Here is a 52,998-nt window from a genome sequence, read left to right on the forward strand (position 1 = left end):
GCCTGCTCCTTCGCTTCGCGGGCGTCCTTCGATCGCCATGAGTCGAAGTCGAGGACGCGATACCCGGCGCCCTTGCCGAGGATGAGTTCGTGGGCGACGTGCCCGAAGTCGTAGGCGTCCTTGTGTACCGGGTTGTCCTGCTGCCATCGGTAGCGGGCGGGGCAGTCGAGGAGAACCTTGGCGCCGCTGACGGAGAGGCTGCGACGGTCGCCGTGGTAGTCGCTCTCGGGCACATCGTGGATGCCGCTGGTGTGCTGGATCATCAGTCCTCCTTGTTCTCGTCGATGTAGCGGGTGATCATCCAGGCGACGAGTGCGAGCGCGAGGATGAGGAGTGCGGCGAGTTCGGCGACGTTGCTCATGCGGTCACCCCGATGCGCTCGAAGAGGCGTGCGAGGTCGTGGCGGCCGGCGCGCCGTAGGGCACGGCTCATCGCGGCGAGGGTCATGTCGAGGCGTTGGGCGATGCGCCACGGGTGCTCACCGGTGGCGAGCATGAAGGTGACGTCCTCGATGAGGATGTGGGGGCGGCGGGCGCTCATGCGGCGACCTGCTCGAGGTATTTGGCTTTGAGAAGCCCGTCCCACATGTAGAACTGCGGGAATCCGACCATCTCGCGGCGCGCGCTCTTGAGGTGTTCGCTCAGATCGTCGAGAGCTTCGGCGAGCAGGTTTGCTGTCGGCACGTTTGGGTCGACGATGGGCCACGAGCATTGGTTCACATGAGGGCCGCGTGCGATGTCGACGCGTTCACGCATCGCTTCGATGTATGCCCAGTCTGGGTACTTTGCGTGCCCGATGTGCCAGGTGTGGCAGTGCTCGCAGCAGTAGGCGTGCATGTTCGGCTCGTCCGGGTAGATGGTGACGATGGCTGCCCACGCTTCCCCGGCTGAGAGGTACTTGACCTTAGGTCGGCGTGAGTTGCAGTGCCCGTTCCGGTAGATGGAGATCCTGAGTTCCGTGTCCGAGAAGCGGGATGCGTCCTTGGCGAACTGTTTGCGGGTGGCGATTCTGCGCTTGCGCTGCTGTTTGCGGGCTTCGGCGGTGGTCATGTCAGTCGCCTTTCATTCGGCGCGGCTGGTACGCGGATGCTTCGGCGGGGCGCGCGGGTTGGCAGGTGTGGCCGAGCTTCCAGCGCAGCGCGGGCAGGAAGCGGGCGGTGTGCGCGGTGTGGCATGTCGCGCAGGTGACGGTGATCATTCGGTGCCTCCTAGTCGCAGTCGCGGTCGTCGTCGGGGTCTGGGTGGTCGGCGTCAGGGCGCTCGTGGAGCCAGTCGGTGAGGGCGTCGTATTCGGCGGGGTGGTGGTCGGCGGGACCGAACTCGCGGCTCATTCGCGCCACCACCAGTCGCCGAGCGCCTCAAGGCCTGCGAGGGCGCCGAAGATGGGGAAGGGGGAGGCGAGGGCGAGCCAGACGTCGAGGGTCATGACGCGCTCCAACCTGCGGCGTTCGCGGCGTCCTCGTGCACCTGGCAGCGTGGCGCGTCGTACTCGTCGCGGCCGACGGACGGCACGTCCCCACAGCGGCTGCACGGCGACTGCGCGAGGCGCATCATGGCCAGCAGGTCGGGCATGTCACCAGCGGCGGTGACATCGGCGAACGCTGCGAGGATGCGCGGTGTGATGAGCACCTGATCGGTGTCCGTCGTGACGGTGACGCCGAGACCGTCGACGTCGCTCGTGATCGTCATCGGGGTCATGACGCACGCTCCAGTTCGGCGCGGTTCGGGGTGCCGTACTGGCGGCGCCACTCGAACAAGTCCTCGCACGTGATCGACCACTTCGTGCCGGGATGCTGCACCGCCGGCAGCTCGCCCGACTTGATCGCCGCGAAGATCACCCGCTCCGACGCCGCGTGACACTCGGCCGCGTCCTGGATGCTGTGCAGCGCCTTCCCGCACGGGCTAACAAACGGCTCCTGGGTCTTCTGCTTAGGCATTCGGGGCCTCCTTGACGGTGGTGAGGTGGCGGCGCTGCAGCTGCTTCGAGCAGTCGGGGCAGGTCGTCCACCAGTAGGTCGTTGCGGTGTCGGGACTGACGAGGCCGAATCCCTTGCTCTGCGGCATGTCAATGCCGCACACGGTGGCGGTGGGCATGTCGGCGACGGCGAGGCCGCAGCGCTGGCAGCGCTCGTTCCGGCACCCGAGGCCATCGTCGAGAAGCCCGGGCGGGCAGTCGCACTGATCCATCCACAGCTCTGGGTGCTTGCCGGCCCACTCGACGTCGGCTTCGCGCGCTTGCTGCTCGCACTGCTCGGCGAACTCGGCGGGGGTGAGGGCGCCCATGTCAGATCGCCTCGGGGAATGCTTCGCCGGACTTGTGGCGCAGGATCTTGATCTTCTTGCCCTGGCGCCACGCGTTCCATGCCTTGATGAACCAGGCGAGGACTTCGCGCTGCTCACCGGACAGGCGCGTCGATCCTTCGACGGACAGTCGGTTGCGCAGGACGAGGATCGGGTCGCCCGCGTCGAGGCCTGCTCCGGTGCGTAGGAGCTGGAAGAACAGGTCTGCGTCCTTGCGGCTTTTCTGCGAGAACATGTAGTGCGCGAGGCCGAGGGTTGAGGCGGCGCAGCGCACGCCGTGACCGTTGCGCACGTGCTCGGCCATGGCGGCGGAGTCCTTCACCTCGGGGTGCGCTTCGAGGTAGGCCTGCATTTCGCGTTTGGTGGGCGCGAAGCTGTTGTTGTGCAGGTTGCCGCGTTCGAGCATGACGGCGCGTCGCAGGATGCTGGCGGTCGTCTTTGCCTTGTAGCCTTCCCCGGACAGTTCGAGGACGTTCGCCATGGTGCGTTTGCGGCCGTCGTCCATGGTGTCCTGGGTGGAGTTGGGCAGGTTCCACACGATGCCGAGGTCGAGGCTGATGCCGGATTTGACGATCGCGGCGAGGCGGTGTTGTCCGTCGAGGAGTGTTCCGTCGGCGGCGAAGCGGATGTTGTCGCCGTTGTAGACGAACGTGCCGTTGCTCATGTCGCGGGCGAGTCGGTTGATGTGGCGCTCGCTCATGTTGCGGTTGTTGTTGTTGCGGTGGTCGAGGACGCTTTGCGCCCAGTCGGGTGTGGCGACGATGAAGCCTTGCTGGGGGCCGATGACTTTGGCGCGCTTCCAGGTGACGGGGTTCATGGCGTAGCTGGACATGGGTAGACTGCCTTTCAGATTTCAGGGATGGAATCGATGACCTGGTGGAGCAGGTCGCTTGCTCGGAGAAGGTCGCTGCGGTTCGCTGTGGCGACCTTTTCCGCGTTCTGGGGGAATCGGTCGTCTTGGGTGAGGCGTCCGAGTCGTTCGGTGACCTTTGTGAGGTCGTAGGTTGCGCGCCAGAATGCGTCGGGTAGGGGCGCGCGGCGCGGCGTCTGCGGTTCGGGGCGCGTGTACTGCTTGCCGTTGGGGCTGGAAGCCGAGTGGGCTGGGGGCGAGTCTGCGTCCGGCGTATCGAACCCGGCGTCCGCGAGCGCGGTGTCGAGGTCGGCCTGGTCGGTGACGTAGTCGGCGGCCTGGTCGGTGACGTAGTCGGCGGCTGGGGTGGGCCGTGTCGCGGGGCGCTCGCGTCCATCGGCGGAGAGGCGACTGTCCAACTTGGACAGTTCACCCATTTCCTCGAGCGTCGACCGCAGGTTGCCCACCGTCGTCGGGCTCGCGCCGACGCGTTCGGCGTGCTGCCGGTCGGAGAGCTGCGGGTCAGCCATCAGTGACTTCGCGATGACTTCGCGCTTCTGCTCGCGGTTGAGGTGGCGCCGGTCGAGGTTGAGGCTGCAGGCGAGGGTGCGCTTGCCCGTCTCGTCGAGGTCGCGTGCCGTGTTGCGAGGGCACGGCAGACCGAGGCGGTCGGCGATCTCCTTGCGGTGGTGCCCGTCGATGACCGAGCCGTTCTCGTCGACAACGATCGGCACCTGAATGCCGTGCTCGCGGATCGACTTCTCGAGCGACGTGTATTCGTCGTCCGAGAGGCGGGGGAGGAACTGGTACAGCATCAGGCGTCACCGCCCGGTGTTGCGTCGCGGGAGCCGCCCGAAGCGGCTCCCGCTCCGCTACCTTCAGGAGTTCCACCACCTGAAGAAATGGAGGAGCCCTTATGGCTCGCATGCAGTTCCTTACCCCCGGCGGCCCCGTCGTCCTGAACTTCAAAACCGACGCGGAACTCGCCGACATGCTTGTCCAGACCAGGACGCAGTTCGCCGAAGACGGGGAGGCGAACTTCGGATGGGCGAACGAAGGGGGGGATGGCGTGACCTACTTCTTGATCCCGAGCAGTACGGCGTTGATGTTCGAGTTCGACGGTGATGTCCCAGATGACCTTCGCGACCGCATTGAGAAGGCGCGCTCGGCAGCGAGGTAGTAGTCGTCCGGTGACCGCCCGGTCCTGGCCGTCGCGCTGGGGCTGGGCGGTCATGCCGCTGCCATTTCGTCGAGACTCTTCGCATATGCGATAAAGGCAAACGCGTCTTTGAAGCCGAGGGCCTGCGCCATCGAGTCCATGTGGTCGGTGTCGAGGCGACGGCGGCCGGCGAGACGGTTGGAGAGGGTGGCCTGGCTGATGCCGAGCTTGGCTGCGAACTCTCCCTTGCTGAGTCCGATCTGTTCGAGGCGGACATTGACTGCCCGGGCAAACATCATCCGTGTTGTTTCCATGGCATGACAGTAACGCATATGCGATGACGGAGCAACGTGCGCGATAAAAAACGTCGTGATGGTGCTACTCTTATCGCATGGTGAAAAACGAGCAGATGCGCGCGCAGGGCCAGTTCTCCAGGCAGATCAGCCGCTTCATCGCGGGGATGCTGCGGGAGCGCGACGTGAAGCAGCGCGAAGTGGCCGAGCGGCTGGAGCGCACTCAGGCGTACGTGTCCGAGCGCGTCAACGGTAAGCGTTCATGGACGCTTGACGAGCTGGACAGCATCTCAAGCCTCCTGGGCTTCACGTCCGGCCTGAGCATGCTGGAGGAGGTGGCGGAGCGCGCACGCCTCACGCGGCAGCGCACCGACGAGCTCGCCGCTCGCCGCGACAAGGCGGGGTTGTCGGTGCCGCCTCGTAACCTCAGGGCCGTTGCCGACTCGAACGTCGGCGCAGACGAAGAGGTCGAGGGACGCCAGGAGGAACCGTGATCGAGATCGCCGAGTTGGTGCTGCTTGCCGAGGCGATGGGGGTACACGTCGAGTGGGGGCGCGACCTGCCGGTGCCGGCCGAGTATGACCACGCGCGGCGCGTCATCCGCATGGCCGACGGGCGCGGCGACTGTGTCACGCGATGCAGCCTCGCGCACGAGCTCGGGCACGCCGCGCTCCACCATGAGCCGGACGATGACTACCTGGCGCAGGAGCGCAGCGCGAACATGTACGCGGCGAAGCTACTGATCAGCGAGGACGCCTACCGTCGCGCCGAGCGCATCGTCGGTCACGACCCGCGCGCCTTGGCGAAGGAACTCGACGTCACGCTCGTCATGGTCGTCGCGTGGAGGATGTGCCACAAGGCCGCATGACGTTGCGATAGGGACATGGAGACACGAAAGCGCCCCCACCGAGATGGCGGGGGCGCTGATGATTGGCGGTTACTTGCAGGCCGACGTCTGTGAAGCGCCGTACGCAGCCTGGGCGGGCGTGAACTTCTCGCCATAGGCCGACGAGAGCTGATCGGTCAGCCCGGCGCACGAGAAGGCCTGCGTCTTGAGATAGCTCTGGGCGGACTTAACGGCCTGCTCGTTCCAGTCAACGTCCGTCAGCGAGTTGACGGCCTGGGTGGCGACCGACAGTGGGTACTTCTCGCCGTAGGGTGACGAGAGTTGATCGATCAACCCCTGCTTGGAGAACGCCGAGTAGGCGAGGTAGCTGCGCGCGGACGATATCGCGGAGTCGACTTGTCCGCCGGCCGCTGGCGTTTCGGCGGTTGTGGCTGGGGTATCGGCGGGGGATTCGCTTGTGGCTTCGTCGGTGGGGCCGTCGCTTGTCGTCGTGTCCGCCGCTTCGGTTCCTGGCGTGTCGGCGGTGTCGCTGGTCGGGTAGTCGCTCGTGCTCGCGGCTTCGGTGGCGTCGCTCGTTGCGGTTTGCGTTTCCGCCGAATCGTCCGTCTCGGTGGTTGCGGTGGTGTCGTCCGCAGCATCGGTCGGTGTGTTCGTTGCGCTCGATGGCGTATCACTCGGGGATGCGGCGCCTGACGGTGTCGCGCTGACGGTGACGGTCTTGGTCGCGTCACTCGATCCGCTCGAGCAGGCGGTGAGGGCGAACAGGGGCAGGGCTGCGAGCGCGGCGAGCTTCTTCATGTGCTCAGGGTAGGGCCTCCGCGAGCCCCGGAAAGCGAAAACCCCCGGCCAAGTTGGCTCGGGGGTTTTCGTGTGGCTGTCACGCCATCGACATCGCGTACTCGCGTACGCCTACGCGGCGTCGCATGTGGGCTGGGATGGCGCGCTGGGCGCGAACTGACATCTCCAGCGCCTCGAAGACCATTCCGATCGGGCTGTCGTCGTGGATCTCCGAGCCGCGCACCTGCACGGGGCGGTCGATGCCGTCGTAAGAGGACAGCATGGACTCCAGTTCGTCCCCCTTGCGCATGAGGATGACAGTGTGGATCTGACCCAGCATGTAGTAGTGGTGGAGGATCTCGCGAACTTCGCGTGCCGGGGTTTCGTACTCGACGGCGATGATGGGGTCGCCTGCGTCCATGCGCTCTTCGACGAAGTCCGTCAGGGCTGGCGATCCGAAGGCGAGGGCGTCGGCGACGGCGCGGGCTGTCGCGCGGCGTTCTTCGGTCAGAGTTGTTCGTTCAGTAGCCACGTTCCCACCTCTCTTGGTGCCAATCCCATTTGTCGAGCATGTGCTCTTGGGAGACCTTGAGTTCTTCTTGCATCGTAGTCCACGCCGTCGACTGCTCAAGCTCTTTGATGTTGACGTAGCACTGCGGGTTGCCGTTCTTGAAGAACTGGTGTTCGTGGATGTGATGGTGACAGCAATCGATCCGGGCGATGTCCTTCACCTTGGCGCCAGTGTCGTCGCCTTCGCAGTGCTGGTTGATGGCGTAGTCCACCAGTCGGCCGTTGTAGCGCCAGATACGGATGGTGATCTCCCAGCCCAGGCCGTAGTTGACCTTCCTGTCCTGGCCAGGGTCGGCAGTCGGGGGGCGTCGGTATGGCTTCGGTTCTGGGGTCCCGTCCATCTTGACGAGGCCCCGGTTGCGGCCTGACTTCCCTGGCTTCTGCACCAAACCACTCTACGTCCCTGCAGTACGATTCTCTGCATAACGCCGCATAGCGTTCCGCGTAAAGACCAACAGATAGACAACAGCGGTACGCTACAGGCGTAGTTGGTGAGGCGAATTCCGTTGTCTCGCAACGTAAGGGGCGGTAGCTCAGCTGGTCAGAGCAGGGGACTCATAATCCCTGGGTCGCGGGTTCAAGCCCCGCCCGCCCTACTCGGACGTCGTCACGCCGTCACGCCGAGGACGTCGTCATCTCGAGGCGAGCCGCCTTCTCGCAGGGCGTATGTCGGCGGCCGTCGGTGCGCGAGGGCGCGCCTCGCTACGATGGGCGCATGAGCAACGCGCCGTGGGTGAGCACCGGCCCGGCATCATCCGGTGAAGGCGCGCGGGAGAAGTGGCAGGAGACGACGCGCGTCCCTCTCGGCATCCTGGCGCTCGTCTTCATCGCCTCGTATGCCGCACCCATTCTCCGGCCGAGCCTGCCGACCGATGTCATCCTGACGTTCCATGCACTCAACGTCATCACCTACCTCGCGTTCGTCGGTGACTACTTCGCGCGCCTCCACCTCTCCCGCGACCGTCGCGGCTTCCTGCGCCACTCCGGGCTTGACGTGCTCGTCCTCGTCCTGCCCGCGCTGCAACCGCTGCGCACGATGCAGCTCATCGCCCTGCTGCGGCTGCTCGACAAGCGCCTCGGACGCACCCTGCGCGGCCGCATCGTCGCCTACCTCGGGTTCGCGACGCTGACGGTGCTGTTGCTCGGCGCACTCGCCGTCCTCGACGCCGAACGCAAGGCGCCGGGCGCCAACATCCACACCTTCGGCGACGCCCTGTGGTGGGCGACGACGACGATCACGACGGTCGGCTACGGCGAGCACCACCCCGTGACACCGAGCGGACGTGTCGTCGCCGCCTGCCTCATGTTCAGCGGCATCGCGCTGTTCAGTGTCGTCACGGGTTCGGTGGCGTCATGGATCCTCGATCGCGTCCGCGAGGAGGACGGCGAGGTCGCCGCCGACGACCGCATGCGCGACGAGGTCGAAGCACTCACCCATGAGATCCGAGCCCTGCGCGCCGACGTCGCGGAACTACGGGGCCGGACGGCGTCGCACCGGGCCGCAGCGCCCGAGAGCGACGACATCCTCTGAGCGGGCACTGCGAGACAGCTCGCCAGGACACGCGGGCGTGTCGCTCCCACGGGGTGAGCACCGCATGCGCCAGAGTGACAGGTTGATTCTTCGCCACGCCGCACGGGTGCTGGCCTGCAGCGTCGCCATCGTGCAGAATGGCGGCACACATCATCGGATTCCTGGGTGTGGCTGAGGTCGTTGGGGAAGACGTCCCTCGCGAACACCAGGAGGTTCGGATGTCGATGACTCGCGTCATGACGCGCGGGGTGGTTTTCGTGCACTCCACCCCCGCTGCGCTGTGCCCTCACATCGAGTGGGCGCTCGAGAGCGTCCTCGGCGCCGACGTCAACCTCGAGTGGACGCAGCAGCCCGTCGCGCCGGGCCTCGTGCGCAGCGAGTTCAGCTGGAGCGGCGAACCAGGCAGCGGCGCAAAGCTCGCGAGCGCGCTGCGCGGCTGGGATCACGTGCGCTACGAAGTCACCGAAGAACCCTCACCCGGCAACGACGGCTCACGCTGGTCGCACACCCCGAACCTCGGCATCCACCACACGTGGACGTCGGCGAGCGGCGACGCCGTCGTCAGCGAGGACCGCCTGCGCAGCGCCCTCGTCGCGAGCCAGGGCGACCCTGAGGAGTTCCGGGCCGAGATGGCCGAGCTGCTCGGCACCGCCTGGGACCAGGAGCTCGAGCCCTTCCGCTACGCCGGCGACGGCGCTCCCGTGCGCTGGCTGCACCGCGTCGGCTGACGCACCACACACGTCGAAGGCCGCTTGCTCTCTGGGGGAGCAAGCGGCCTTCGTCATGCCGGGTGGGCGTCAGATCACAGTGGGATGTTGCCGTGCTGCCCGCGACGCGCGGGTGCGGCGGCCAGTGCCGAAGCGAGCGCTCCGCGCGTCTCGGCCGGCTCGACGACCTCGTCGACGACACCGATCTCCTGGGCGCGTTCCAGTCCACCCGCGAGCACGGCATGCTCGGCGGCTAGTTCCTCCTCGACCCGGGGACGCGCGGCCTCGTCGACCTCCGCGAGCCGGCGACGGTGCAGGATGCGCACGGCAGCGACGTGACCCATGACGGCGACCTCCGCGCTCGGCCACGCGAACACGCGCGTCGCGCCGAGGGAGCGGCTGTTCATCGCGATGTACGCGCCGCCGTACGTCTTGCGCGTCACGAGCGTCACGCGCGGCACGACCGCCTCGGCGAACGCGTGCAGCAGCTTCGCGCCGCGGCGCACCACGCCGTCCCACTCCTGACCGACGCCAGGCAGGTAGCCGGGGACGTCGACGAGCACGACGAGGGGGATGCCGAACGCGTCGCACATGCGCACGAAACGGGACGTCTTCTCCGCGGCGGGGGAGTCGAGGCACCCGCCGAGACGCATCGGGTTGTTCGCGATGACGCCGACGGTGCGCCCGCCGAGGCGCCCGAGCGAGGTGACGATGTTGGGCGCCCACTTCGCGTGCAGCTCGACCTGCTCACCCGCATCGTCGAACAGGTCGTCGACGAGGGGGTGCACGTCGTAGGCGCGCTTCGGGTTCTCGGGGAACGTGGCGCCGAGGTCGCGCTCTTCGAGCGATCCGAGGTCGAACTCGCCCTGATTCGCCATGAGCGAGGCGAGCAGACGGCCTCGCTCGAAGGCCTCATCCTCTGTGGCCGTGACGACGTGGACCACGCCCGAGCGTCGACCGTGCGGTTCGGGCCCGCCGAGGCGTGCGGCGTCGACGTTCTCGCCCGTCACCGAGCGCACGACGTCGGGGCCCGTCACGAAGATGCGGCCCTGATCGGCCATGATGACCACGTCCGTCAGCGCCGGCCCGTAGGCGGCACCACCGGCGGCGGCGCCGATGACCACGGAGATCTGCGGGATCTTGCCCGACGCCCGCGTCATGATGGCGAACACCTCGCCGACGGCATGCAGGCTGACGACGCCCTCGGCCAGTCGCGCACCGCCGGAGTGCCACAGCCCGATGACGGGCAGGTTCTCGGCGAGGGCGATCTCGTAGGCCTCGACGATCGCCTTGCACCCCTCGACACCCATCGCGCCGCCCTGCACCCGCGCGTCGGAGCAGAACACGACGACGGGCGTGCCGTCGGCGGTGCCGCGAGCGGAGACGAAGCCGGAGCGCTCGACCTCGGCGATGACGTCGACGCTGCCGGCGTCGAGGAAGTTCTCGAGGCGGCGATACGGGTCGCGCGGGTCGACGTCGGCCTCGGCCGGCGCGGTGGCGGTGAGGGCGTTCATGAGGCGCTCCGAATCGTGAGGGCGACGTTGTGGCCGCCGAAGCCGAACGAGTTGTTGAGGGCCGCGATGTCGCCCTCGGGCAGCGTGCGGGCCTCGCTGCGCACGACGTCGAGGTCGATGGCGGGGTCGAGGTCGTCGATGTTGATGGCCGCCGGAACGAGGCGGTGGTGCACCGACAGCACCGTGATGACGGCCTCCAGCGCGCCCGCAGCGCCGAGCAGGTGACCCGTCATCGACTTCGTCGCGGCCACCGCCATGTGGTCGGCGTCGGCGCCGAACGCGGCGCGGATCGCGTTCGCCTCGGCGACGTCACCGACGGGCGTCGAGGTTGCGTGGGCGTTGATGTGGCAGATGTCGGCGGGCGTCAGACCGGCGGCATCGACGGCCTGACGCATCGCCCGCTTGGCACCGGCACCCTCGGGTTCGGGCGCGGTGATGTGGTGGGCGTCGGCGGACATGCCGATGCTCGCGAGCTCGGCGTAGATCCGCGTGCCGCGCGCCTTCGCGTGCTCCTCGGACTCGAGCACGACGACCGCAGCACCCTCGCCCATGACGAAGCCGTCACGGCCAGTGTCGTACGGGCGGGAGGCGGCCTGCGGGTCGTCGTTGCGCGTCGAGAGGGCCTTCATCGCCGCGAACCCGGCGAACGGCAGCGGGTGCATCGGCGCCTCGGTGCCGCCGGCGATGACGACGTCGGCGCGGCCCGAGCGGATGATGTCGATCGCGAGACCCATCGCCTCGGCGCCGGAGGCGCACGCGGAGACGGTCGTGTGGGCGCCTGCGCGCGCACCGAACTCGAGCGACAGGTTGCCCGCAGAGGTGTTGGGCATGAGCATCGGCACCGTCAGCGGGTACACGCGACGCGGGCCCTTCTCGCGCATGACATCCCACTGGTCGAGCAGCGTCGTCACCCCGCCGATGCCGGTGCCGAACGCGACTGCGAGTCGCTCCGGCTCCACCTCGGGGCTGCCCGCGTCTGCCCACGCCTCGCGCCCTGCGATGAGCGCGTACTGGGCGCTGCGGTCCATGCGGCGCGTCTCGACCTTCGTCAGCACCTCGGCCGGGTCCTGGGCGATGGACGCGGCGAACGTCACGGGCAGCTCGAACTGCTCCAGCCATTCGGCGGGCAGCGCGCGAGCACCGGAACGACCGGCGAGCAGGGCGTCCCACGTCTCGGGTGCGGTGCCGCCGAGCGGGGTCGTCGCACCGATGCCGGTGACGACGATGCGGGCGTCGCGGTTCGGGGTCATGCTGGCTCCTTGGTGGGGCACGAAAGAATGGGGTGCGACGCGCCGCCCGGGCGGGCGAGGTGCCGGGGCGGCGCGTCGACGGGGGCCGTTCAGGCCTGGGCGTTCTTGATGTAGCTGACGGCGTCGCCGACGGTGACGAGGTTCTTGACCTCTTCGTCGGGGATGCGGACGCCGAACTTCTCCTCGGCGTTGACGACGATCGTCATCATCGACAGCGAGTCGATGTCGAGGTCGTCGGTGAACGACTTGTCGCTCTGCACGGAGGCGGCGTCGATGCCGGTCTCCTCGTTGACGATCTCGGCGAGGCCGGCGAGGATCTCCTGCTCGGAAGCAGCCATGGTGTTTCTCCTTGTCGTGACGTCGACCGTTCGTCGATCGACTCCGTCTGCGGTTCTTTCCTTGCCCCGGATGGCCCGCCGAGGCGCGGGAGCTGAATGCTGAGTCGCGGTGCGGCTCAGGGGATCTCGACGACCTGCGCCGCGTAGGCGAGGCCCGCGCCGAAACCGATCTGCAGCGCGAGATCGCCGCTCTTGGCCTGCCCCTCGCGCACGAGTCGTTCGGCGGCGAGCGGCACCGACGCGGCGGACGTGTTGGCCGTGTCGACGATGTCGCGCGCGATGACGACGCGTTCGGGTAGCTTCATCTGCTTGGCCATGGCGTCGATGATGCGGACGTTCGCCTGATGCGGGATGAACACGTCGATGTCGTCGACGCTCAGGCCCGCGGCGTCGATGGCGCGCAGCGCGACGGGAGCCATGCTCCACACCGCCCAGCGGAAGACGCTCTGACCTTGCATCGTGATCGTCGGGCCGGGCGAGCCGTCCTCGAGCACGTTGGGGCGGATGGCCTCCCACGCCGCTCCGTCACTGCCCCAGATCGTCGGGCCGATGCCGACGTGGTCGCTCGCGCCGACGATCGCCGCGCCCGCGCCGTCACCGAAGATGAAGGCGGTGCCGCGGTCGCTCGGATCGAGCACGGACGTCAGGCGCTCGGCGCCGAGGACGAGGACAGTGCTCGCGCTACCGGCCCGCACGAGGTCGGAGGCGACACCGATGCCGTGGCAGTACCCGGCGCAGGCGGCGGACAGGTCGAACGCGACGGGGGAGTCCAGCCCCAGTCGATCCGCGAGCATCGGCGCAGCGGCGGGCGTGAACATGTCGTGCGTGACCGAGCCGAGGATGACGCCGTCGATCGTCGCCGGGTCGACACCGGAGCGTGCGATCGCGTCGCGCGCCGCCGACTCGGCCATGTCGAGCATCGTCTCGTCGTCGCGCGCGAAATGACGCGTGCGGACACCGGAGCGCTCCTGGATCCACTCGTCGGAGGAGTCGATGGCCTCGACGATCTCGCTGTTCGGCACGAGCCGCTGCGGGCGGTAACCGCCGAAACCGAGGATGCGGGTGTACTGCGCGCCGGTGCGCTGCGCGAGGGCCTTCACTGCGCCTCCTTCGGATGAAGACGCACGAGGGGCTGGCCGGGAGAGACAGGGTCGCCCTCACTGACGAGCCACTCGATGATGCGCCCGCCGTGCGGCGCGACGACGTTGTACGCGTCGCGCGCCGTGACGACCTGTCCGATCGTCTCGCCGGGGGTGATGGTGTCGCCCTCGTCGAGGGGCGCGCGCTCGATCGTCCCCTTGGCCGGCGCGATGACGAGTCGCCACGCGGGTTCGAGATCGGTGTCGACCTGGCCGTGCTCGCGCACCATGCGGTGCGCCGCGTCGAGGTCGTCGGGGGTCTTGAGCGCCAGGGTCTCGACACCAGGCAGGGCACGCTTGGCGAGGCCCGTCAGGGTGCCGGCCGGCGGCACCTCGATGAGGCCCGTCACGCCCATCGCCTTGAACGTCTCCATCGTCAGATCCCAGCGCACCGGGTTGCTCACCTGGCTGACGAGGCGGCGCAGCACCCGCGTGCCGTCGTGGACGACGAGCCCGTCCTTGTTCGACACGAGGGGGATGCGAGGGTCGTGCGTCGAGATGGCCCGCGCGAAGACACTGAGCCGCTCCACGGCCGGCGTCATGTGCTCGGTGTGGAAGGCACCCGCGACCTGGAGCGGGATCACGCGTGCCTTCGCCGGCGGCTCGGCCTTGAGCCGCTCGATCTGCTCGAGGGTGCCGGCCGCGACGATCTGACCGGAACCGTTCATGTTGGCCGGCGTGAGGCCGAGGGCTTCGAGGTGGCTGACGACGTCCTTCGCCTCGCCGCCGACGACGGCGGCCATGCCGGTCGGCGTGACGGCCGAGGCCTGCGCCATGCCCGCACCGCGCTCGCGGACGAAGACCATGGCCTGCTCGGCGCTCAGGACGCCGGCCGAGGCCGCGGCAGTGATCTCACCGACGCTGTGGCCGGCGCCGACACCGACGGAACGGAATCCGTCGACGGGGTGGGCGAACAGCGCGAGCATCGAGACGAGGCCGCTCCCGACGATGAGGGGCTGTGCGACGGCGGTGTCCTTGATGGTCTCCGCGTCACCCTCGGTGCCGAGGTGGACGAGATCCATCCCGGCGCAGGCCGACAGCCACGCCATGCGGGAGTGAAACTCTGGCAGCTCGAGCCAAGGGCGGAGGAAACCGGGGGTCTGAGAGCCCTGTCCGGGGCACACGATCGCTAGCACCCCTCAACCTTGCCCTGGAGGTGGTGGGCGAGGCGACGAGCGGGCCGACGAACTTCGCCGGTGTGATTTGTAGGAAACCTCCAATCACACCTGGCTGGGTTGCTCCCGTGCGGCGCGGGAGGCGTCCGGCCGGGTGCGCGGGCGGGACCGAGCTGCGTCGAGGTCGGCGTACATGAGGCCCAGTCGGATGGCGAAGGCGTCCTCGGGGCAGGTGAGGTCGTAACCGGTGAGGTCGTGGGTGCGCCCCAGGCGGTAGCGCACGGTGTTCGCATGGACGAACAACTCGCGCGCCGTGGCCTCCAGCGAGCCGAGACGGATGTAGGCGCGCGCCGTCTCGCGCATGACCGAATCGGGCTGGAGCGCGGCCGTCACCCGTGCGGCGAGCGCGCGGCGTGCCTTGTCGTCACCGGAGACGGCGCGTGCGGCGAGCAGGTCGTCGCTGTGCACCGGGCGGCGGCAGGAGGTGGCCGCCGGCGCGGCGTCGTAGCCGCGCAGCGCGTCCCGTGCAGAGCGGCCCGCCGCATAGAGGTGCGGCACGCGGGGCCCGCACACGAGGGGGCCGTCGCCGAAGTGGTCGGCGAGCAGTCGCGCCGCGGCGAGCGGGTCGGCGTGCGGGGCGGCCTGAGACGACGTGCTTGCTGCATTGCCTGACGATGTGCCGCTGCGTGGCGTCGCGAGGGTGGCCGCGTCGAGCCCGCCGACGACGGCGATCATCCGCCGTCCTTCGACGGAGACGAGGATCTCGAGCCCGGCATGACGCGCGGCGCGTCGTAGTGGGTCGACGACGCTCGTCTGGCTGCCGAGAGGGCTCGCGCCGACGACGACGGTGACGCCGCGCACCTCGGCCCAGCCGAGGGCATTGACGCGGGAGCCGAGCGTCTCGTCGGGTTCGCCGCGCACGACGGCGTCGACGACGAGCGACTCGAGGCGTGCATCCCACGCGCCGCGCGATTCCGCGGCGCGCGCGTAGACGTGGGCGGCGCCGAACGCGACCTCACGGGAGTAGCGCAGGACAGCTTCGCGCACGGCCGCGCGTTCGTCGGCCCGCGCGAGGGCGGGTGCTTCGTCCTCGACGATCTCGATGACGGTGCGCAGCAGGTCGAGGGTCTGTTCGAGGCTGATACTGCGCGTCAGTTCGCTTGGTGCGTCGGCGAACACGTCGATGGCGCCGGCGCCTTCGACGTGCGGGTTCTCGAGCCACGACAGGAACGACGTGATGCCGCCGTGCGCGATGACGCCGATCCAGCTGCGATCCTCGGCGCTGAGCGCGGCGAACCAGGCGTGGTCGGCTTCGACGCGCGCCGCGGCCGACGTCGCCATCGCCCCGACGCCGCGGCGCATCGCCGTCAGAGATTCACGCGAGGGCACCCTGGGTTCCGCCATGCCCGTCACCGTAACCGAGCCTTGTGGGAACCCACGAGTAGCAACGACACCGGTCGGCCGACCGACCCCGGAAAGCACGAAGCCGTGCGCACTCACGGACGGTGAGTGCGCACGGCCAACGTGCGATGCAGGGGACGTGGACGCGCCCCCGTGGCGGTGTCGCACCTCGGGCCGGGAGAGCTTGCGACTCCGGACCGATGGAAGACGCCGCGAGGGAATCGTCAGGCTTCTCCGCGCACCATTTGGCGCAGAAGCCCGACGGGCAGAACCGTCGCCCAGTTCTGCCCGTCGCTGTTCGCATTGCCCGTCAGGCTTCTCCGCCGGCGTTGCCGGAGGTGCCGGCCTTGACGTTGAGCAGCTCGTACTTCTCGGCTGCCTGACGCGGGATCGACGGGTCGAGTTCGCCGCGGTCGGCGAGCGACTGCAGGGCGCGCACCGCCATCGACGGGCCGTCGATGTGGAGGAAGCGTCGTGCTGCAGCTCGCGTGTCGGAGAAGCCGAATCCGTCGGCGCCCAGCGAGTGGAATTCGCCGGGCACGTACTGGCGGATCTGGTCGTGCACCTGGCGCATCGAGTCGCTCGTCGCGATGACGGGACCGGGTGCGTCCTTGAGGCGCGACGTGATGAACGGCTCGCGGCGCTCGTCCTCGGGGTGGAGGAAGTTGTGCTCGTCGGCCTCGAGGCCGTCACGGCGCAATTCGTTCCACGACGTCACGGACCAGACGTCGGCGACGACGCCCCAGTCCTCCTTGAGTAGTTCCTGTGCCTCGAGGGCCCAGGCGACTCCGACGCCGGAGGCGAGCAGCTGCACGCGGCGCGCGTCGTCGCCGAGGCCGTCGAACGAGCCGTCCTTGAGCTTGTAGATGCCGCGCTTGATACCTTCGACGTCGACGTTCTCGGGCTCGGCCGGCTGCACGATCGGCTCGTTGTAGACGGTCAGGTAGTAGATGACGTTCTCGGCGTTCTCGCCGTACATCTTCTCCAGGCCGTCCTGCACGATGTGCGCGATCTCGTAGCCGTAGGCCGGGTCGTAGGAGCGGATGGCGGGGTTCGTCGCGGCGAGCACGTGGCTGTGACCGTCGGCGTGCTGCAGACCCTCACCCGTCAGCGTCGTACGGCCCGCGGTGGCGCCGATGAGGAAACCCTTGGCCATCTGGTCGGCGGCCGCCCAGATCGAGTCACCAGTGCGCTGGAAGCCGAACATCGAGTAGAAGACGTAGACCGGCACCATCGGGATGTCGTTCGTCTCGTACGCGGCGCCGACGGCGGTGAACGCCGCGACGGAGCCGGCCTCGTTGATGCCGAGGTGCAACAGCTGGCCCTGCGGGCTCTCCTTGTACGCGAGCATGAGCTCGGCATCGACGGAGCGGTAGTGCTGCCCGTGCGGGTTGTAGATCTTCGCCGTCGGGAAGAACGCGTCCATGCCGAACGTGCGCGCCTCGTCGGGGATGATCGGCACGATGTGCTTGCCGAACTCCTTGTCGCGCATCAGCTCCTTGAGGATGCGGACGAACGCCATCGTCGTCGCGACCTCCTGCTTGCCGGAGCCCTTCTTCGCGATCTTGTACGCCTCGTCACCGGGCAACGGCAGCTGCGAGCTGCGGCCCTTGCGCGACGGCAGCCCACCGCCGAGCTTCGCGCGACGCTCGAGCAGGTACTTGATCGCCGGGTCGTCGTTGCCGGGGTGGTAGTACGGCGGACGGTACGGGTCCTTCTCGAGCTGCTCGTCGCTGATCGGGATGTCGAGCGAGTCGCGGAACTGCTTGAGGTCCTCGAGCGTCATCTTCTTCATCTGGTGCGTCGCGTTGCGGCCCGCGAAGTGCGTGCCGAGGCTGTAGCCCTTGATGGTGTGCGCGAGGATGACCGTCGGCTGGCCCGTGTGCTCCATCGCAGCCTTGTAGGCGGCGTACACCTTGCGGTAGTCGTGGCCACCTCGCTTGAGCTTCCACCACAGGTCGTCGTCGGACCAGTTCTCGACCATCTTCGCCGTGCGCGGGTCCTGACCGAAGAAGTACTCGCGGACGTAGGCACCGTCATTGGCGCGGATCGTCTGGTAGTCGCCGTCACGCGTCTTGTTCATGATGTTCACGAGCGCACCGTCACGATCCTGGGCGAGCAGAGGATCCCAGCCGCGGCCCCACAGCACCTTGATGACGTTCCAGCCGGCGCCGCGGAAGAATGCCTCGAGCTCCTGCACGATCTTGCCGTTGCCGCGCACGGGGCCGTCGAGACGCTGCAGGTTGCAGTTGACGACGAACGTGAGGTTGTCGAGGCCCTCGTTGGCGGCCCACTGCAGGGCGCCACGCGACTCGACCTCGTCCATCTCGCCGTCACCGAGGAAGGCCCAGACGTGCTGGTCGGACGTGTCCTTGAGGCCGCGGTCGTTGAGGTAGCGGTTGACCATCGCCTGGTAGATGGCGTTCATCGGGCCGATGCCCATGGAGACGGTCGGGAACTCCCAGAACTCCGGCATGTTGCGCGGGTGCGGGTAGCTCGGCAGGCCGGCGGACTCACCGTCGATGAAGTGGCTCTTCTCCTGACGGAAGCCGTCGAGCTGCTCCTCGGTCAGGCGGCCCTCGAGGTAGGCGCGCGAGTAGATGCCGGGGGAGGCGTGGCCCTGGATGAAGACCTGGTCACCGCCGCCCGGGTGGTCCTTGCCGCGGAAGAAGTGGTTGAAGCCGACCTCGTAGAGCGTCGCGGCGGAGGCGTACGTCGAGATGTGGCCGCCCACGCCGATGTCGGGGCGTTGCGCGCGGTGCACCATGACGGCGGCGTTCCAGCGGATCCAGGCGCGGTACTTGCGCTCCATCTCCTCATCGCCGGGGAACCACGGCTCGGCCTCGGGGCCGATCGTGTTGATGTAGTCGGTCGCAGTCAGCGACGGCACGCCGATCTGCTGCTCGCGGGCGCGCTCCAGCAGCTTGAGCATGACGTAGCGGGCACGGTTGCGTCCGGCTTCGTCGACGAGGCCGTCGAGCGAGTCGAGCCACTCCTGCGTCTCGTCGGGATCGATGTCCGGCAACTGACTGGGAATGCCATTCAGGATCGGGCCGGCTTCCTCAAGCGACACTTAGGTCACGTCCTCTCGTCCACTGCGTCGGCGCTACCTGGCACGCGCCACATGCTCCCATCCTGCCCCCCGTGAGCACCCTGCGCGAAACCGGGACGGGGTTACTCGTGGGTACTCGGTTTGGCGGGCGGGACGAGGGGTTTCGAGGCTCATCAGGCCAGGGCGACCGGGCCCACGAGACGGTCGTCATGAGGGCGCCTTCTTGCAATGCGCGAGACAACCTTGTGGACTACCCTTCGAACAAGGCTGCATCCACCCGGCGTGGTCGCAGCGTCCAGAACAGAAAGTGAGCACAGCACGTGAACCAGACCGCAGGGGCACATCCGGCGGCCAAGATCGGCTTCTCCGCGGACGACATCGTCATGGAGATCGGTTGGGACGACGACGTCGACGAGTCGTGGCGCGAAGCCATTGAGGAGATCGTCGGCTCCGAGATCGAGGACGAGACGTACGACGGCGTCGTCGACTCCGTCCTCGTGTGGTTCCGTGACGGCGACGGCGACCTCACCGACGACGTCGTCGACGCGCTCGCCACGCTGGAGGACAAGGGGTTCGTCCTCCTCATGACGCCGAAGGCCGGCTCGGATCTTGCGATCGACGCCGCGGACGTGCAGGAAGCTGCGACGACCGCCGGTCTCAAGGCCAGCTCGACCTTCAAGGTCGGCGACGACTGGATCGGCACGAAGCTCGTCCAGGGTGGCGCGGCGAAGCAGCGCTGAGCGCGGCCGCCGCACGAGACGAAGAGGGAGTGACATGAGCGGTCTCGAGGTGGGTGCTGCGGCGCCCGATTTCACGCTCAGGAACCAGTTCGGTGAGGACGTGACATTGTCCGGCCTCGTCGCCGAGCGCCCGACGCTGCTCGTCTTCTACCCCTTCGCGTTCTCCGGCATCTGCACGGGGGAGCTGTGCCACATCCGCGACAACCTGCCCCGCTACGACGGTGACGCGATGCAGGTCGTCGGCATCAGCTGCGATGCGATGTTCACGCAGCGCGCGTGGGCGGACGCCGAGGGCTTCGACTTCCCACTGCTCAGCGACTTCTGGCCGCACGGCGCGATCGCGCGCGCCTACGGCGTCTTCGACGACGAGCGCGGGTTCGCCGTGCGCGGCACCTTCCTCATCGACGCGTCGATGACGGTGCTCTGGTCGCTCATCAACGGCCCCGGCGAGGCGCGCGACTTCTCGCCCGCCCTCGAGGTGGCCGAGAACCTGTGACGCGGCGCGGCGTCGTGGCGCCGCCCCTCGATGACGCCGAACTCGACGTGGCCACGCGGCGGGTAGGATTCAGCTGCATCCGCGCCGTCTCGGCGCGCGCTCAGGGCCTCTAGCTCAGCTGGTAGAGCAACGCGTTTACACCGCGTCGGTCGTCGGTTCGATCCCGGCGGGGCCCACATGAACAACTCCACCACGACCCTCGCGGACGTCACGCGAATCCTCGACGGCTTCTACCCGCCGTCGACGGCTCAGTCGTGGGATGCCGTCGGCCTCGTCACCGGCGACCCGGAGCAGCCGATCGAACGTGTCCTGTTCGCCGTCGACCCGGCGATGAGCGTCATCGACGAAGCCGTCACCGGCGGTTACGACCTGCTCGTCACGCATCACCCGCTACTCATGCGTGGGGTCAAGTCGGTCGCGACGACGTCAGGCAAGGGGCGCGCGGTGACAGCGCTCGTCGTCGGCGACGTCGCCCTGTACGCGGCGCATACGAACGCCGACGTGGCCACACCCGGCGTCAACGACGCGCTCGCGGCCGCATGCGGCCTGCAGGACGTCGAACCCCTGGTCGAGAGCGAGGGGCAGCCGCTGGGCCGCGTCGGTGAGCTGCCTCAGAGCATGACGCTGCGCGCCTTCTGCGAAAGCCTCGCCGCGGCGCTACCACCCGCCCCCGTCGGCCTGCGCGTCAGCGGAGAGGCCGAGGCGAGCGTCCAGCGCGTCGCGGTGCTCGGCGGCGCCGGTGACGGCGAGTTCGGCGCGGCACGACGCGCGGGGGCGGACGTCTACGTCACCGCCGACCTGCGTCATCATCCCGCCATCGAGGCGCGCGAGGAGGACGACCCGGCGGCGCCGATGTTCCTCGTCGACGCCGGACACTGGGCTACCGAATGGTTGTGGCTGCAGCACGCCTGCGAGCGTCTCGTGAAGGCCGTGCGCGAGAGCGGCGGCGACATCGAGGTGCACGTCTCGACGACGTGCACCGACCCCTGGAATTTCCTCGTGCCCACCAATGAAGGAGAGATGCAGTGAAGGCAGAACTTCAGCAGCAGTGGAGGCTGCTCGACCTGCAGAAGCTCGACACCCGCCTCGACCAGATCGATCACCGTCTCGCGAACCTGCCGCAGGCGAAGGAGCTCGCGGAGCTGACGAAGAAGGCGGACACCGCGACGGAGGAGATGATTCTCGCGCAGACGGCCGTCATGGACGTCGAGCGTGAGATCGCGCGCAGCGAGGCCGACGTGCAGCAGGTGCGCGACCGCATGGCCCGCAACGAGAAGCGCCTCGCCTCGGGTGAGGGCAGCGCGAAGGATCTGCAGGCGCTGCAGCACGAGACGGACACGCTCGCTCGCCGTCAGGTCGTCCTCGAGGACGCCGAGCTCGAGATCATGGAGCGCGCCGAGGGCCTGCGCGAGCGGCTGACCGCGTTCACGACGGTCGCTGACGAGGCCGAGGCCAAGGTCAAGCAGCTCAAGGCGGAGATGGGCGAGGCAGCCAAGGAGCTCGAGACCGAGCGCGCCGAGGTGCAGCGCAAGCGCGACGACATGGCCCCGTCGTTCGCCGCCGACCTGCTCGCGGAATACGACGGCATCCGGGCCCGCAGCGGTGTCGCCGCGGCGGCGCTGCACGGTCGTCGCTGCCTCGGTTGCGGCCTCGAACTCAACCACTCGGATCTGCAGCGCATTCGCTCGAGCGCCGCCGACCAGGTCGTCTACTGCGACGAGTGCGGACGCATCCTCGTGCGCACGGCCGAATCCGACCTCTGACCGGGCAGAGAGTACAGCGCTCGGCGCGTCGCCTCGCGGTGACGGCGCCGGGCGCTGTTCGTCGTCCGAAATGCCTGTGGGCGAAGGAGATTCATCATGACGCGACGTCTCATCGTCGAAGCTGACGGCGGTTCGCGCGGCAACCCCGGCGTCGCCGGGTACGGCAGCCTCGTGCGCGACGCGGACACCGGTGCGCTGCTCGCCGAACGCGCCGCGCCGCTCGGCAAGGAGTCGAACAACGTCGCCGAGTACACCGGCCTCATCGAGGGGCTGCGGGCCGTCGTCGATCATGCCCCGGGCGCTGCCGTGACGGTGCGGATGGATTCGAAGCTCGTCGTCGAGCAGATGTCGGGCCGCTGGAAGATCAAGCATGAGGACATGAAACGCCTCGCCGCCGAGGCCCAGGCGCTCGCGGCGGAGATCTCGAGCGCGGGCGGCGCCGTCACGTACGAGTGGATCCCGCGTGCCAAGAACAAGGACGCCGACAAGCTGTCCAACGACGGCATGGACGGCGTCACCGTGCGACGCGACACATGGGGTGACGACGTCGAGCGCGCGTCGCAGGGTGGTGGTGGCGAGCGCACTGACGGTGCTGGTGCTGACGTGGACGGCGCCAGTAGCGCGGGCGCGGGTGCGGGCGACCCGAACGGTGGGGGCGAAGTGGGCGGCGAGGCCGTCGTTGAGCCCGACGAGAAGCCGAGGGGGCCGGCGGATCTCGGACGGCCGACGCGCATCGTCCTCGTGCGCCACGGCGTCACCGACTTCACGACGAGGGGGCTGCTCGACGGTCGCGGTGGCGCGGACCCGTCGCTCAGCACCGAGGGTCGCGATCAGGCACGCCGCGTCGCGGGCGCGCTCGACGGGCTCGTCGGTGACAGCGACGTGCACGTCGTGACGTCGTCGCTCGCCCGTGGGGTCGAGACAGGCACGCTGATCGCCGAACGTCTCGGGGTGACGCCGCGGGTCGACGCCGACTGGGACGAGCAGGCCTTCGGCGAGTGGGACGGGTTGTCGTTCAAGGAGATCCGCGCCAAGGACGCGGCGGGACTGTCGAAGCTGCGTCACGAACCGACTCACCGCGCGCCGGGCGGCGAGACGCGCGACGAGCTCGACGAGCGCGTCGCTGCAGCCCTCGGTCGGGCGGTGGAACGCGGCGGTGTCGTCATCATCGTGACGCACCGCATCGTCATCATGTCGGTGCTCGCCAAGGTGCTCGATCTGAGCATGGACGGCGCGTGGCGCGTTGCGGCGGCCCCGGCGTCGCTGACCGGCATCGAGGTGTGGCGCGACGGCAACGCGCAGGTCGCGTTCACGAACGACACGCATCACCTGCGGGGCTGACAGAGCCTCAGAGCCTCCGATGCAGGCGTCAAGGGGCGTGCGCCGGCGTCCAAGGCGGGTCGTCCGGTGCGCGGACGATCATCCATCCTGTGTGGCGAGCGGCGCCGAAGATCCATAAGTTGCAGTTATGGATATTCAGCGCGGGCAAGAAGACTGGCGACCCGACACCCTCGCGGTGCGCAGCGGCCTCGCGCGCAGCGGTTTCGAGGAGACGGCGGAGGCGCTGTACCTGACGTCGGGGTTCGTCTACGACTCCGCCGAGGCCGCCGAGGCCGCGTTCTCGGGTGAGAGCGACCGGTTCGTCTACAGCCGATACGGCAACCCGACAACGGCGATGCTGCAGGAGCGGCTCGCCGCTCTCGAGGGAGCCGAGGCGTGCACGGCGACGGCGTCCGGCATGTCGGCGGTGTTCACGGCCCTGGCCGCGCTGCTGGGGGCGGGCGACCGCGTCGTCGCCTCACGCGGGTTGTTCGGCTCGTGCTTCGTCATCCTCGACGAGATCCTGCCGCGCTGGGGCGTCGAGACGGTCTTCGTCGACGGGCCTGACCTCGAGCAGTGGCGCCAGGCGCTGTCGCAGCCGACGACGGCGGTGTTCTTCGAGTCGCCGAGCAACCCGATGCAGGAACTCGTCGACATGCGCGCCGTCAGCGACCTCGCCCATGCGGCCGGGGCGCAGGTCGTCGTCGACAACGTCTTCGGCACGCCTGTGTTCAGCCGGCCGCTCGACCACGGCGCCGACGTCGTCGTCTACTCCGCGACCAAGCACATCGACGGGCAGGGACGCGTGCTCGGTGGCGCCATCCTCGGCAGGCGCGAGTTCATCGACGGGCCGGTGCAGAACCTCGTGCGCCACACCGGCCCGACGATGTCGGCGTTCAACGCGTGGGTGCTGCTCAAGGGCCTGGAGACGCTGCGGCTACGCGTCGAGGCGCAGGCGGCGACAGCGCTGAAGCTGGCCGAGGTGCTCGAGGCGCATCCGAAGGTGTCACGTGTCGTGCATCCGTTCCTCGTCTCGCACCCGCAGCACGAGCTCGCGAAACGGCAGATGAGCGGTGGCGGCTCGGTCGTGACGTTCCAGATCGACGGTGACAAGGCGGAGGCATTTGCCCTGATGAACGCGCTGCGCATCGTCGACATCTCCAACAATCTCGGCGATTCGAAGTCGATGATCACCCACCCCGCGACGACGACGCATCGTCGGATGAGTGCCGACGCGCGGGCCGCGATCGGCATCACGGACGGCACTCTGCGCCTGTCGGTCGGGCTCGAGGATGCGGGTGATCTGGTCGACGACGTCCGTCAGGCGCTGCAGGTCGCTCTCGGCTGACGGGGGTCGCCGGCGCCATGCGTCATGCTTTTGGGGCCAGCAGGTCAAGCAGCTACGGACCAGTAGCTCATCGCGTCAGGGCGAGGACGGCAAGAGCCGCGGCGGTCGTGATGAACGTCGTCGATCCGGTGAGCAGCAGGTGACGGCGCCAGGACACGGTGACGCCCTCGCGGCGCAGGCGCTCGCGCCACAGCAGCGTCGCCACCGACCCCCACCACGTCAGCCCACTTGCGACGTTGACGCCGATGAGCAGGGCGAGCACACGCGTCGCGTCGTGGGCGGCGGGTTCGAGGGCGAGGTAGGCGGGCAGGTTGTTCGTCGCGTTGGCGAGGCCCGCGCCACTGAGCGTGAGGGCCCAGGCGGGCGCGTCGTCGAGCGTCCGGACGAGCGGGTCGAGCGCGCCGGACCCATGCAGCACCGCGACGGCGACGAACAGGGCCGTCGTGATGAGCAGGCTGCGCCACGGCAGGGTGATCTCGCGGAGACGCTCAGGGGTGAGCAGTGCGAGAGCGAGGACGCAGCACAGCGCCGCGACGCCGGCCGTCATCCACGGTTCGACGACGAAGATCGCCGCGCACATGAGCAGGGTGATGACGGCGACGCTTCGACGCGCGGATCTTTGCTGCGGCAGTGGTGCTGACGCCGATGTGTCATCGGGCGCCGTGGTGCACGGTGATTGCCGCCCGGGGCGATCGTGCCAGTCGAATGGCCGGAATGCGGGGCGCCAGATGACGGCGGCGCACAGGAGCGGCACGAGCGTCGTCGTCAGTGCGACGGGCCACGCCAGCGCGAGGAAGCCGAGGCTGCTCGTGGTGTCCAGGTGCCCGCGCGCCAGCAGGTTGGTGAGATTGGAGACGGGCAGCCACAGCGAGGCCATGTTCGCGAGCCACAGCGTCGGGAAGGCGAACATCGCGACCGGCGCCCGCAGTCGACGCGCGACGACGACGGCCGCGCTCGTCATGAGCACGGCAGTCGTGTCGAGGCCGAGCAGGGCGGTGACGACGCCGGTGGTGAGCAGGAACAGCAGCCACGTCGCGGGCACGTGACCGCGCCCTACAGTGACGAGACGCCGGGCCAGGTCGTCGAAGACGCCTGCGGCGGAGCAGCATTCGGCGACGATCGTCAGCGCCAGAAGAAACGCGAGAACGCCCGGCACCCGGGCGAGCAAGTCGAGCGCTTCATGCATGAGAACACCGCGTCGTGCACCTGGTGTGGGCAGTCGTCATCGGGCCGTGGCGTCGAGGATCCACGGTTTCGTCGCGCTCTTGGGCGCGGTGAGGGCGACGTCGAACGTCTCGGCGAGCTGCTCGGCGAGGGCTGCCGGCGTGCGCGGGTCACGCGGGTCGGTGACGAGGGCGCGCGTGACGAGGCCACGCGTGTGCTTCGCCATGTGAGTCGCCCCGGGCACCCGGATGTGCACCCAGCGTTTCGCAAGGTCGCCGGATGGCGCCCACGACGCGGCGTACGTCGATGATCGACAGTCGATGACGAGGCCGCGCCCGGCGGCCTCGGTCAAGGGCGCGTCGAGCAGTGGCTTCCAGAAGCTCGCGAGCGGGCCGATGCCCGGCAGGTTGACGGCCATCGACAGCCGGTATGGAGCGACCGCATCGCGCAGACGCACGGCTCCGTAGAGGGCGGAGGAGATGACGACGCGCCGCCCGGCACGTGTCTTGTCCGCCCCGGTGAGCGAGGCGAGATCGAGCGCGTCGTAGAGCACGCCGGTGTAGAGGCCCGACGCGGGCAGGGCGGGTGCCGTCGTCAGGCGCGTGTTGCGGGCGATGTCGTCGGTGAGGTTGGGGGAGACGTTGAGGGCGGACGCAGCGTCGGGGCGAGCGCTCACCGCCGTCAGGGCGTTGATGACATTGCGGCGCGCGTCGTTCAGTTCGGGGTTGCTCAGCGAGTCGAGGTTCATGGCGCGACCGCGGGCACGCGTCGCTTTGGTCTCCGACGGCGGCAGAAGGATGATCACCGGCACAGGGTAGTGGGCGAGGCGCTCGGTCACCCGCCGGCGCTGAGTCGCTCGCCTTCGCGCGCGGTGGGGGCAGCCGCGTCGCGTGCCGGTGTGGAACGGGCCATGCCGAGGCGCTCGCCGCGTAGGCTCGGGCCATGCCGAGCACACGCATCCTGCTGCAGAACACCGACGCCTCCGGCGAGCTCGCGCGCTCGTTCGAGGCCCTGCGCGCCGAGAACGAGCTGGCCACCGACTACCCGGCCGACGCCGTGGCCGACGCTCTCGACGCGCTCGCGCACGTCGAGAAACCGGAGCGCGACGAGACGTCCGTGCCGTTCTTCACGATCGACCCGGCCGGTTCGATGGACCTAGATCAGGCCATGCACCTGGAGCGTGACGGCGAGGGTTTCCACGTGCGCTACGCCATCGCCGATGTGCCGCTGTACGTGCGTCCCGGCGGCGCTCTCGACGCCGAGACGCGCCGTCGCGGGCAGACGATCTACATGCCCGACATGCGGATTCCGTTGCACCCCGAGGAACTCAGTGAAGGTGCGGCGAGCCTGCTCGAGGGGCAGATCTGCTCGGCGTTCGTGTGGGACATGCATCTCGACGCACGCGGCGAGGTGACGTCGGCGAGTTTGTACCGCGCGCAGGTCCGCAGCGTCGAACGGCTCGACTACACGCAGGTGCAGGGGAATGTCGACGGCGGGGGCGCGATGGGCGGCGCCGTCGACGAGCGCTTCGCGCTGCTGCGTCAGATCGGTGAGTTACGCGCGCAGCTGGAGATCGAGCGTGGTGGCGCGTCGCTGCCGATGCCCGAGCAGGAGGTGAGCGAGCCGAGCCCCGGCGACTACGAGGTGCACTTCCGCCCACCCGTACCGAGCGAGGACTGGAACGCGCAGATTTCCCTCATGACGGGCATGGTGGCGGCGCGGATGATGCTCGACGCCGGCATCGGCATCCTGCGCACGATGCCGAAGGCCGACGAGCGCGACGTCGCGCGGTTCCGCCTGCAGGCGAAAGCGCTCGGCGTGGCATGGGCCGAGGACCAGACGTACGGCGCGTTCCTGCGCTCCCTCGATCGTGATGACCCGCACCATCTCGCGCTCGTCCACGAGGCCGTCGGGCTGTTCCGCGGTGCCGCGTACACGCCGTTCGACCGCGACAACCCGGCCATCGCGACGCCCGAGATCACCGAGCAGGCCGCCGTCGCGGCGCCGTACGCGCACGTCACCGCGCCGCTGCGGCGGCTCGTCGACCGCTTCGGGCTCGTCATCTGCGAGGCCGTCTCCAACGGACGCGAGGTACCGGCTTGGGCGCGCGAGGCGCTCGTCGAGCTGCCCGAGATCATGAAGCGCACCGACTCGCTGGCGCGCAAGATCGACCGCGCGTGCGTCGACCGCGTCGAGGCGGCCGCGCTGTCGTCCGACGTCGGGGAGACGTTCGCGGCGTTCGTCGTCGAGGACGGAGACCACGGCCACGGCAAGGGCGAGCCGACGATCCAGCTCGTCGACCACGCCGTTGTCGCGACGGTGAAGGTCGGTGACGCTGCGGCCCCTGCGCTCGGTGAGGCGTGTGAGGTGACGTTGACGGGCGCCGACATCGCGACGGGGAAGCTGACGTTCGCCCTCGCGTGAGGTACTGACGCCTCGCTGCGTCACATCGTGCTGGGTGCGTCAGGCGTGACCGACTCGGGCGGCATCATGTGACGCAGCTGGGTCGTCGCCCGTCATGGGCCGGTCGGATGCGTCGGCACCCGCAGGCAAAGGTAAGCTTGCGCGCGGATGAGTCGGCCGGGCGGTCGCGTCGAGAGTTCGCTCTCGCCGAGGAAAGTCCGGGCTCCACAGGGCAGGGTGATGGCTAACAGCCACCCGGGGCGACCCGCGGGAAAGTGCCACAGAGAACAGACCGCCACGCTCATGAGCGCGGCAAGGGTGAAACGGTGGTGCAAGAGACCACCAGCGCCCCAGGCGACTGGGGCGGCTCGGTAAACCCCACCCGGAGCAAGATCAGACAGCATGCGTCGAAGCGGCCCGCTGAGCATGTGGGTAGATCGCTCGAGCCCTGCAGCAATGCAGGGCCTAGATGGATGATCGCCGAAGCGATGCCAGCAATGGCGCGCGGAACACAACCCGGCTTACAGGCCGACTCATCCCGCTACCCCCGGAATGCCGGGGGTTTTTGCGTTCCTAGGACGCCTCAGTCCGCAAATAGTCCGCAACGTTCCCGAGCGCAGCGTCGACGGCTTGTCGCGTGCGGTCCTCCGTGTTCGGCCACAGCCGGGCGTAGGTGTTCAAGGTCTCCTCCGCCGACTTGTGCCCGAGCCGGGCCTGAACGACCTTCACGGACTCGCCGTGCTCGATGAGCAGTGACGCGTAGTGATGACGCAGCGCGTGGAACGTGTACCCCTCAAGGCCGGCCTTTGTCGTCGCCGCCTGCCACAACGGCGAGAACGTGTTGCGACGCATCGTGGCGCCGCGAGAGCCCCTGAACAGTAGATCCTCGGGGCCGATCTCGTGCGCCTCGATGTGCGCTGAGAGCGCGTCGGCGACGACCTGGGGGAGGGGGATCACGCGATTCGACGAACGCGTCTTCGTCGGCCCGAACTCCGACGGCTTGCCGTTGCGCATGACGAGCTGACGGTCGATGACGATCTCGCGCTTGAGGAAGTTCACGCGATCCCGCGTCAGACCGAACGCCTCACCCTGGCGAAGACCGGTGCCGGCCGCGAGGATCACCAACGGCTTGAAGTGCTCCGGCGTCGCCTTGACCAGCGCGTGAACGTTCTCGACCGTCAGGACGTCCTTGGGGTCGACCGTCTCGTCGGCGACCTCCGGCATCTTGATACCGATGCATGGCGTCCGGGCGACCTCGCGAGCCGCGACGGCGGCCTTGAAGATCGTCGCCACGTAGGAGTAGGTGAGCGTGACCGTCGCAGGTTTGTAGGTCTCGGACAGCTCGGCCACCATCGCCGCGATGTCATCCGAGCGGATCGACCGCACCTTCTTGTCGCCGATGCGCGGGTAGACGCGCTTCTCGAGCGAGACACGCACCGCGTCAGCCGTCGCCGGCCGGTGATGCACCTGCAGGGCGCGCCACTGCTCGGCGTACTCCTTGAACGTCATCCGGCCCGCGTTCGGGCTCACGAACATGCCCGTGAGCATGAGGGCGCGGTTCTCGTCGAGCCACCGCTGACCATCGAGCTTGCGGTCAAAGTGCCGGGCGTACTCCTTGCCGTCCTCGTCACGGAACCGGGCGCGCCACTTGCCGTTCGGGCGCCGGGTGATGCTGCTACTCGGCATTGTCGTCCATCGCAGCCTTGAGGTATTCCAGCGACCCCGCTTCGAGCAAGCGGTGTAGATCGGGGCGCTCTCGCTCGATGAATCTGCGGATCGTCATAACCTCGCCGATCACGCTAAGGCCGCCCCGTGAATCCTGTTCGTCCGGCAGGCCGCCATGGGTCATAAGCGTTCGTCTGGCCCCGTGAATTCGCTGCCAGTGGGTAGTAGCGAATAGCACCCAGGCAAGCGCCCAGGACTCTGCGGCTGATAGGTGGTCGAGGAGTTCGCGCCTGTAGCCGTCCGGGAAAACTACGTAGAAGGTGGCCTCGATGTCTTCCTCGAGTTCCGCCAGGTAATCATCCACTCCGGCGCCTGCCCGTGCAAAGGTCCGCCTCAGTCGTTCCACGGCATAGCGGGCCGACTGCACGTCAGCCCGAGCGCTTGCAGATGCCATGGAGTCCAGGGGGACTCCGAGCAAATCAGCTATAGCGAACCCCTCATTCAGACGCACGGGGCGCTTCCCGTCCTCAATTCGCTGGACCGTCTGTTGATGAAAGGCGAGGTCGTAGCGCGTCTTGAGCGCCTTCGCCAGGTCGCGTTGCGTCAAACCCGCAGCTCGGCGCAGCTGCTCCATCTGCTGCCGGAAGCTGTCCTCCCAGGGGGTCAGGAGCATCGGTTCGGTGCTGGCTTCGTTGTCTGTCACCGTCCCAGGCTACATCGATTTGTTACTCGCGAGAATCGCCGTGCTTGCGCGTGAGGGCCTGGTCGTGTAAACATTATTTTGTCAGCGGCGGATAGCGCCCTGTTGTGAAGGAGCAGGAATGAACGACCTGAGAACGCTTGACGAGGTGGCCGCGTACCTGCGGAAGACGCCCAGCCAGATGCGCTGGCTCAGATATGCAGGAACCGGCCCCAGGTCGGCCAAGATCGGCGGCCGCGTGATGTACCGGCAGCGTGACGTCGACGCCTGGCTCGACGCCCAGTTCGAGAACGACCCCGCCAACACCGCCGCCTGACGCGGCGCCACGAAGGAGAACGAAGCATGAGCACCATCGACGACGTGCTCGCGGCCGAGGAAGCCGTCGAGAGCATCACGCAGTTCAAGGTCACGAACCCCAAGTGGTCGGTGGAGGTCTTCCACCTCTCCGACGAAGCACCGGACGTGTTCCACGTCGACGTTCAGACGCATGACGTGTTTCGCGCCGAGGACATGCCCGCGTTCGCGGATGCGGTCACCGGGGCGCTGGCGCACCTGCAGAAAGCGGGTGGGCTCCGTGTGTAACTCAACAAAAACGAACACCGCCGAGTTGCAGCTCGACGGCGTTCGAAGCGGCGATCACCTGGAGGGCAATGCCGTGCACCAGATTAACGAACCCAACAACGGGCAACAGACGTGGTGGCGAGACGCTGAGATCATCCTAGCGGCTCGCGCGGCGTCCGGGGCACCGTTCACCGCCGACGACCTGCGAGCCGACGGCCTCGACGAACCGGTGAAGCCCGCCTACTGGGGAATGCTCTTCCAGCAGGCGCAAGCGCACGGCGTCATCGTCTCCGTCGGTGTGATGAACTCCCGCCGCCGGCAGCGTCGAGGTTCCCTAGGCCGCGTCTGGGTCGGTGCCACGGGCGAGGGAATCGCCGCCTGATGCCGAGCGTCACGACCACGGTCCCGGGTTCTGGCTCGGGACTGTGGTGGCGGTCCAAGTGGATGGAGAGCATCTACACCGCCGACGACCTGAAGCCGCTCGAGGTGCTCGTCGCCACCGTCTACGCCGATCACGCCCACGACAAGCGGGTCTCGTGGGTCACTGGTGAGCGCCTTCGACAGCGGACCAAGCTGTCGAAGGACGCCGCGCACCGTGCCCTCAAGGGCCTCGAGACCAAGGGTTATCTCGTGGCAGTCGAGCGCAGGCCGAGGCGTCCCACGACGTACGGCCTCGTGATCCCTGAGCACCGCCTTGGTACGCCAGACGTACTAGCCGCTGGTACGGGAGACGTACTAACAGCTCCTCCACTGGTACGGGAGGCGGACCAGCTGGTACGGGAGACGGACTCAACTGGTACGGGAGACGTACTCCATCCCAGTACATATCCCAGTTCTCCATCCCATGCGCTCGCCCTGGCCGATGACGGCGACGCTCACGCGCACCAAGACCGCGACGCGACGGCGGCCCAGCATCGATGCGATCTGGGATGGATCAACAACTCCGACGGCACCGTGAGCAAGTGCCCGACCTGTAAGTCAGCGAGGAACGCAGCATGACCATGACCCCGTGCCTCGAGTGTGGTGAACCCTCGAACGGCCCACGATGTGACGAGCACCGACGACCAGCGGTCTCCCGACCATCACGAGCAGCAGGCTATGACACGGCCTGGGATCGACTCAGCCGACGAGCACGCAAGCTCCAGCCGTTCTGCTCAGACTGCGGCACCCGCGACGACCTCACCTGCGACCACTCCCCCGAGGCATGGAAGCGCAAGGAACGCGGCCTCTCCATCCGCCTCGAGGACGTCGACGTCGTGTGTCGAGCGTGCAACTCCCGACGCGGCGCTGCACGAACCAGGGGGGAAGGGGCGGAAAAAAGTCAAGCGGGAGCCTATGACAAGTCAGAATGTGAGACACTATTTGAGAACGATTCTCGTCTAGGGGGTGCTGAGGCGTGAGAGCAGGCCCTAAGGGCAACATCGAGGCCGCGCCTCTCGACTTCTCGGGCTGGACTACGGCCCGTGCTGAGCGTCGCATCCGGTTCGTCGACGAGTACGTCGTGACGCCGAAGGGTGTCGGTGCTCTGGAGCCGATGCGCTTCCGTCCCTGGCAGCGTGAGATCGTCGCCGGCGCGTTCGCTGAGGGCATTCGTACCGCTCTCGTCTCGTTGCCGCGTGCGAACGGCAAGACCGCTCTGGCGGCTGCGCTGGCCGTGGCCGAGCTGTTCGTCGGCCCGCCCTCGGCTGAGGTGCTCGTCGTCGCCTCTGACCAGCGACAAGCGAACATCGCCTTGCGTATGGCGAAGCGGATGATCGAGCTCTCCCCCGAGCTTGCCGAGCGGGCGCAGGTCTTCAGCGACAAGATCGTCGTCCCCCACAACGACGCCACGATGATCGCGCTCCCGGCTGACCCTGGCGCGCTTCACGGGTGGGACCCGTCGCTGTTGATCGTGGACGAGCTTCACGTCGTCAGCGAAGCCGTGTGGGAGGCCGTGACGTCGGTGCAGGGCAAGCGGCCCGAGTCGACGACCCTGGCGATCTCCACGCCCTCCACGTCGCCTGACTGTGTGATGTGGCGTCTCATCGAGCACGGTCGCCGTGGCGATGACCCGGCGTTCTTCCTGCGAGAGTTCCAAGCGCCGGACGGGTGCGCCACCGACGACGAAGCGGCGTGGGCTGAGGCTAACCCTGCGCTCGATGACTTCCTGAGCCGTGACGGCCTCGCGTCCGCTCGTCGCACGCTGCGCGAGCCGGTGTTCCGTCAGCTGCGTCTCGGCCAGTGGGTCAGCGGTTCCGAGTCGTGGCTCCCGTTCGGTACGTGGGACTCCCTGGCGGACCCGGAACGGCGTGTGGAGAAGAACGCCCGCGTCGTCCTCGCGTTCGACGGTTCCGCGTCGGGTGACTCGACGGCCCTCATTGGCTGCACGGTCGGGGACGACCCGCACCTGTTCGTCGAGGGCTTGTGGGAGAACCCTGGCGACCCGCGCTGGCGTGTTCCGCGTGCGGACGTGAGCAACGCCGTCGACGTCGCCTTCCAGAAGTACGACGTGCTCGAGCTCGCCGCTGACCCGTGGGGCTGGAACTCTGAGATCGAGGCGTGGGCGGCGCGTCACGGTGAAAAGCGGGTGCTGATGTGGAACACCGCCGCCGCGAACCGCATGGCACCCGCGACCGATCGTCTCTACACGGCGACGCAAGAGCAGACCGTCACGCACGACGGCAACAAGGACCTGGCAGCGCACGTCGCGCACTGCATCGCCAAGCGAACACCGATGGGTGACCTCGTGAGCAAGGACAAGAAGGGCAGTCCCCGCAAGATCGACGCGGCTGTCGGAGCGATCATCGCGTTCGATCGGGCGTCATTCCACACCAACAAGCCGGCCAAGAGAAGGGCAGTGAGTTTCCGATGAACACCACCACGATCAAGACCCTGAGCGAGAAGCTGGACACGACCGTCCCGAAGCTCGCTGAGCTCGACGCCTACTGGAGCGGGCGGCAGCCCGCCGCGTTCCTGTCTACCGAGTCACGCGAGGCGCTGGGCGACCGGTTGCGCCGCGTGTCGGTGAACTTCCCCCGCCTCGCCGTCACGGCCCTGGCGGAACGTCTCGACCTGACCGGCTTTCGTACCGGTGGCGCGGACGCTGAGCCCGACGCTGACCTGTGGAACGTGTGGCGTCGCTGCGGGATGGAGGAAGCATCGGCGCAGGCTCACGTCGACGCTCTCGCCTACGGGCGTTCGTTCGTCATCGTGTGGGCTGACTCCGCCGGCGCTCCGGTTGTGACGGTCGAGAGCCCGCTGCAGGTGGCCGTTCTGCGCGACCCGGCGTCGCGTGAGGTGACGGCCGCGCTCAAGCGGTGGATCGACGGCAGCACGGCGCGGGCGGTCCTGTACGAGCGGGACTCGATCACGATGCTCGAGCATCCCGGCACGATGGTTGACGCGGCTGCGATGCCTTCGACGGGCTGGACGGTGACTGAGACGATCCCGAACCCGCTCGGCGTTGTCCCGGTCGTCCCGGTGGTGAACCGTGGTCGTCTGCTCGACGTTGACGGCGTGTCGGAGATGGCGGACATTCTTGACCTGACCGACGCGCTGAACAAGATCAACCTCGACATGCTCGTGACGTCGGAGTTCTACGCTCGCCCCCGCCGCTGGGCGACGGGCCTCGAGGTCGTCGAGGACGAGGACGGCAACCCGGTGAAGCCGTTCAGCGCCGCTCTCGATGACGTGTGGCAGTCGGAGGCAGCTGACACGAAGTTCGGGCAGTTCGACGCCGCTCGTCTCGACGGGTACGCCGACGCGGCCGCGCTCATCACGCAGCAGATCGGCGCTCTCACGGGCCTACCGCCGCACTACCTGGGATTGCACGGTGATCAGCCTGCGTCGGCGGACGCGATCCGCTCGGCCGAGGCTTCCCTTGTCGCTCGCGCGTATGCGCTGCACCGCACGTTCGGTACGGCGTGGGCGTCGGTCGCTCGTCTCATGCTCGCCGTCCGTGATGGTGTTGACCCTCGCACGCTGGACGTGGAGCCGATGTGGGCGAACCCGGAGACTCGCACGCCCGCGCAGGCGGCGGACGCGGCCGCGAAGCTCGTCGGCGTCGGCGTGCCCCTGTCGGTCGTCCTGGCTGACACGCTCGGCATGAGTCCCGAGCAGGTGGAGCGCGTCCGGGCCGCCCGTCGCGGTGACGCTCTCGACGCGGCTGCGGTCGATCTCGGGAAGCTGGCAGCGTCGTGACGTACCGCGAGCAGATTCGGGCGCTGGGCGAGCAGGCAGCCGAGCAGGTCACGGCGATCTTCACGTCGTGGCAGGAAGCACTGATCTCCACCGATGAAGCCGTCGACCTGTTGGCCACGTTCATCGCGGGCGCGAACTCGAGGGCGGTCGCTCTGGCTGACTTGTCTCTCGCGGCGACGCTCATGGAGCAGATGGGCGTCCCGGTGGCGACGTTGGGTCTCGTCCCTGACGCGCGGGACGTCGCCCGGTTGCACAAGGCCGCAGCGACGATCCTGAGCATCCCTGACGTCACCCTCGAGCGTGTGCAACGCCTCGCCCGGGCTGAGCCGATCGACGCGGCGTCTACGGCGTTCAGTGAGGGAATCAAGAAGTCGCCGCACGTCAAGGGCTGGGTTCGCTCGGTATCCAGCTCCGGGTGCCAACTGTGCGACTGGTGGCGGCGTGACGGGCAGGTGTGGCCCGCCGATCATCCGATGCCGACGCACAAGGGCTGCACCTGTAGCCAAGTACCTGTTGAGAAGGGGCGAGCATGACCAAGAAGCAGCTGACGGAGGAACCGATGACCGAGGACCTGACGACCGAGACCGACGAGCGCGACACGGCAGGTGGAAGAAATCTTCCACCTGAGATCGTCACCGAGGACGCCCCCGAGGACGTCGCTGCGGCTGACGCCCCCGAGGACGCCCCCGAGGACGTCGAGGGCGTCGACGTCGACGGATCAGATGATCCCTCCGACGCCGAGACGTTCCCCCGCGAGTACGTCGAGAAGCTGCGCAAGGAGGCCGCCGACGCCCGCGTGAAGGCGAAGCGCGCCGACGACCTGGCCGCACGGCTGCATACGGCTCTCGTGGCAGCGACGGGCCGCCTCGCTGACCCGTCAGACCTTCCGTTCGATGACGCTCACCTCGAGGACGCGGACGCGCTTAACGCGGCCGTCGATGCTCTTCTTGCCCGCAAGCCTCACCTCGCGTCACGTCGCCCGGTTGGCTCAATCGGGCAGGGTGCGACGGCTCCTGCCGATAGCGTCAGCCTCGCCGGGATCCTCCGGCACAACGCACAGTGAGAGGAACGGGCATGTCAAGTTACGAGAACATCTACGAGATTCTGAACGGCGGCGCCAGCAAGGGGTACATCGGCTTCGAACTCGACAAGCTCACGGTTGATCAGCGGATCGCCGCAGCCAACGTCGTGGCACTGGCCGCGATTGCTGAGGAGCTGGACAAGATCGCAGAACACGGTATCGGACAGTCCGAGCGCCGGTAGTTGAGAACGGTTCTCATATTGTGAGATAGTGAGGGGGACGGGCCTGGCGCTCGTCCCCTTCACTATTGGGCCTGGCGTCCAGCGTGATCGAAACCCGATTCTCACGTACAGGAGCCCCATCATGGCTGAATCCACCACCACGGCACCCGAGCTCACCCGCGAGCAGGTTCAGAACGTCCTCGTGAAGCCGCTCGAAACGGCGTCCATCTTCCTCGCCGCAGGCCCGCGCATCTTCGACTCGGCGTCGCCGGTTCGTATCCCCAAGCTCGGCGGCGCGACGAACCCCGACTGGATTGGCGAGAACGAGCAGATCACCGAGAAGGACGTCGACTTCGACGAGATTCAACTGCTCCCCTCGACCATGAAGTCCGTCAAGGTGATTACCCGCTACTCCAACGAGCTCGCCCGTCAGTCCGTCGTCAGCCTCGACGCGGCACTGCAGGAACGTCTCGTCACCGACGTCGCGTCCAAGATCGACACCCAGCTCCTCTCGGCCGGCGGTGACGGCGTGACGACCCCCAAGGGCCTCTTCGCTTACAGCGGCGTGCAGAACGTCGCCGTCGCCGGCAAGCTCACCCTCGACGCCCTCCTCGACGCCTGGGGCAAGGCACTCACCGCCAACGTGAACATGACCTCGCTCAAGTGGGTTATGACCCCCCGCGAGTTCGTCAGCCTCCGCAAGCTCAAGGACGGCGACGGCCGCTACATGCTCCAGCCCGACCCCACCCTCGACGGTGTTTTCCGCCTGTTCGGTGCTCCGGTCGTCGTCTCCGGTCGCGTGCCCGACACGGGCGGGTCGTCGTCCACGGGCCGCGCTGCGCTCGTCGACTTCTCGCAGATCGCCGTTGCCCGCGACGCCGCGCCGTCCGTGAAGGTTCTCACCGAGCGTTACGCCGACTTCGACCAGCAGGCGATCCGTGTTGTCGCTCGCTACGACGCGGCACCGATGAACCCGCAGGCGATCGTCACGCTCACGGGCATCACGCCGGCCTGATGGTCACCGGCCAGGACGTAGCCGACTTTCTCGGCCAGGGCGACGACACCGAGCTCGTCGCCCTGGCGGGGCAGTCCGTCACGATCATCACCGCGCTGGCGCGCTCGTACACGCGAGGGAACGGCTTCTCCGGCGTCGCAGCCGATGAGATCGACGCTGTGATCACGACCGCCACGGCGCGACTCGTCGCCAACCCTGAGCAGTTGCGCGTCACGGTCGGCGGCGTGCAGACAGACGGCTTCCAGGGGTGGACGCTTCCCGAGCTGTTCGTGCTGAACCGCTACCGCCGGCGGACGCGATGATCTTTCACACGAAGGTCACGACGACCGTTCCTGGCGGCCCATCGGGTGAATACGACGACTTCGGTAACGAGATCGTTCTACCGCCCCGGTCTGTCACCTTCCGGGGGGAGCTGCGGCCCCTGAGCGGTGCTGAGACCGACAACGGCAGCCGCGATCAGGTCATCACCCGGTTTCGTCTGTTCTACCCGCGCAAGCTGACGATGACGGCCACCAGCACCGTCACTGTCTCCGGCCTCGAGTACAAGGTCGTAGGGGAGCCCGAGCCGCATAGCGTCGGCGGACGGCTCCACCATTACGAGGTGCTGCTCGAGCGGGTCACCGGCTAGTCGGCGGCCGGGGTGGGATCAGGTGGGAAATCTTTCCCACCTCGCCGAGTGGGGAAATTCCCCAGTCGAGCCCTCCAGCGCCACCCCGACGGACCCCCGAGTTACTGCATGGCTCGCGGGTCCGTTGCTGTCCGCAAATAGTCCGCAGAACGTCTGAGAACGGCCCGATCTGGGCAGTAGTCGCCAGTAGGCAGGGTGGGCAGATTTGCCCGGAATGGCTGGGCAAACAGCGGTTGGCAGCACTCGCCAGAAACGGGCCGAAATGGCGCCGCCACAACCCGGCTTACAGGCCGACTCATCCCGCTACCCCCGGAATGCCGGGGGTTTTTGCGTTCCTAGGACGCCTCAGTCCGCAAATAGTCCGCAACGTTCCCGAGCGCAGCGTCGACGGCTTGTCGCGTGCGGTCCTCCGTGTTCGGCCACAGCCGGGCGTAGGTGTTCAAGGTCTCCTCCGCCGACTTGTGCCCGAGCCGGGCCTGAACGACCTTCACGGACTCGCCGTGCTCGATGAGCAGTGACGCGTAGTGATGACGCAGCGCGTGGAACGTGTACCCCTCAAGGCCGGCCTTTGTCGTCGCCGCCTGCCACAACGGCGAGAACGTGTTGCGACGCATCGTGGCGCCGCGAGAGCCCCTGAACAGTAGATCCTCGGGGCCGATCTCGTGCGCCTCGATGTGCGCTGAGAGCGCGTCGGCGACGACCTGGGGGAGGGGGATCACGCGATTCGACGAACGCGTCTTCGTCGGCCCGAACTCCGACGGCTTGCCGTTGCGCATGACGAGCTGACGGTCGATGACGATCTCGCGCTTGAGGAAGTTCACGCGATCCCGCGTCAGACCGAACGCCTCACCCTGGCGAAGACCGGTGCCGGCCGCGAGGATCACCAACGGCTTGAAGTGCTCCGGCGTCGCCTTGACCAGCGCGTGAACGTTCTCGACCGTCAGGACGTCCTTGGGGTCGACCGTCTCGTCGGCGACCTCCGGCATCTTGATACCGATGCATGGCGTCCGGGCGACCTCGCGAGCCGCGACGGCGGCCTTGAAGATCGTCGCCACGTAGGAGTAGGTGAGCGTGACCGTCGCAGGTTTGTAGGTCTCGGACAGCTCGGCCACCATCGCCGCGATGTCATCCGAGCGGATCGACCGCACCTTCTTGTCGCCGATGCGCGGGTAGACGCGCTTCTCGAGCGAGACACGCACCGCGTCAGCCGTCGCCGGCCGGTGATGCACCTGCAGGGCGCGCCACTGCTCGGCGTACTCCTTGAACGTCATCCGGCCCGCGTTCGGGCTCACGAACATGCCCGTGAGCATGAGGGCGCGGTTCTCGTCGAGCCACCGCTGACCATCGAGCTTGCGGTCAAAGTGCCGGGCGTACTCCTTGCCGTCCTCGTCACGGAACCGGGCGCGCCACTTGCCGTTCGGGCGCCGGGTGATGCTGCTACTCGGCATTGTCGTCCATCGCAGCCTTGAGGTATTCCAGCGACCCCGCTTCGAGCAAGCGGTGTAGATCGGGGCGCTCTCGCTCGATGAATCTGCGGATCGTCATAACCTCGCCGATCACGCTAAGGCCGCCCCGTGAATCCTGTTCGTCCGGCAGGCCGCCATGGGTCATAAGCGTTCGTCTGGCCCCGTGAATTCGCTGCCAGTGGGTAGTAGCGAATAGCACCCAGGCAAGCGCCCAGGACTCTGCGGCTGATAGGTGGTCGAGGAGTTCGCGCCTGTAGCCGTCCGGGAAAACTACGTAGAAGGTGGCCTCGATGTCTTCCTCGAGTTCCGCCAGGTAATCATCCACTCCGGCGCCTGCCCGTGCAAAGGTCCGCCTCAGTCGTTCCACGGCATAGCGGGCCGACTGCACGTCAGCCCGAGCGCTTGCAGATGCCATGGAGTCCAGGGGGACTCCGAGCAAATCAGCTATAGCGAACCCCTCATTCAGACGCACGGGGCGCTTCCCGTCCTCAATTCGCTGGACCGTCTGTTGATGAAAGGCGAGGTCGTAGCGCGTCTTGAGCGCCTTCGCCAGGTCGCGTTGCGTCAAACCCGCAGCTCGGCGCAGCTGCTCCATCTGCTGCCGGAAGCTGTCCTCCCAGGGGGTCAGGAGCATCGGTTCGGTGCTGGCTTCGTTGTCTGTCACCGTCCCAGGCTACATCGATTTGTTACTCGCGAGAATCGCCGTGCTTGCGCGTGAGGGCCTGGTCGTGTAAACATTATTTTGTCAGCGGCGGATAGCGCCCTGTTGTGAAGGAGCAGGAATGAACGACCTGAGAACGCTTGACGAGGTGGCCGCGTACCTGCGGAAGACGCCCAGCCAGATGCGCTGGCTCAGATATGCAGGAACCGGCCCCAGGTCGGCCAAGATCGGCGGCCGCGTGATGTACCGGCAGCGTGACGTCGACGCCTGGCTCGACGCCCAGTTCGAGAACGACCCCGCCAACACCGCCGCCTGACGCGGCGCCACGAAGGAGAACGAAGCATGAGCACCATCGACGACGTGCTCGCGGCCGAGGAAGCCGTCGAGAGCATCACGCAGTTCAAGGTCACGAACCCCAAGTGGTCGGTGGAGGTCTTCCACCTCTCCGACGAAGCACCGGACGTGTTCCACGTCGACGTTCAGACGCATGACGTGTTTCGCGCCGAGGACATGCCCGCGTTCGCGGATGCGGTCACCGGGGCGCTGGCGCACCTGCAGAAAGCGGGTGGGCTCCGTGTGTAACTCAACAAAAACGAACACCGCCGAGTTGCAGCTCGACGGCGTTCGAAGCGGCGATCACCTGGAGGGCAATGCCGTGCACCAGATTAACGAACCCAACAACGGGCAACAGACGTGGTGGCGAGACGCTGAGATCATCCTAGCGGCTCGCGCGGCGTCCGGGGCACCGTTCACCGCCGACGACCTGCGAGCCGACGGCCTCGACGAACCGGTGAAGCCCGCCTACTGGGGAATGCTCTTCCAGCAGGCGCAAGCGCACGGCGTCATCGTCTCCGTCGGTGTGATGAACTCCCGCCGCCGGCAGCGTCGAGGTTCCCTAGGCCGCGTCTGGGTCGGTGCCACGGGCGAGGGAATCGCCGCCTGATGCCGAGCGTCACGACCACGGTCCCGGGTTCTGGCTCGGGACTGTGGTGGCGGTCCAAGTGGATGGAGAGCATCTACACCGCCGACGACCTGAAGCCGCTCGAGGTGCTCGTCGCCACCGTCTACGCCGATCACGCCCACGACAAGCGGGTCTCGTGGGTCACTGGTGAGCGCCTTCGACAGCGGACCAAGCTGTCGAAGGACGCCGCGCACCGTGCCCTCAAGGGCCTCGAGACCAAGGGTTATCTCGTGGCAGTCGAGCGCAGGCCGAGGCGTCCCACGACGTACGGCCTCGTGATCCCTGAGCACCGCCTTGGTACGCCAGACGTACTAGCCGCTGGTACGGGAGACGTACTAACAGCTCCTCCACTGGTACGGGAGGCGGACCAGCTGGTACGGGAGACGGACTCAACTGGTACGGGAGACGTACTCCATCCCAGTACATATCCCAGTTCTCCATCCCATGCGCTCGCCCTGGCCGATGACGGCGACGCTCACGCGCACCAAGACCGCGACGCGACGGCGGCCCAGCATCGATGCGATCTGGGATGGATCAACAACTCCGACGGCACCGTGAGCAAGTGCCCGACCTGTAAGTCAGCGAGGAACGCAGCATGACCATGACCCCGTGCCTCGAGTGTGGTGAACCCTCGAACGGCCCACGATGTGACGAGCACCGACGACCAGCGGTCTCCCGACCATCACGAGCAGCAGGCTATGACACGGCCTGGGATCGACTCAGCCGACGAGCACGCAAGCTCCAGCCGTTCTGCTCAGACTGCGGCACCCGCGACGACCTCACCTGCGACCACTCCCCCGAGGCATGGAAGCGCAAGGAACGCGGCCTCTCCATCCGCCTCGAGGACGTCGACGTCGTGTGTCGAGCGTGCAACTCCCGACGCGGCGCTGCACGAACCAGGGGGGAAGGGGCGGAAAAAAGTCAAGCGGGAGCCTATGACAAGTCAGAATGTGAGACACTATTTGAGAACGATTCTCGTCTAGGGGGTGCTGAGGCGTGAGAGCAGGCCCTAAGGGCAACATCGAGGCCGCGCCTCTCGACTTCTCGGGCTGGACTACGGCCCGTGCTGAGCGTCGCATCCGGTTCGTCGACGAGTACGTCGTGACGCCGAAGGGTGTCGGTGCTCTGGAGCCGATGCGCTTCCGTCCCTGGCAGCGTGAGATCGTCGCCGGCGCGTTCGCTGAGGGCATTCGTACCGCTCTCGTCTCGTTGCCGCGTGCGAACGGCAAGACCGCTCTGGCGGCTGCGCTGGCCGTGGCCGAGCTGTTCGTCGGCCCGCCCTCGGCTGAGGTGCTCGTCGTCGCCTCTGACCAGCGACAAGCGAACATCGCCTTGCGTATGGCGAAGCGGATGATCGAGCTCTCCCCCGAGCTTGCCGAGCGGGCGCAGGTCTTCAGCGACAAGATCGTCGTCCCCCACAACGACGCCACGATGATCGCGCTCCCGGCTGACCCTGGCGCGCTTCACGGGTGGGACCCGTCGCTGTTGATCGTGGACGAGCTTCACGTCGTCAGCGAAGCCGTGTGGGAGGCCGTGACGTCGGTGCAGGGCAAGCGGCCCGAGTCGACGACCCTGGCGATCTCCACGCCCTCCACGTCGCCTGACTGTGTGATGTGGCGTCTCATCGAGCACGGTCGCCGTGGCGATGACCCGGCGTTCTTCCTGCGAGAGTTCCAAGCGCCGGACGGGTGCGCCACCGACGACGAAGCGGCGTGGGCTGAGGCTAACCCTGCGCTCGATGACTTCCTGAGCCGTGACGGCCTCGCGTCCGCTCGTCGCACGCTGCGCGAGCCGGTGTTCCGTCAGCTGCGTCTCGGCCAGTGGGTCAGCGGTTCCGAGTCGTGGCTCCCGTTCGGTACGTGGGACTCCCTGGCGGACCCGGAACGGCGTGTGGAGAAGAACGCCCGCGTCGTCCTCGCGTTCGACGGTTCCGCGTCGGGTGACTCGACGGCCCTCATTGGCTGCACGGTCGGGGACGACCCGCACCTGTTCGTCGAGGGCTTGTGGGAGAACCCTGGCGACCCGCGCTGGCGTGTTCCGCGTGCGGACGTGAGCAACGCCGTCGACGTCGCCTTCCAGAAGTACGACGTGCTCGAGCTCGCCGCTGACCCGTGGGGCTGGAACTCTGAGATCGAGGCGTGGGCGGCGCGTCACGGTGAAAAGCGGGTGCTGATGTGGAACACCGCCGCCGCGAACCGCATGGCACCCGCGACCGATCGTCTCTACACGGCGACGCAAGAGCAGACCGTCACGCACGACGGCAACAAGGACCTGGCAGCGCACGTCGCGCACTGCATCGCCAAGCGAACACCGATGGGTGACCTCGTGAGCAAGGACAAGAAGGGCAGTCCCCGCAAGATCGACGCGGCTGTCGGAGCGATCATCGCGTTCGATCGGGCGTCATTCCACACCAACAAGCCGGCCAAGAGAAGGGCAGTGAGTTTCCGATGAACACCACCACGATCAAGACCCTGAGCGAGAAGCTGGACACGACCGTCCCGAAGCTCGCTGAGCTCGACGCCTACTGGAGCGGGCGGCAGCCCGCCGCGTTCCTGTCTACCGAGTCACGCGAGGCGCTGGGCGACCGGTTGCGCCGCGTGTCGGTGAACTTCCCCCGCCTCGCCGTCACGGCCCTGGCGGAACGTCTCGACCTGACCGGCTTTCGTACCGGTGGCGCGGACGCTGAGCCCGACGCTGACCTGTGGAACGTGTGGCGTCGCTGCGGGATGGAGGAAGCATCGGCGCAGGCTCACGTCGACGCTCTCGCCTACGGGCGTTCGTTCGTCATCGTGTGGGCTGACTCCGCCGGCGCTCCGGTTGTGACGGTCGAGAGCCCGCTGCAGGTGGCCGTTCTGCGCGACCCGGCGTCGCGTGAGGTGACGGCCGCGCTCAAGCGGTGGATCGACGGCAGCACGGCGCGGGCGGTCCTGTACGAGCGGGACTCGATCACGATGCTCGAGCATCCCGGCACGATGGTTGACGCGGCTGCGATGCCTTCGACGGGCTGGACGGTGACTGAGACGATCCCGAACCCGCTCGGCGTTGTCCCGGTCGTCCCGGTGGTGAACCGTGGTCGTCTGCTCGACGTTGACGGCGTGTCGGAGATGGCGGACATTCTTGACCTGACCGACGCGCTGAACAAGATCAACCTCGACATGCTCGTGACGTCGGAGTTCTACGCTCGCCCCCGCCGCTGGGCGACGGGCCTCGAGGTCGTCGAGGACGAGGACGGCAACCCGGTGAAGCCGTTCAGCGCCGCTCTCGATGACGTGTGGCAGTCGGAGGCAGCTGACACGAAGTTCGGGCAGTTCGACGCCGCTCGTCTCGACGGGTACGCCGACGCGGCCGCGCTCATCACGCAGCAGATCGGCGCTCTCACGGGCCTACCGCCGCACTACCTGGGATTGCACGGTGATCAGCCTGCGTCGGCGGACGCGATCCGCTCGGCCGAGGCTTCCCTTGTCGCTCGCGCGTATGCGCTGCACCGCACGTTCGGTACGGCGTGGGCGTCGGTCGCTCGTCTCATGCTCGCCGTCCGTGATGGTGTTGACCCTCGCACGCTGGACGTGGAGCCGATGTGGGCGAACCCGGAGACTCGCACGCCCGCGCAGGCGGCGGACGCGGCCGCGAAGCTCGTCGGCGTCGGCGTGCCCCTGTCGGTCGTCCTGGCTGACACGCTCGGCATGAGTCCCGAGCAGGTGGAGCGCGTCCGGGCCGCCCGTCGCGGTGACGCTCTCGACGCGGCTGCGGTCGATCTCGGGAAGCTGGCAGCGTCGTGACGTACCGCGAGCAGATTCGGGCGCTGGGCGAGCAGGCAGCCGAGCAGGTCACGGCGATCTTCACGTCGTGGCAGGAAGCACTGATCTCCACCGATGAAGCCGTCGACCTGTTGGCCACGTTCATCGCGGGCGCGAACTCGAGGGCGGTCGCTCTGGCTGACTTGTCTCTCGCGGCGACGCTCATGGAGCAGATGGGCGTCCCGGTGGCGACGTTGGGTCTCGTCCCTGACGCGCGGGACGTCGCCCGGTTGCACAAGGCCGCAGCGACGATCCTGAGCATCCCTGACGTCACCCTCGAGCGTGTGCAACGCCTCGCCCGGGCTGAGCCGATCGACGCGGCGTCTACGGCGTTCAGTGAGGGAATCAAGAAGTCGCCGCACGTCAAGGGCTGGGTTCGCTCGGTATCCAGCTCCGGGTGCCAACTGTGCGACTGGTGGCGGCGTGACGGGCAGGTGTGGCCCGCCGATCATCCGATGCCGACGCACAAGGGCTGCACCTGTAGCCAAGTACCTGTTGAGAAGGGGCGAGCATGACCAAGAAGCAGCTGACGGAGGAACCGATGACCGAGGACCTGACGACCGAGACCGACGAGCGCGACACGGCAGGTGGAAGAAATCTTCCACCTGAGATCGTCACCGAGGACGCCCCCGAGGACGTCGCTGCGGCTGACGCCCCCGAGGACGCCCCCGAGGACGTCGAGGGCGTCGACGTCGACGGATCAGATGATCCCTCCGACGCCGAGACGTTCCCCCGCGAGTACGTCGAGAAGCTGCGCAAGGAGGCCGCCGACGCCCGCGTGAAGGCGAAGCGCGCCGACGACCTGGCCGCACGGCTGCATACGGCTCTCGTGGCAGCGACGGGCCGCCTCGCTGACCCGTCAGACCTTCCGTTCGATGACGCTCACCTCGAGGACGCGGACGCGCTTAACGCGGCCGTCGATGCTCTTCTTGCCCGCAAGCCTCACCTCGCGTCACGTCGCCCGGTTGGCTCAATCGGGCAGGGTGCGACGGCTCCTGCCGATAGCGTCAGCCTCGCCGGGATCCTCCGGCACAACGCACAGTGAGAGGAACGGGCATGTCAAGTTACGAGAACATCTACGAGATTCTGAACGGCGGCGCCAGCAAGGGGTACATCGGCTTCGAACTCGACAAGCTCACGGTTGATCAGCGGATCGCCGCAGCCAACGTCGTGGCACTGGCCGCGATTGCTGAGGAGCTGGACAAGATCGCAGAACACGGTATCGGACAGTCCGAGCGCCGGTAGTTGAGAACGGTTCTCATATTGTGAGATAGTGAGGGGGACGGGCCTGGCGCTCGTCCCCTTCACTATTGGGCCTGGCGTCCAGCGTGATCGAAACCCGATTCTCACGTACAGGAGCCCCATCATGGCTGAATCCACCACCACGGCACCCGAGCTCACCCGCGAGCAGGTTCAGAACGTCCTCGTGAAGCCGCTCGAAACGGCGTCCATCTTCCTCGCCGCAGGCCCGCGCATCTTCGACTCGGCGTCGCCGGTTCGTATCCCCAAGCTCGGCGGCGCGACGAACCCCGACTGGATTGGCGAGAACGAGCAGATCACCGAGAAGGACGTCGACTTCGACGAGATTCAACTGCTCCCCTCGACCATGAAGTCCGTCAAGGTGATTACCCGCTACTCCAACGAGCTCGCCCGTCAGTCCGTCGTCAGCCTCGACGCGGCACTGCAGGAACGTCTCGTCACCGACGTCGCGTCCAAGATCGACACCCAGCTCCTCTCGGCCGGCGGTGACGGCGTGACGACCCCCAAGGGCCTCTTCGCTTACAGCGGCGTGCAGAACGTCGCCGTCGCCGGCAAGCTCACCCTCGACGCCCTCCTCGACGCCTGGGGCAAGGCACTCACCGCCAACGTGAACATGACCTCGCTCAAGTGGGTTATGACCCCCCGCGAGTTCGTCAGCCTCCGCAAGCTCAAGGACGGCGACGGCCGCTACATGCTCCAGCCCGACCCCACCCTCGACGGTGTTTTCCGCCTGTTCGGTGCTCCGGTCGTCGTCTCCGGTCGCGTGCCCGACACGGGCGGGTCGTCGTCCACGGGCCGCGCTGCGCTCGTCGACTTCTCGCAGATCGCCGTTGCCCGCGACGCCGCGCCGTCCGTGAAGGTTCTCACCGAGCGTTACGCCGACTTCGACCAGCAGGCGATCCGTGTTGTCGCTCGCTACGACGCGGCACCGATGAACCCGCAGGCGATCGTCACGCTCACGGGCATCACGCCGGCCTGATGGTCACCGGCCAGGACGTAGCCGACTTTCTCGGCCAGGGCGACGACACCGAGCTCGTCGCCCTGGCGGGGCAGTCCGTCACGATCATCACCGCGCTGGCGCGCTCGTACACGCGAGGGAACGGCTTCTCCGGCGTCGCAGCCGATGAGATCGACGCTGTGATCACGACCGCCACGGCGCGACTCGTCGCCAACCCTGAGCAGTTGCGCGTCACGGTCGGCGGCGTGCAGACAGACGGCTTCCAGGGGTGGACGCTTCCCGAGCTGTTCGTGCTGAACCGCTACCGCCGGCGGACGCGATGATCTTTCACACGAAGGTCACGACGACCGTTCCTGGCGGCCCATCGGGTGAATACGACGACTTCGGTAACGAGATCGTTCTACCGCCCCGGTCTGTCACCTTCCGGGGGGAGCTGCGGCCCCTGAGCGGTGCTGAGACCGACAACGGCAGCCGCGATCAGGTCATCACCCGGTTTCGTCTGTTCTACCCGCGCAAGCTGACGATGACGGCCACCAGCACCGTCACTGTCTCCGGCCTCGAGTACAAGGTCGTAGGGGAGCCCGAGCCGCATAGCGTCGGCGGACGGCTCCACCATTACGAGGTGCTGCTCGAGCGGGTCACCGGCTAGTCGGCGGCCGGGGTGGGATCAGGTGGGAAATCTTTCCCACCTCGCCGAGTGGGGAAATTCCCCAGTCGAGCCCTCCAGCGCCACCCCGACGGACCCCCGAGTTACTGCATGGCTCGCGGGTCCGTTGCTGTCCGCAAATAGTCCGCAGAACGTCTGAGAACGGCCCGATCTGGGCAGTAGTCGCCAGTAGGCAGGGTGGGCAGATTTGCCCGGAATGGCTGGGCAAACAGCGGTTGGCAGCACTCGCCAGAAACGGGCCGAAATGGCGCCGCCACAACCCGGCTTATAGGCCGACTCATCCCCCGAACATCGCGGGCGCCAGCCCGCAACAGCAGGCGGGAAGGCGCCATCCGGCAGGAGTGGCGCCTTCCTGCCTGTCGCGATCGTGGGGCCGTCAGTGCGTCGCCGCGCTGCTGCACATGTTGAGCAGCAGCGTGAGCACGATCGAGGCGATGACCGAGAACAGGATCATGCCGAGACACCCGGGCAGGCCCCCGACGGGACGGATCTGGACGCGAGGACGTTCGTTCATGGCCTGAAAAGTACACGGTGAGCGCACGGGGCGCTCCCACCCCCAGGGGTGCCCCGTTTGCTTCACCGCCCGTCCCACATCGACGATACTGGCGCGATGACGACACGCATGACGGCCGTGCTCACCGGGCAGGTGCTCAGCTGGCTGGGTGATGCCTTCCAGGTGGTGGCATTGCCCGTGGCGATCGTCGTGGCGGGCGGTAGCGCCGGGCAGATGGCCGCGGCCATCACCGCGACGACGGTGGCACGCCTCGTGTTCACGTTGTTCGGTGGGGTCTGGGCGGATCGGGTGCAGCCACGCATCGTCATGGCCGCCTCGGACGCGGTGCGCGCAGCGTGCGGGCTCGTCCTCGCCTGCTGCTTCTGGGCCGGCGCATGGTCGACGCCGGTCATCGTCGGATGCGCCTTCGTCACCGCGGCTGCCGGTGCGTTCTACGGGCCTGCGTTCATGACGTGGCGGCGCGCCGTGGTGCCGGCGGGGGCGCGTCGGCGCACGAACGGGACCATCACGAGCCTGCGTCAGCTCATGCTCATGTTGGGCCCGGTGCTCGGGGGAGCCGTCGTCGGGTTCGCCGGCGCGGGAGTCGGCTTCGCCGTCAACGCGGCGACGTTCGTCGTCTCCCTGGGGGCGGTGCTCGTCTGGGCGGGTCAGGTCGACACGACGGCGAGCGAGCTCACGGAAGCGGGCGAGGGCACCGAAGTGGATGAGAGCTTCGGCGAGCAACTCGTCGCCGGGTGGCGCGCGGTGCGCTCGCGCTCGTGGCTGCTCTTCGGCTTGCTCGCGGCCGGTTTCTACCACATCGGCAACGGCGCGATCCTCGTGCTGGCACCCTTGCTCGTCGCCAGAGAGGCGGGTGGCGCCCACGCCGTCGGCATCGTCGCCGCCGCCGAGGGGCTCGGTGGGTTTGTCGGCGCAGCTCTCGGGTCGCGCATCCACCTGCGACGTCCGCTCTTCAGCGGGTGGGCGCCGCTGCTGCTCATGCCGTTGTGGGCCTTCAGCTTCGCGGTCTTTCACTCGGTGTGGCCGATCGCGGTGCTCGCCGCCGTCGGATACGCGGGTCTGCTCTTCTACGACGTGCATTGGGAGACGGCCATTCAGCAGGCTGTGCCCGGCGAGCTGCAGGGCCGCGTGCATTCCTGGACATCCTCATGTCCTTCGTCGCGCTACCGCTCGGTTCGGTGCTCGCCGCACCCCTTGCCCAGACGTTCGGCGCCCGCCAGGTCATTGCCGTCGCCGCGTGCTTCCTTCTCATCGCGAGTGTCGTGCCCTTGTTCATCCGCAGCATGCGCGAGTTCACCCTCGAACCGTCGCAGACGGACCAGCCCGCCCCATCCCGGTGACGCATCGTGTGCTCGATGCGGCCCGGGTGAGGCCGGCCTGCGCAGGCTCCGCCGTCACCAACTCGTGTGGCGCGGGCGCCCTTCGTCGTAGCCCGAGGCGCTCTGCACACCCACGCGGGCACGTTCGTGGAACTCGTCGATCGTCTTTGCGCCCGCGTAGGTGAACGAGCTGCGCACGCCGGCGATGATCGAGTCCATGAGGTCTTCGACACCCGGCCGCTGCGGGTCGAGGTACATGCGCGAGGACGAGATGCCCTCCTCGAACAGCGCCGAACGTGCACGCTCGAACGCACCCTGCGATGACGTGCGGCCACGCACGGCACGAGCCGACGCCATGCCGAACGACTCCTTGTAGAGGCGCCCGTCGGCGTCGCGGTTGAGGTCGCCGGGCGACTCCCAGGTGCCAGCGAACCACGACCCGATCATGACGCTCGCGCCCCCGGCCGCGAGGGCGAGCGCGACGTCACGCGGATACTTGACGCCGCCGTCAGCCCAGACGTGAGCGCCGAGTTCGCGCGCCGCGGCTGCGCATTCGAGCACCGCGCTGAACTGCGGGCGCCCGACACCCGTCATCATGCGGGTCGTGCACATCGCTCCCGGCCCGACGCCGACCTTCACGATATCGGCGCCCGCTTCGACGAGGTCACGGGCACCGTCGGCAGTGACGACGTTGCCCGCCGCGATGGGGATGCGGCGCCCCGAGGACGTCTCGTGAGCGTCACGGGCTGCCCGCACGACGCCGAGCGCGTCGATCATCTTCTCCTGATGCCCGTGGGCGGTGTCGACGACGAGGACGTCGGCACCCGATTCGAGCATCGTCGTCGCCTTGCCCTCGACGTCACCGTTGATGCCGATGGCGACGCCGATCGACAGCTTGCCGTCGGGGTCGAGCGCGGGGGAGTAGATCGTGGAGCGCAGGATGCCGCGTTTCGTCAGGACACCGACGAGGGCGCCGCCCGCCTCGACGACGACGGCGATGTCGCGGTGCATACGCTCGAGCAGGTCGAACGTGTCGTGCAGGTCGGCTCCGGATTCCACGGTCGTGATGTCGCGCGTCATGACGTCGGCGATGACGCTGAAGCGGTCGACCTCGAGGCAGTGCGCCTCGCTCACGAGGCCGAGGGGGCGGCGGTCGTCGCCGATGACGACGGCGACGCGGTGTGCGCGTTTGCCGAGCAGCGCGAGCACGTCGCTGACGGGGGCGTCCGGCGCGATCGTCACCGGCGTCTCGTAGGTCGGGTGGCTCGCCTTCACTTGCCGGATGGTCTCCTGAACGGCTGCGATCGGAATGTCCTGCGGCAGGACGGCGACCGCGCCGCGCCGGGCGACCGTCTCGGCCATGCGGCGACCCGAGATCGCCGTCATGTTTGCGACGACGAGCGGGATCGTCGTGCCGACCCCGTCGTTCGTCGTGAGGTCGACATCGAGACGGCTCGTGACGCGCGAGCGCGACGGCACCATGAAGACGTCGTTGTACGTGAGGTCGTAGGCCGTTTTTCCGGTGATGAGTTCCACGTCACTCACCCTAGGCTGACGCGCCGACAACCGCGGAATTGCGGGGTCTTTCTTGTTCGAGGCGGCCTTCGCCCGAATGCCCGAACGGATGCCTGCCCGGCGTCGTGTGGGGCCGGCAGCTGGCCACACGGCCCGCCGCGACCGTCCCGAGCAGACGCGGGGGCGGCGGCGGGCCTACGGTTGAGGCATGAAGCTCACGCATCACGGTCACTCCTGTATCGAACTCGACGCCGGCGGCGTTCGCGTGCTGTTCGACCCCGGCACGTTCAGCTCGTTCGACGACGTCAAGGGCGTCGACGCGATCGTCGTCACGCACCAGCACGCCGACCATCTCGACCCCGACGCCATCGACAGCCTGCGGGCCGCGAACCCTGATGCGGTGTGGTTCGCCGAGCCGCAGACGGCACAGTTGCTCGCGGACAAGGGCGTCGAGGCCACCGCGACGAAGGCCGGCGAGACGTACGACGTCGCGGGCGTCACGCTCGAGGGCGTCGGTTCGACGCACGCCGAGATCCACCCCTACATCCCGCGCGTCGGCAACGTAGGCATCGTCGTGAGCGCGCCGGGTGAGCCGCGCGTCTTCCATCCCGGTGACTCGCTCGAGGGGCGCCCCGAGAACATCGATCTTCTGTGTGTGCCGCTCGCCGCGCCGTGGTCGGCCGTCAAGGAGACCATTGCCTTCGTCCGCGCCGTCGCGCCGCAGCACGTCGTGCCGATCCACGACCAGATCATCGCCCCCGCCGCGCGCGGCATCTTCCTGAACCACGTCGCCGACTTCGGCCGCGACGGCGGCGTCGACGTCATCGATGTGCCCGTCGGCGACAGCGTCGAATTGTCCGCTTGACCCGCCCGGGATGACGCGGGTGGTGCGATCGGCGGCAGGCCGCTTCAGTGCTGCCAATGACGCCGTGTGCGGACACGTGCTGAATGAATGGGAGCCGCTAGCTGGGCTCCCGGCAGCGCTGGGCGGGGGGATCAGGCTGTCGTCGCACAAGAGTGCAGCCGACGGCGCCCGCTCGGTGGGATAGTCCCCGGCGAGTGCCCGACAGGCGTGGCCGCCGACGCGACGTGTCGCGGCCGGGGCGTCGGGCTTTGTGGGGTGTTGGCGCCTGCCGATAACCTGGGCGCATGACGCTCTCGGTGACTTCGTGCCACGACCGCGACGAGTGGGATGCCCTCGTCAACTCCTCCGGCGGCCACCCGCTGCAGTTGTGGGGTTGGGGCGAGCTGAAGTCGCAGTACGAGTGGTCGGCCGACCGCGTCGTCGTGCGTGACGGTGACGACGTCGTCGGCTCGGCGCAGGTGTTGCTGCGCCGCCTACCGGCCCCGTTCAAGTCGCTCGCCTACGTGCCGCGTGGCCCGCAGGCCGCCGAGGCAGACCGCGCGCGTGTCGTCGCGGCGCTCGCGCAGCACGTCAAGAACACGCACGGCCCGATCGGCCTGACGATCGAGCCCGACTGGGAGGCGCCGTTCGCGCCGCTCGAGAAGGGCGCGTCCGACGACGAGATCGCGTCCCTCGTCGCGCGGCCGACGTCCGGGTGGCTCGCCGACGTCGAGGCTGCGGGGTACGTGCGCAGTGACAACACGGGGCTCATCCCGCACACGCTGATCGTCGACGTCACTCGTGACGAGGACACGATCATGAAGGAGCTGAGCAGCTCCACCCGTCAGAACGTGCGCAAGTCGTTCAAGGCCGAGAACGTCCGGTTCGGTCTCGTCACCGAGCAGGCCGATCTCGATCAGGTGCTCGCGATCAACAAGGAGACGGCGAAGCGCGCGAACTTCGCAGTCC

68 protein-coding genes, 2 tRNA genes and 1 other RNA gene (2 of these 71 only partly in view) are annotated in these 52,998 nt (G+C 67.9%); 42 read left to right on the plus strand and 29 right to left on the minus strand.

Translation table 11 applies throughout. The annotated features are described in order from the left end of the window. The 10 genes from DYE07_RS00365 to DYE07_RS00400 all read right to left on the minus strand — a co-directional run. A protein-coding gene (locus DYE07_RS00365; protein WP_115296094.1) for a PD-(D/E)XK nuclease-like domain-containing protein crosses the window boundary here: on the minus strand, nt 1-263 show its 5' portion. Its footprint begins 547 nt before the window's first position; the window shows 263 of its 810 coding nt (coding positions 1-263); its start codon is at nt 261-263; its stop codon lies off the left edge, out of view. 94 nt (nt 264-357) lie between these two features. Beyond that, nucleotides 358-540, minus strand: a complete 183-nt coding sequence (locus DYE07_RS00370) for a hypothetical protein (RefSeq protein WP_115296050.1) — start codon at nt 538-540, stop codon at nt 358-360. Further along, a complete protein-coding gene (locus tag DYE07_RS00375) occupies nt 537-1,049 on the minus strand; it encodes a hypothetical protein (RefSeq protein ID WP_115296051.1) in 513 nt (170 codons plus the stop codon). The genes DYE07_RS00370 and DYE07_RS00375 overlap by 4 nt, the downstream gene beginning before the upstream one ends. 1 nt (nt 1,050) lies before the next feature. After that, on the minus strand, nt 1,051-1,197 hold the full coding sequence (locus DYE07_RS14605) for a hypothetical protein (protein WP_172462921.1): 147 nt from the start codon (nt 1,195-1,197) through the stop codon (nt 1,051-1,053). Between the two features lie 10 nt (nt 1,198-1,207). Further along, complete coding sequence (locus tag DYE07_RS15035) at nt 1,208-1,330, minus strand: hypothetical protein (RefSeq protein ID WP_256594760.1); 123 nt, start codon at nt 1,328-1,330, stop codon at nt 1,208-1,210. Between the two features lie 91 nt (nt 1,331-1,421). Next, nucleotides 1,422-1,697, minus strand: a complete 276-nt coding sequence (locus DYE07_RS00380) for a hypothetical protein (protein WP_147286867.1) — start codon at nt 1,695-1,697, stop codon at nt 1,422-1,424. Continuing rightward, the gene (locus tag DYE07_RS00385; RefSeq protein WP_074040729.1) at nt 1,694-1,936 is read right to left on the minus strand and encodes a helix-turn-helix domain-containing protein; all 243 of its coding nucleotides are present in this window, start codon (nt 1,934-1,936) and stop codon (nt 1,694-1,696) included. The genes DYE07_RS00380 and DYE07_RS00385 overlap by 4 nt, the downstream gene beginning before the upstream one ends. Next, complete coding sequence (locus DYE07_RS00390) at nt 1,929-2,282, minus strand: hypothetical protein (RefSeq protein ID WP_115296053.1); 354 nt, start codon at nt 2,280-2,282, stop codon at nt 1,929-1,931. Before DYE07_RS00390 ends, DYE07_RS00385 begins: the two co-directional genes overlap by 8 nt. Before the next feature lies 1 nt (nt 2,283). Next, complete coding sequence (locus DYE07_RS00395; RefSeq protein ID WP_074040727.1) at nt 2,284-3,132, minus strand: hypothetical protein; 849 nt, start codon at nt 3,130-3,132, stop codon at nt 2,284-2,286. 14 nt (nt 3,133-3,146) lie between these two features. After that, on the minus strand, nt 3,147-3,965 hold the full coding sequence (locus DYE07_RS00400; protein ID WP_115296054.1) for a ParB N-terminal domain-containing protein: 819 nt from the start codon (nt 3,963-3,965) through the stop codon (nt 3,147-3,149). Nucleotides 3,966-4,075: 110 nt separating this feature from the next. On the opposite strand from DYE07_RS00400, the gene DYE07_RS00405 reads away from it, so the two are divergent. Then, a complete protein-coding gene (locus tag DYE07_RS00405; protein WP_218564385.1) occupies nt 4,076-4,330 on the plus strand; it encodes a hypothetical protein in 255 nt (84 codons plus the stop codon). Between the two features lie 50 nt (nt 4,331-4,380). On the opposite strand, the gene DYE07_RS00410 is transcribed toward DYE07_RS00405, so the two are convergent. Continuing rightward, nucleotides 4,381-4,623 (minus strand): helix-turn-helix domain-containing protein, encoded by a 243-nt coding sequence (locus tag DYE07_RS00410; protein ID WP_202774998.1) that lies wholly within the window; start codon nt 4,621-4,623, stop codon nt 4,381-4,383. A 77-nt stretch (nt 4,624-4,700) separates the two neighbouring features. Between DYE07_RS00410 and DYE07_RS00415 the strand changes: the two genes are divergently transcribed. Both DYE07_RS00415 and DYE07_RS00420 read left to right on the plus strand, forming a co-directional pair. Next, entirely contained in the window at nt 4,701-5,096 is a 396-nt protein-coding gene (locus tag DYE07_RS00415; RefSeq protein ID WP_115296057.1) for a helix-turn-helix domain-containing protein, read from the plus strand. Continuing rightward, on the plus strand, nt 5,093-5,470 hold the full coding sequence (locus DYE07_RS00420; RefSeq protein WP_202774997.1) for an ImmA/IrrE family metallo-endopeptidase: 378 nt from the start codon (nt 5,093-5,095) through the stop codon (nt 5,468-5,470). Before DYE07_RS00415 ends, DYE07_RS00420 begins: the two co-directional genes overlap by 4 nt. 69 nt (nt 5,471-5,539) lie before the next feature. Here the strand turns inward: DYE07_RS00420 and DYE07_RS00425 are convergent, their stop codons facing one another. The 3 genes from DYE07_RS00425 to DYE07_RS00435 form a co-directional block, all read right to left on the minus strand. Next, a complete protein-coding gene (locus tag DYE07_RS00425) occupies nt 5,540-6,247 on the minus strand; it encodes an Ltp family lipoprotein (RefSeq protein ID WP_115296058.1) in 708 nt (235 codons plus the stop codon). Between the two features lie 79 nt (nt 6,248-6,326). Further along, a complete protein-coding gene (locus DYE07_RS00430) occupies nt 6,327-6,758 on the minus strand; it encodes a hypothetical protein (RefSeq protein ID WP_115296059.1) in 432 nt (143 codons plus the stop codon). Beyond that, nucleotides 6,748-7,182: a hypothetical protein gene (locus tag DYE07_RS00435; RefSeq protein ID WP_147286868.1), complete on the minus strand. Its 435-nt coding sequence runs from the start codon at nt 7,180-7,182 to the stop codon at nt 6,748-6,750. Before DYE07_RS00435 ends, DYE07_RS00430 begins: the two co-directional genes overlap by 11 nt. A gap of 136 nt (nt 7,183-7,318) precedes the next feature. On the opposite strand from DYE07_RS00435, the gene DYE07_RS00440 reads away from it, so the two are divergent. The 3 genes from DYE07_RS00440 to DYE07_RS00450 all read left to right on the plus strand — a co-directional run bounded on the left by DYE07_RS00440 (nt 7,319) and on the right by DYE07_RS00450 (nt 9,055). Next, a tRNA-Ile gene (locus DYE07_RS00440) sits at nt 7,319-7,392 on the plus strand. Nucleotides 7,393-7,511: 119 nt separating this feature from the next. Next, nucleotides 7,512-8,327 (plus strand): potassium channel family protein, encoded by an 816-nt coding sequence (locus DYE07_RS00445; protein WP_051805963.1) that lies wholly within the window; start codon nt 7,512-7,514, stop codon nt 8,325-8,327. Between the two features lie 218 nt (nt 8,328-8,545). Beyond that, on the plus strand, nt 8,546-9,055 hold the full coding sequence (locus DYE07_RS00450; protein WP_006944212.1) for a DUF3145 domain-containing protein: 510 nt from the start codon (nt 8,546-8,548) through the stop codon (nt 9,053-9,055). Between the two features lie 74 nt (nt 9,056-9,129). Here the strand turns inward: DYE07_RS00450 and DYE07_RS00455 are convergent, their stop codons facing one another. The 7 genes from DYE07_RS00455 to aceE all read right to left on the minus strand — a co-directional run bounded on the left by DYE07_RS00455 (nt 9,130) and on the right by aceE (nt 18,864). After that, entirely contained in the window at nt 9,130-10,548 is a 1,419-nt protein-coding gene (locus DYE07_RS00455) for an acyl-CoA carboxylase subunit beta (protein ID WP_006944206.1), read from the minus strand. After that, the gene (fabF, locus tag DYE07_RS00460) at nt 10,545-11,798 is read right to left on the minus strand and encodes a beta-ketoacyl-ACP synthase II (protein WP_006944307.1); all 1,254 of its coding nucleotides are present in this window, start codon (nt 11,796-11,798) and stop codon (nt 10,545-10,547) included. The genes DYE07_RS00455 and fabF overlap by 4 nt, the downstream gene beginning before the upstream one ends. An 89-nt stretch (nt 11,799-11,887) precedes the next feature. Further along, complete coding sequence (locus tag DYE07_RS00465) at nt 11,888-12,136, minus strand: acyl carrier protein (protein WP_006944284.1); 249 nt, start codon at nt 12,134-12,136, stop codon at nt 11,888-11,890. A 116-nt stretch (nt 12,137-12,252) separates the two neighbouring features. Next, the gene (locus DYE07_RS00470) at nt 12,253-13,236 is read right to left on the minus strand and encodes a beta-ketoacyl-ACP synthase III (protein ID WP_006944239.1); all 984 of its coding nucleotides are present in this window, start codon (nt 13,234-13,236) and stop codon (nt 12,253-12,255) included. Continuing rightward, nucleotides 13,233-14,411: an acyltransferase domain-containing protein gene (locus DYE07_RS00475; RefSeq protein WP_062257810.1), complete on the minus strand. Its 1,179-nt coding sequence runs from the start codon at nt 14,409-14,411 to the stop codon at nt 13,233-13,235. Before DYE07_RS00475 ends, DYE07_RS00470 begins: the two co-directional genes overlap by 4 nt. A gap of 84 nt (nt 14,412-14,495) precedes the next feature. After that, complete coding sequence (locus DYE07_RS00480; RefSeq protein WP_074040720.1) at nt 14,496-15,794, minus strand: PucR family transcriptional regulator; 1,299 nt, start codon at nt 15,792-15,794, stop codon at nt 14,496-14,498. 307 nt (nt 15,795-16,101) lie between these two features. Then, entirely contained in the window at nt 16,102-18,864 is a 2,763-nt protein-coding gene (gene aceE / locus DYE07_RS00485) for a pyruvate dehydrogenase (acetyl-transferring), homodimeric type (protein ID WP_115296095.1), read from the minus strand. 299 nt (nt 18,865-19,163) lie between these two features. Here aceE and DYE07_RS00490 point away from each other — a divergent pair, with 299 nt between their 5' ends. The 7 genes from DYE07_RS00490 (at nt 19,164) to DYE07_RS00520 (ending at nt 24,510) form a co-directional block, all read left to right on the plus strand. Then, complete coding sequence (locus DYE07_RS00490; RefSeq protein WP_006944308.1) at nt 19,164-19,583, plus strand: DUF3052 domain-containing protein; 420 nt, start codon at nt 19,164-19,166, stop codon at nt 19,581-19,583. Nucleotides 19,584-19,617: 34 nt separating this feature from the next. Next, complete coding sequence (locus DYE07_RS00495; protein WP_038568635.1) at nt 19,618-20,079, plus strand: peroxiredoxin; 462 nt, start codon at nt 19,618-19,620, stop codon at nt 20,077-20,079. A 103-nt stretch (nt 20,080-20,182) separates the two neighbouring features. Continuing rightward, nucleotides 20,183-20,255, plus strand: a tRNA-Val gene (locus DYE07_RS00500). 1 nt (nt 20,256) lies between these two features. After that, nucleotides 20,257-21,108, plus strand: a complete 852-nt coding sequence (locus DYE07_RS00505; RefSeq protein ID WP_115296096.1) for a Nif3-like dinuclear metal center hexameric protein — start codon at nt 20,257-20,259, stop codon at nt 21,106-21,108. Then, nucleotides 21,105-21,842: a zinc ribbon domain-containing protein gene (locus DYE07_RS00510; RefSeq protein WP_006944179.1), complete on the plus strand. Its 738-nt coding sequence runs from the start codon at nt 21,105-21,107 to the stop codon at nt 21,840-21,842. Before DYE07_RS00505 ends, DYE07_RS00510 begins: the two co-directional genes overlap by 4 nt. Nucleotides 21,843-21,938: 96 nt before the next feature. Next, complete coding sequence (locus DYE07_RS00515; protein WP_115296097.1) at nt 21,939-23,183, plus strand: bifunctional RNase H/acid phosphatase; 1,245 nt, start codon at nt 21,939-21,941, stop codon at nt 23,181-23,183. 127 nt (nt 23,184-23,310) lie between these two features. After that, a complete protein-coding gene (locus tag DYE07_RS00520; protein ID WP_115296098.1) occupies nt 23,311-24,510 on the plus strand; it encodes an O-succinylhomoserine sulfhydrylase in 1,200 nt (399 codons plus the stop codon). A gap of 67 nt (nt 24,511-24,577) precedes the next feature. On the opposite strand, the gene DYE07_RS00525 is transcribed toward DYE07_RS00520, so the two are convergent. After that, nucleotides 24,578-25,696 (minus strand): ArsB/NhaD family transporter, encoded by a 1,119-nt coding sequence (locus DYE07_RS00525; protein ID WP_115296099.1) that lies wholly within the window; start codon nt 25,694-25,696, stop codon nt 24,578-24,580. Between the two features lie 36 nt (nt 25,697-25,732). Continuing rightward, entirely contained in the window at nt 25,733-26,479 is a 747-nt protein-coding gene (locus tag DYE07_RS00530) for a YaaA family protein (RefSeq protein ID WP_062257848.1), read from the minus strand. Between the two features lie 137 nt (nt 26,480-26,616). Here DYE07_RS00530 and DYE07_RS00535 point away from each other — a divergent pair, with 137 nt between their 5' ends. Together DYE07_RS00535 and rnpB are read left to right on the plus strand one after the other, a co-directional pair. Further along, nucleotides 26,617-28,098, plus strand: a complete 1,482-nt coding sequence (locus DYE07_RS00535; protein WP_038568631.1) for an RNB domain-containing ribonuclease — start codon at nt 26,617-26,619, stop codon at nt 28,096-28,098. Nucleotides 28,099-28,246: 148 nt separating this feature from the next. Beyond that, nucleotides 28,247-28,617, plus strand: an RNA gene (gene rnpB, locus DYE07_RS00540) — RNase P RNA component class A. Between the two features lie 33 nt (nt 28,618-28,650). Here the strand turns inward: rnpB and DYE07_RS00545 are convergent. Both DYE07_RS00545 and DYE07_RS00550 read right to left on the minus strand, forming a co-directional pair. Then, nucleotides 28,651-29,763, minus strand: a complete 1,113-nt coding sequence (locus DYE07_RS00545; protein ID WP_115296100.1) for a tyrosine-type recombinase/integrase — start codon at nt 29,761-29,763, stop codon at nt 28,651-28,653. Continuing rightward, on the minus strand, nt 29,753-30,445 hold the full coding sequence (locus DYE07_RS00550; RefSeq protein ID WP_147286873.1) for a helix-turn-helix transcriptional regulator: 693 nt from the start codon (nt 30,443-30,445) through the stop codon (nt 29,753-29,755). The genes DYE07_RS00545 and DYE07_RS00550 overlap by 11 nt, the downstream gene beginning before the upstream one ends. Nucleotides 30,446-30,563: 118 nt before the next feature. On the opposite strand from DYE07_RS00550, the gene DYE07_RS00555 reads away from it, so the two are divergent. The 12 genes from DYE07_RS00555 to DYE07_RS00610 all read left to right on the plus strand — a co-directional run bounded on the left by DYE07_RS00555 (nt 30,564) and on the right by DYE07_RS00610 (nt 38,067). Further along, entirely contained in the window at nt 30,564-30,758 is a 195-nt protein-coding gene (locus DYE07_RS00555) for a helix-turn-helix transcriptional regulator (protein WP_115296102.1), read from the plus strand. 26 nt (nt 30,759-30,784) lie between these two features. Further along, nucleotides 30,785-31,024 (plus strand): hypothetical protein, encoded by a 240-nt coding sequence (locus DYE07_RS00560; RefSeq protein ID WP_115296103.1) that lies wholly within the window; start codon nt 30,785-30,787, stop codon nt 31,022-31,024. Between the two features lie 25 nt (nt 31,025-31,049). Next, complete coding sequence (locus tag DYE07_RS00565) at nt 31,050-31,385, plus strand: hypothetical protein (protein ID WP_115296104.1); 336 nt, start codon at nt 31,050-31,052, stop codon at nt 31,383-31,385. Between the two features lie 62 nt (nt 31,386-31,447). Then, nucleotides 31,448-32,002, plus strand: coding sequence for a helix-turn-helix domain-containing protein (locus DYE07_RS00570; protein WP_147286874.1), 555 nt, complete (start codon nt 31,448-31,450; stop codon nt 32,000-32,002). Between the two features lie 397 nt (nt 32,003-32,399). Beyond that, a complete protein-coding gene (locus tag DYE07_RS00575; RefSeq protein ID WP_115296106.1) occupies nt 32,400-33,854 on the plus strand; it encodes a terminase large subunit domain-containing protein in 1,455 nt (484 codons plus the stop codon). Next, nucleotides 33,851-35,182, plus strand: coding sequence for a phage portal protein (locus DYE07_RS00580; RefSeq protein WP_115296107.1), 1,332 nt, complete (start codon nt 33,851-33,853; stop codon nt 35,180-35,182). Before DYE07_RS00575 ends, DYE07_RS00580 begins: the two co-directional genes overlap by 4 nt. Beyond that, complete coding sequence (locus DYE07_RS00585; RefSeq protein WP_115296108.1) at nt 35,179-35,715, plus strand: hypothetical protein; 537 nt, start codon at nt 35,179-35,181, stop codon at nt 35,713-35,715. The genes DYE07_RS00580 and DYE07_RS00585 overlap by 4 nt, the downstream gene beginning before the upstream one ends. Continuing rightward, nucleotides 35,712-36,245 (plus strand): hypothetical protein, encoded by a 534-nt coding sequence (locus tag DYE07_RS14870; protein ID WP_174897343.1) that lies wholly within the window; start codon nt 35,712-35,714, stop codon nt 36,243-36,245. Before DYE07_RS00585 ends, DYE07_RS14870 begins: the two co-directional genes overlap by 4 nt. An 11-nt stretch (nt 36,246-36,256) precedes the next feature. Then, nucleotides 36,257-36,445 carry a hypothetical protein gene (locus DYE07_RS00595; protein WP_115296109.1) on the plus strand — a complete coding sequence of 63 codons (189 nt, stop codon included), beginning with the start codon at nt 36,257-36,259 and terminating at the stop codon, nt 36,443-36,445. Between the two features lie 121 nt (nt 36,446-36,566). Beyond that, on the plus strand, nt 36,567-37,439 hold the full coding sequence (locus DYE07_RS00600; RefSeq protein ID WP_115296110.1) for a phage major capsid protein: 873 nt from the start codon (nt 36,567-36,569) through the stop codon (nt 37,437-37,439). Further along, nucleotides 37,439-37,741, plus strand: a complete 303-nt coding sequence (locus tag DYE07_RS00605) for a hypothetical protein (RefSeq protein ID WP_115296111.1) — start codon at nt 37,439-37,441, stop codon at nt 37,739-37,741. The genes DYE07_RS00600 and DYE07_RS00605 overlap by 1 nt, the downstream gene beginning before the upstream one ends. Further along, nucleotides 37,738-38,067, plus strand: coding sequence for a hypothetical protein (locus DYE07_RS00610; RefSeq protein WP_115296112.1), 330 nt, complete (start codon nt 37,738-37,740; stop codon nt 38,065-38,067). The genes DYE07_RS00605 and DYE07_RS00610 overlap by 4 nt, the downstream gene beginning before the upstream one ends. 335 nt (nt 38,068-38,402) lie before the next feature. On the opposite strand, the gene DYE07_RS00615 is transcribed toward DYE07_RS00610, so the two are convergent. Together DYE07_RS00615 and DYE07_RS00620 are read right to left on the minus strand one after the other, a co-directional pair. Further along, complete coding sequence (locus DYE07_RS00615; protein WP_115296100.1) at nt 38,403-39,515, minus strand: tyrosine-type recombinase/integrase; 1,113 nt, start codon at nt 39,513-39,515, stop codon at nt 38,403-38,405. Next, nucleotides 39,505-40,197, minus strand: a complete 693-nt coding sequence (locus tag DYE07_RS00620) for a helix-turn-helix transcriptional regulator (protein WP_147286873.1) — start codon at nt 40,195-40,197, stop codon at nt 39,505-39,507. Before DYE07_RS00620 ends, DYE07_RS00615 begins: the two co-directional genes overlap by 11 nt. Nucleotides 40,198-40,315: 118 nt before the next feature. On the opposite strand from DYE07_RS00620, the gene DYE07_RS00625 reads away from it, so the two are divergent. The 12 genes from DYE07_RS00625 (at nt 40,316) to DYE07_RS00680 (ending at nt 47,819) form a co-directional block, all read left to right on the plus strand. Beyond that, nucleotides 40,316-40,510 (plus strand): helix-turn-helix transcriptional regulator, encoded by a 195-nt coding sequence (locus tag DYE07_RS00625; protein ID WP_115296102.1) that lies wholly within the window; start codon nt 40,316-40,318, stop codon nt 40,508-40,510. 26 nt (nt 40,511-40,536) lie between these two features. Beyond that, nucleotides 40,537-40,776 (plus strand): hypothetical protein, encoded by a 240-nt coding sequence (locus DYE07_RS00630; protein WP_115296103.1) that lies wholly within the window; start codon nt 40,537-40,539, stop codon nt 40,774-40,776. Nucleotides 40,777-40,801: 25 nt separating this feature from the next. After that, on the plus strand, nt 40,802-41,137 hold the full coding sequence (locus DYE07_RS00635; protein ID WP_115296104.1) for a hypothetical protein: 336 nt from the start codon (nt 40,802-40,804) through the stop codon (nt 41,135-41,137). A gap of 62 nt (nt 41,138-41,199) precedes the next feature. Continuing rightward, a complete protein-coding gene (locus tag DYE07_RS00640) occupies nt 41,200-41,754 on the plus strand; it encodes a helix-turn-helix domain-containing protein (RefSeq protein ID WP_147286874.1) in 555 nt (184 codons plus the stop codon). Between the two features lie 397 nt (nt 41,755-42,151). Further along, entirely contained in the window at nt 42,152-43,606 is a 1,455-nt protein-coding gene (locus tag DYE07_RS00645) for a terminase large subunit domain-containing protein (RefSeq protein WP_115296106.1), read from the plus strand. After that, nucleotides 43,603-44,934 (plus strand): phage portal protein, encoded by a 1,332-nt coding sequence (locus DYE07_RS00650; protein ID WP_115296107.1) that lies wholly within the window; start codon nt 43,603-43,605, stop codon nt 44,932-44,934. The genes DYE07_RS00645 and DYE07_RS00650 overlap by 4 nt, the downstream gene beginning before the upstream one ends. After that, entirely contained in the window at nt 44,931-45,467 is a 537-nt protein-coding gene (locus DYE07_RS00655; RefSeq protein WP_115296108.1) for a hypothetical protein, read from the plus strand. The genes DYE07_RS00650 and DYE07_RS00655 overlap by 4 nt, the downstream gene beginning before the upstream one ends. Beyond that, a complete protein-coding gene (locus DYE07_RS14875) occupies nt 45,464-45,997 on the plus strand; it encodes a hypothetical protein (protein ID WP_174897343.1) in 534 nt (177 codons plus the stop codon). The genes DYE07_RS00655 and DYE07_RS14875 overlap by 4 nt, the downstream gene beginning before the upstream one ends. An 11-nt stretch (nt 45,998-46,008) precedes the next feature. Next, nucleotides 46,009-46,197, plus strand: coding sequence for a hypothetical protein (locus DYE07_RS00665; RefSeq protein WP_115296109.1), 189 nt, complete (start codon nt 46,009-46,011; stop codon nt 46,195-46,197). 121 nt (nt 46,198-46,318) lie between these two features. Then, entirely contained in the window at nt 46,319-47,191 is an 873-nt protein-coding gene (locus DYE07_RS00670) for a phage major capsid protein (protein WP_115296110.1), read from the plus strand. Beyond that, on the plus strand, nt 47,191-47,493 hold the full coding sequence (locus DYE07_RS00675; RefSeq protein WP_115296111.1) for a hypothetical protein: 303 nt from the start codon (nt 47,191-47,193) through the stop codon (nt 47,491-47,493). The genes DYE07_RS00670 and DYE07_RS00675 overlap by 1 nt, the downstream gene beginning before the upstream one ends. Next, nucleotides 47,490-47,819 (plus strand): hypothetical protein, encoded by a 330-nt coding sequence (locus tag DYE07_RS00680; RefSeq protein WP_115296112.1) that lies wholly within the window; start codon nt 47,490-47,492, stop codon nt 47,817-47,819. The genes DYE07_RS00675 and DYE07_RS00680 overlap by 4 nt, the downstream gene beginning before the upstream one ends. Before the next feature lie 394 nt (nt 47,820-48,213). On the opposite strand, the gene DYE07_RS14610 is transcribed toward DYE07_RS00680, so the two are convergent. Continuing rightward, entirely contained in the window at nt 48,214-48,351 is a 138-nt protein-coding gene (locus tag DYE07_RS14610; RefSeq protein ID WP_006944181.1) for a hypothetical protein, read from the minus strand. Between the two features lie 96 nt (nt 48,352-48,447). On the opposite strand from DYE07_RS14610, the gene DYE07_RS00685 reads away from it, so the two are divergent. Continuing rightward, nucleotides 48,448-49,782, plus strand: a complete 1,335-nt coding sequence (locus DYE07_RS00685) for an MFS transporter (protein ID WP_115296113.1) — start codon at nt 48,448-48,450, stop codon at nt 49,780-49,782. Here the strand turns inward: DYE07_RS00685 and DYE07_RS00690 are convergent. Continuing rightward, complete coding sequence (locus DYE07_RS00690; RefSeq protein ID WP_074045604.1) at nt 49,746-51,206, minus strand: GuaB1 family IMP dehydrogenase-related protein; 1,461 nt, start codon at nt 51,204-51,206, stop codon at nt 49,746-49,748. The genes DYE07_RS00685 and DYE07_RS00690 overlap by 37 nt on opposite strands. A gap of 187 nt (nt 51,207-51,393) precedes the next feature. On the opposite strand from DYE07_RS00690, the gene DYE07_RS00695 reads away from it, so the two are divergent. Both DYE07_RS00695 and DYE07_RS00700 read left to right on the plus strand, forming a co-directional pair. Then, on the plus strand, nt 51,394-52,050 hold the full coding sequence (locus DYE07_RS00695) for an MBL fold metallo-hydrolase (protein WP_074045605.1): 657 nt from the start codon (nt 51,394-51,396) through the stop codon (nt 52,048-52,050). 284 nt (nt 52,051-52,334) lie between these two features. Continuing rightward, nucleotides 52,335-52,998, plus strand: the 5' portion of a protein-coding gene (locus tag DYE07_RS00700; RefSeq protein ID WP_040014395.1) for a lipid II:glycine glycyltransferase FemX. The gene runs 530 nt beyond the window's last position; 664 of the gene's 1,194 nt are visible here — the first part of the coding sequence; the start codon lies at nt 52,335-52,337; its stop codon lies off the right edge, out of view.

The organism is Dermacoccus nishinomiyaensis, from assembly GCF_900447535.1.
GTDB classification, from domain to species: domain Bacteria; phylum Actinomycetota; class Actinomycetes; order Actinomycetales; family Dermatophilaceae; genus Dermacoccus; species Dermacoccus nishinomiyaensis.

Coding starts and splice junctions, on each gene's coding strand:
- DYE07_RS00370 (WP_115296050.1), bottom strand. CDS start 540: ATGAGCGCCCGCCGCCCCCACATCCTCATCGAGGACGTCACCTTCATG.
- DYE07_RS00375 (WP_115296051.1), bottom strand. CDS start 1,049: ATGACCACCGCCGAAGCCCGCAAACAGCAGCGCAAGCGCAGAATCGCC.
- DYE07_RS14605 (WP_172462921.1), bottom strand. CDS start 1,197: ATGATCACCGTCACCTGCGCGACATGCCACACCGCGCACACCGCCCGC.
- DYE07_RS15035 (WP_256594760.1), bottom strand. CDS start 1,330: ATGAGCCGCGAGTTCGGTCCCGCCGACCACCACCCCGCCGAATACGAC.
- DYE07_RS00380 (WP_147286867.1), bottom strand. CDS start 1,697: ATGACCCCGATGACGATCACGAGCGACGTCGACGGTCTCGGCGTCACC.
- DYE07_RS00385 (WP_074040729.1), bottom strand. CDS start 1,936: ATGCCTAAGCAGAAGACCCAGGAGCCGTTTGTTAGCCCGTGCGGGAAG.
- DYE07_RS00390 (WP_115296053.1), bottom strand. CDS start 2,282: ATGGGCGCCCTCACCCCCGCCGAGTTCGCCGAGCAGTGCGAGCAGCAA.
- DYE07_RS00395 (WP_074040727.1), bottom strand. CDS start 3,132: ATGTCCAGCTACGCCATGAACCCCGTCACCTGGAAGCGCGCCAAAGTC.
- DYE07_RS00400 (WP_115296054.1), bottom strand. CDS start 3,965: ATGCTGTACCAGTTCCTCCCCCGCCTCTCGGACGACGAATACACGTCG.
- DYE07_RS00405 (WP_218564385.1), top strand. CDS start 4,076: ATGCAGTTCCTTACCCCCGGCGGCCCCGTCGTCCTGAACTTCAAAACC.
- DYE07_RS00410 (WP_202774998.1), bottom strand. CDS start 4,623: ATGGAAACAACACGGATGATGTTTGCCCGGGCAGTCAATGTCCGCCTC.
- DYE07_RS00415 (WP_115296057.1), top strand. CDS start 4,701: ATGGTGAAAAACGAGCAGATGCGCGCGCAGGGCCAGTTCTCCAGGCAG.
- DYE07_RS00425 (WP_115296058.1), bottom strand. CDS start 6,247: ATGAAGAAGCTCGCCGCGCTCGCAGCCCTGCCCCTGTTCGCCCTCACC.
- DYE07_RS00445 (WP_051805963.1), top strand. CDS start 7,512: ATGAGCAACGCGCCGTGGGTGAGCACCGGCCCGGCATCATCCGGTGAA.
- DYE07_RS00450 (WP_006944212.1), top strand. CDS start 8,546: ATGTCGATGACTCGCGTCATGACGCGCGGGGTGGTTTTCGTGCACTCC.
- DYE07_RS00455 (WP_006944206.1), bottom strand. CDS start 10,548: ATGAACGCCCTCACCGCCACCGCGCCGGCCGAGGCCGACGTCGACCCG.
- fabF (WP_006944307.1), bottom strand. CDS start 11,798: ATGACCCCGAACCGCGACGCCCGCATCGTCGTCACCGGCATCGGTGCG.
- DYE07_RS00465 (WP_006944284.1), bottom strand. CDS start 12,136: ATGGCTGCTTCCGAGCAGGAGATCCTCGCCGGCCTCGCCGAGATCGTC.
- DYE07_RS00480 (WP_074040720.1), bottom strand. CDS start 15,794: ATGGCGGAACCCAGGGTGCCCTCGCGTGAATCTCTGACGGCGATGCGC.
- DYE07_RS00495 (WP_038568635.1), top strand. CDS start 19,618: ATGAGCGGTCTCGAGGTGGGTGCTGCGGCGCCCGATTTCACGCTCAGG.
- DYE07_RS00505 (WP_115296096.1), top strand. CDS start 20,257: ATGAACAACTCCACCACGACCCTCGCGGACGTCACGCGAATCCTCGAC.
- DYE07_RS00515 (WP_115296097.1), top strand. CDS start 21,939: ATGACGCGACGTCTCATCGTCGAAGCTGACGGCGGTTCGCGCGGCAAC.
- DYE07_RS00520 (WP_115296098.1), top strand. CDS start 23,311: ATGGATATTCAGCGCGGGCAAGAAGACTGGCGACCCGACACCCTCGCG.
- DYE07_RS00525 (WP_115296099.1), bottom strand. CDS start 25,696: ATGCATGAAGCGCTCGACTTGCTCGCCCGGGTGCCGGGCGTTCTCGCG.
- DYE07_RS00535 (WP_038568631.1), top strand. CDS start 26,617: ATGCCGAGCACACGCATCCTGCTGCAGAACACCGACGCCTCCGGCGAG.
- DYE07_RS00545 (WP_115296100.1), bottom strand. CDS start 29,763: ATGCCGAGTAGCAGCATCACCCGGCGCCCGAACGGCAAGTGGCGCGCC.
- DYE07_RS00555 (WP_115296102.1), top strand. CDS start 30,564: ATGAACGACCTGAGAACGCTTGACGAGGTGGCCGCGTACCTGCGGAAG.
- DYE07_RS00560 (WP_115296103.1), top strand. CDS start 30,785: ATGAGCACCATCGACGACGTGCTCGCGGCCGAGGAAGCCGTCGAGAGC.
- DYE07_RS00570 (WP_147286874.1), top strand. CDS start 31,448: ATGGAGAGCATCTACACCGCCGACGACCTGAAGCCGCTCGAGGTGCTC.
- DYE07_RS00580 (WP_115296107.1), top strand. CDS start 33,851: ATGAACACCACCACGATCAAGACCCTGAGCGAGAAGCTGGACACGACC.
- DYE07_RS14870 (WP_174897343.1), top strand. CDS start 35,712: ATGACCAAGAAGCAGCTGACGGAGGAACCGATGACCGAGGACCTGACG.
- DYE07_RS00595 (WP_115296109.1), top strand. CDS start 36,257: ATGTCAAGTTACGAGAACATCTACGAGATTCTGAACGGCGGCGCCAGC.
- DYE07_RS00600 (WP_115296110.1), top strand. CDS start 36,567: ATGGCTGAATCCACCACCACGGCACCCGAGCTCACCCGCGAGCAGGTT.
- DYE07_RS00605 (WP_115296111.1), top strand. CDS start 37,439: ATGGTCACCGGCCAGGACGTAGCCGACTTTCTCGGCCAGGGCGACGAC.
- DYE07_RS00610 (WP_115296112.1), top strand. CDS start 37,738: ATGATCTTTCACACGAAGGTCACGACGACCGTTCCTGGCGGCCCATCG.
- DYE07_RS00615 (WP_115296100.1), bottom strand. CDS start 39,515: ATGCCGAGTAGCAGCATCACCCGGCGCCCGAACGGCAAGTGGCGCGCC.
- DYE07_RS00625 (WP_115296102.1), top strand. CDS start 40,316: ATGAACGACCTGAGAACGCTTGACGAGGTGGCCGCGTACCTGCGGAAG.
- DYE07_RS00630 (WP_115296103.1), top strand. CDS start 40,537: ATGAGCACCATCGACGACGTGCTCGCGGCCGAGGAAGCCGTCGAGAGC.
- DYE07_RS00640 (WP_147286874.1), top strand. CDS start 41,200: ATGGAGAGCATCTACACCGCCGACGACCTGAAGCCGCTCGAGGTGCTC.
- DYE07_RS00650 (WP_115296107.1), top strand. CDS start 43,603: ATGAACACCACCACGATCAAGACCCTGAGCGAGAAGCTGGACACGACC.
- DYE07_RS14875 (WP_174897343.1), top strand. CDS start 45,464: ATGACCAAGAAGCAGCTGACGGAGGAACCGATGACCGAGGACCTGACG.
- DYE07_RS00665 (WP_115296109.1), top strand. CDS start 46,009: ATGTCAAGTTACGAGAACATCTACGAGATTCTGAACGGCGGCGCCAGC.
- DYE07_RS00670 (WP_115296110.1), top strand. CDS start 46,319: ATGGCTGAATCCACCACCACGGCACCCGAGCTCACCCGCGAGCAGGTT.
- DYE07_RS00675 (WP_115296111.1), top strand. CDS start 47,191: ATGGTCACCGGCCAGGACGTAGCCGACTTTCTCGGCCAGGGCGACGAC.
- DYE07_RS00680 (WP_115296112.1), top strand. CDS start 47,490: ATGATCTTTCACACGAAGGTCACGACGACCGTTCCTGGCGGCCCATCG.
- DYE07_RS14610 (WP_006944181.1), bottom strand. CDS start 48,351: ATGAACGAACGTCCTCGCGTCCAGATCCGTCCCGTCGGGGGCCTGCCC.
- DYE07_RS00685 (WP_115296113.1), top strand. CDS start 48,448: ATGACGACACGCATGACGGCCGTGCTCACCGGGCAGGTGCTCAGCTGG.
- DYE07_RS00695 (WP_074045605.1), top strand. CDS start 51,394: ATGAAGCTCACGCATCACGGTCACTCCTGTATCGAACTCGACGCCGGC.